The organism is Carbonatibacter coralli (assembly GCF_039592655.1).
Lineage (GTDB): Bacteria > Pseudomonadota > Alphaproteobacteria > Kiloniellales > Kiloniellaceae > Carbonatibacter > Carbonatibacter coralli.
Genome location: NZ_JBBUTJ010000004.1, coordinates 1 through 57,671, shown reverse-complemented (window position 1 = coordinate 57,671; position 57,671 = coordinate 1). Strand labels below are relative to the sequence as shown.

Sequence of the window (57,671 nt, the reverse complement as noted above, 5' to 3'; positions counted from 1 at the left end):
CCTGCTTCTGGCCTTGGCCAGCTTTGCCGCACTGGGCTGGAACCTCTTCTCAGGCAGGGCCACCCTTTACTGGAACAGGGAACTGGGTCTCTTCGCCCTCTTTGTTCTGGTCGTTTTCAGCGGATGCCTTCTGGCCACAAACCGGGGGATCGCCTTTTCCGCCTTCAACGGCACCTTCATCAAGATCGCCATCATCGTGATCGCAATTTGCTGGATGACCAAAGGGATTGAGGAATTCAAACTGGCAGCAAGGCTGATCTGCATCGCAGGTCTGATCGTTGGGCTGGTTACGCTCTTCAATGCGGCAAACGGGATCGGTCTGGTCGAGGGAACACGGGTTACAATCGGTCGTGATATTGGTTCAATGCTGGGAGACCCGAATGATCTGGCTCTGGTTCTTCTGTTCCCTGCAGCTTTCGGACTGTCGCTCCTGCTGTCCGCAAAGATCTCCAGAACCGAGCGTGTTCTCGGTTTTTTCACCATCATCCTCATGTTCCTCGCCATTCTTGCCACGCAAAGTCGCGGCGGTCTGCTGGGGATCATGGCCGTTTGCGGTGTCTTTGCCTGGTACAAGGTCCCCTCTAAGAGCCTGCTGATTGTCGGAGGTGTTGTTGCAATGCTTGCCCTCTTTGCCCTGGCAGGCATTGACGAGCGCGCCTCCGGCGGTGCACACGAGGAAGGGATTGATGAATCGGCCATGGGCCGCCTGCACGCCTGGAAAGCCGCCTTCAAAATGGCTCTGCACAACCCCCTGACAGGAATTGGCATCGACAATTTCTATTACAACTACTTCGACTACAGCGATTTCTGGGACGGTAAAAACCACGCTGTTCACAGCACATGGTTTGGCGTTCTGGCCGAAACGGGCTTTCTGGGACTGGGGTTGTTCCTGTCCCTCGTTTTCCTGTCTGTCCGCAACATGATGCGCTGCGTCCGGATCACACAGGCAGAACACTCCGATCCCTATCTTTCAGCCATGTCCATGGCCCTGCTCGCAGGCCTCGCGGGCTTCTGTGCCTCAGGCACCTTTCTGACAATGGGCTTCACCTGGCCGTTCTACATCATGTTCGGCCTGTCCATTGCCCTGCGCCAAATTGTTTCTCAGAATGAGAAACAAAAGACAGCCACGGAACAAACCTCCCCACTAACCATCTGATAAAAAACAATTAAAATGATGGCACAGCCCTTGCTGGTGACAATCCGAACAGTCACAAGAAAGGGTTATGATCATGTGTGGAATTGTTGGTGCTATCAATGGCTCCCGCGTTGTAAACGAGCTTCTCGACGGTTTGAAAAGGCTGGAATACAGAGGATATGACTCTGCCGGTCTGGCCGTAAGCCACAATAACTCCATCCTCATTCGCAAGGCAGAGGGTGCTCTTTCCAACCTGGAAACGAAGCTTGATCTCTCTCCTGTCGAAGGCAGGATCGGCATTGCCCATACACGCTGGGCCACACATGGCGAGCCTTCCATCGCCAATGCTCACCCGCATCGCAATGATCGCGTTTCGGTTGTCCACAATGGCATCATCGAAAACTACGAGGAACTGCGCGCCTGTCTGGAAGCGGAAGGCTTCACCTTCCAGTCGCAAACAGACACGGAAGTTGTCCCTCACCTGATCGCTTCTCTCATGGCTTCGGGCTTTTCTCCCGAAGCGGCTGCACTGGAAGCAACAAAACGCCTTCAGGGAGCCTATGCACTGGGCATTCTGTTCGAAGGCGAGGAAGAGTTCTTCTGCGCCACACGCAAAGGGAGCCCGCTGGCCATTGGTCACGGCGAAGAGGCAATGTTCATCGCCTCCGATGCCATTGCCCTGGCCCCGATGACCCAGCGCGTCAGCTATCTTGAAAACGGAGACTTCGCGATCGTTTCCCAGAACGGCGTTTGCGTTCGCGATGAAAACGGAACAGCGGTTGAACGTCCTGTTGAACAGTCCCGGGCCAGTGCCGAGAGCCACGAAAAGGGTTCGTATTCCCACTTCATGATCAAGGAGATTCACGAGCAGCCGGACATCCTGAACCACGTTTTCAATGTCCCTGTCCAGAAAAAGCAGAACTGCAACATGGCCTATGAGGACTTCGAAAGCCTGAGCATTGTCGCCTGTGGAACCTCCTGCTACGCCGGACAGATTGCCCGCTACTGGTTCGAACGCTATGCCGGCTTGCGGGTGGACGTCGACATTGCCTCGGAATATCGCTATCGCCACAGTCCCCTGCCCCAAAAGGGTGCCGCGCTCTTCATTTCCCAGTCCGGCGAAACCGCTGATACCCTTGCGGCCCTTGAGCACGCCAGATTGCAGGGACAGACCATCATCTCCCTGGTCAATGTTCCCGAAAGCTCAATCGCCCGCGCCTCCGACCACGTCATCCAGACACTGGCCGGACCGGAAATCGGCGTTGCCTCCACCAAGGCCTTTACAGCCCAGCTTGCAGCACTGGCCCGTCTGGTGATCGCAGCTGGCATCGCACGAGGCACGCTCTCCATTCGGGACGCCCGCGCCCTGAAAGTCGAACTCAGTCGCGTTCCTGAAATCGTCAGCGCCGCACTCTCGCTGAACGGGCAGATCAGGGCAGCCGCTTCAGTGCTTCAGAACAGTCAATCAGCCCTCTTCATCGGGCGGGGTGTCAACTGGCCCCTGGCCTGCGAAGGCGCCCTGAAGCTCAAGGAGATTTCCTATATCCACGCCGAAGGCCTGGGTGCCGGAGAACTGAAACACGGTCCGATTGCCCTCGTTGACGGGAACCTGCCTGTTGTCGCCCTCGCTCCCCCGGACGAACTGCAGGAGAAAACACTCTCCAACATCAAGGAGGTGCAAGCCAGAGGCGGCCAGATCATTTTGATCAGTGACGAGAGAACCCTGTCCGGGCTGGATTTCGAACCGGCAGCAACCATCGCTGTTTCCGCTGAACTGGATGCCCCCTTCGCAAGCGATCTGGTGATGCCGTTCCTATACAGCATTCCCCTCCAGTTGCTTGCCAGTGAAACGGCCCTGAAACGCGGGTGCGACATCGACAAGCCCCGCAATCTGGCCAAATCGGTAACTGTGGAGTAAGAGCCATGCACACATTTTTTCCCCGCACTCTGTCCCGCAGTGACATCAAGAGCTGGATAAAGGCAGGCGACACACCTGTAACCCGGACTCTCAAGGGTCTTTATTTCGGGACGAGAAACTTCTCCTTCCCCGTCCTCCAGCCCCTCCACAAGGGTCTTTACAGGACACATCTGGGCCTGTCTGGTCTGTCCCAGTGGCTGACCCGTGCAGTCTACTGGACCCCACTGTTCCAGTCCCGCCTGACAAAGCCTGCCAGCGGCTTACTGCTCTACAGCGGAATGCCCCAGGTTCTGGGGGATCTCGACATCACCATTGGCAGGGACTGCCGGATCTCGGGACAAAGCACCTTTTCGGGTCGCGCCAGCGGATCGCAAAAGCCCGTCCTGACCATTGGCAGCAATGTCGGCATTTCCTGGCAGACAACCATCAATGTCGGGCGGCAGGTCAGTCTCGGAAACAATGTTCGCATAGCAGGCCGGACCGTTCTGTCCGGTTACCCCGGGCATCCTCTCAATGCCGAAGATCGCGCGGCAGGACTGCCCGATACTCCCGATCAGATCGGGGACATCATTCTGGAAGACGATGTCTGGATCGGAAGCGGCGTCTTTATCGGCGCGGATGTAAGGATCGGTGCCCGAACCATCGTAGCCGCAGGTTCCGTTGTCACAAAGGATCTCCCTCCGGATGTGTTCGCCGGCGGTGTCCCCGCAAGGATTATCCGCAAGCTCTAACCGTTTATCGAGCCCCTCCTGCCCTCCCTGACGAAAGGACAAGGTCATGAAAACGCAAGCTCTTCTTGAACAGTTCACCACTCCTGAACTTCACGAAAACCACATCGAAATGATCGTTTTCGGAGAAGACTGGGGAGGACACCCCAGCTCGACACAGCATCTGATCAAGCGACTTCTTCCCGCTCACAAGATCGTCTGGATCAACTCTCTGGGCCTGCGTCGTCCCACCCTGTCTCTCAGAGATGGCAAGCGCGTGATCAACAAGCTTCATGCGATGTGTTCCCCACTGGATGCCCAGGTCATCCGGGAGGTACAGGAACAAGGTGCAAGCGATGTTGCTCCCTGTCAGATTATTGCACCAAAGAGCATTTCCTGGCCCGGCAACCCGCTGGCTTCACAGTTCAATCGCCTCAGCCTGAAGAAGCAGATTGACGAAACAATTGCCCGTCACAATTTCAAACGCCCCATCCTGTGGACTTCTCTCCCCAGCGCCGTTGATGCACTGGAATGTTATCCGGATTATCCCGTGGTCTACTATTGCGGAGACGATTTCAACGCCCTTGCCGGGGTCGACCATGAACCCGTTGCCCGGATGGAACAGCGCCTGGCTCTCAGGGCAGACCTGATCATTACCGCCAGTCGGGACCTGTTTGAGCGTTTCCCATCACACAAGACAATCCTTCTGGAACACGGCGTTGACTACCAGCATTTTTCCACCCCTGTTTCCAGAGCCCCGGATCTGCCGGATCATCCCCGTATTGCAGGCTTTTATGGTTCCCTGCATGACTGGCTGGATCAGGATATGATCGCCACGACCGCCAGAGACCTGCCGGACTGGAAATTTGTTTTCATCGGAGACAAGCACTGTGACACCGGAAAACTGGACAGCCTTGATAATATTGAATTTCTCGGTCCTCGTGCGCACAGCAGGCTCCCTTCCTATGTGCAACACTGGCAGGCTTCTCTTCTGCCTTTTCTGGACACGCCCCAGATCAGGGCCTGCAACCCCCTGAAACTGCGAGAATATCTCAGCGCAGGCAAACCCGTCATCAGCACGGATTTCCCGGCTGCCAGGTCCTGCGGTGACAGGGTCCGTCTTGTTCGCTCTGCCGCGGATCTGACAACAGCCCTGAAAGCCATGGCTGCGGAAGGCCCCAAAGAAGCAATGCCGGATACGCGCATGATGGTTCAGAGTTGGGAGAACAAGGCACGCCTCCTGACCGATCACCTTCTATCCTTCTGATTCAAAATAGAAATTACCTCTCATCAATCTGGCACAAAGCCTGCAACGATCAAGGAGAACAGACACAAAACAGGCGAAAAAGGGAAGGAATTCTCAAAATGAGACAGCAACTGATAAAGCACACTCTCAAAATGAAAATCGCTTTGCTCGTCCTGGGATCCTTCGCCGTACAGGGATGCGTGATGGGAACCAGAAGCGCAGCAGACTACCTGCCTTTTTCCGCCCAGTTCCTGATTGATCAGGATATGAATGAAAGCAAGCAGGGCAACCTGCCCTCTTCCAAAATCTCTGTCGAACAGATGCTGGCCTCCCTGACGGGCGTGGAAACAGCCGAACCGGAAGCCCCGTCCTCAGATCTCCCCCACCAGCTTCGCCCTGCGAAACAGACTGTACAGGTTGACCTGCAACAGACATCTTCTTTGCAACTGCGCGAGAAGTTCGCCCGGGATCCGGCTTTTCAAAACGGATTTTCCGGACAGGCGACCCTGATCATCGGCCCCGTCGGAGAGTCCGAAACAGCACAGCTGGCCTCTTATCATGCCATGAGCAAGGCGCACCGGATTGGTCGTGATCTGGATGATCTCTTTCCAAATATCAGAATGCGTTTTGATCCGCTGACCCCGCGCGACACCCTGAAGATTGTCCTCGAAAACGATCAGGCTGCGGAGGGCTAGGACAATGCGCAATCTCGTTTTCAAACGTCTCTTTTATATTCTCCACAGCGCCTGGAGAAGACGTTACCTGATCGTCGTTCCGATCCTGCTCATGCCTCTCGCAGGGCTGGCCGTTGGTCTCCTGACGCCCAACAAGTACAAAACCTTTGCCACAATCCTGATTCAGGAACCTTCCATGCAGAACCCCTTCCTGAAGGATCTGATGGTCGAGACCAACCTGAAAAAACGGATGGAAGCCCTGACAGCTCTGGTCCACAGTCGCCACATTCTGACAGAGATTGCCATCAAGCAGGGCATGATTGCCGAAAAGGAAGAAGACCTCGCCAAAAAGGAACAGGCGATTGCCACGCTGTCCAAGGCGTTCAAGGTTTCCCTGATCGGGAACGAACTGGTTCGTATTGAGTATGAAGCTCCGCAAGCAGAAGGAATGGTTGATACCCTCAATCTGGTCGCCCTGCGGTTTGTCGAGAGGGTTGTTGCCCCCCAGCGCTACTCTATCTTCAAGTCCCGCGACTTCCTGCAAACAGAAATGGTTCAGCGTGAAACCGATCTTCTGGAAGCAGAACAGCGACTTGCGACCTACAAATCGGAGTTTGCAAGCGAGCTCCCGGAACTCCACGCCCGGAACGTTATTCGCCTGTCCCAGATCAAGGACCTTCTGTCCGATCGCCAGACTGTCCTGCAGGGAGCCAGAGCGCGTTACAGCAATCTGAGAGAGCGCCTGTCCCAGACCAATCCTGTGGTCGGACAGATCGAGGAACAGATCGTTTCACTGATGGGCGAACTCGCTGTCCTCAGATCACGCTATACAGACCAGCACTCTTCCATTCGCGGTCTGCTGCGCAAGATCAGCGCTCTCGAAACCGAACGCGCACGCGCCCTGCAAAGCAATCCGGATATTTCCAGAGAGGATCTGAAACGCCTGTGGGATCGGGCCTCCACAATCAAAAGCTCGTCCGAGGAAGCCCCTCTTCTCGTTGAACAGCTTAAAAAGCTGCAATCCGTCGAGAATGAAATTCAGGGCCTTGAACAGGAAGTCTCCGGCCTGGAGACAGAGTACACAGAAATCGAAACCAAGGTTCGCAGCTATGGCAAGCATGAACGGGAAATCACAAATCTCGAACGTGATCTCAACGTCAAACGCCAAATCTATGAAGATCTGGCAAGCCGTCATCAACTGGCCCAGGTCACAGGTGCGCTTGGAAAATTCGAGGAAGCGGACCGGGTCAAGATGATTGATCCGCCCTTCAAACCAACAGCTCCGAGCAATCTGCCGCTCTTCGTTTACATCATCATTGGCCTGATCGCAGGCAAGTTTCTGGGCATCAGCCTGGCCACCATCAGCGAGATTGTCAGCAGGCAGGTTTACGCAACAGAAAGCTTCGAAACCCTGATGGGAGCTCCGGTTATCGGACGCCTCCCCCTGCAAAGGCCCAGGGGTTTCGATCCGAAAACAGGCCAGCTTGACCTCGAACTCACCCCCTCCCTCAAGCCTTCCCCCTCCAAAGGATAGGAGAATGTCCCATGCAAAAAGGAACAAACAGAAAAAACAAGGCAACCATTTTTCAAATCGTTCAGCACCTCCGTCCCGGCGGGATTGAAGTCCTGGCCCTCAACATTCTCGAAAAGCTCAGGGATCACTCCAATCTCATGGTGATCTCCCTCGAAGGTACAAAAGACGAGGCTCTGCAAAGCTGGCCAGTTCTGCAGGACTACAGGGATCAACTGATTTTCCTGAACAAGAAGCCCGGCTGGTCAGTTGCAACCCTTCTGCGTCTGGTCACCCTGTTCAAGCAGCAAAGACCGGATGCCGTTCACACCCATCACATCGGCCCAATGCTTTACGGTGGTCTGGCCGCCAGGATCACCGGCGTCCAAACCCTGCTGCACACCGAACACGACGGATGGCACCTGACTGTCAATGGTACGCTCCAGCGCAAGCTGATCCGCTTGCTGAAGCCTGCCGTGATTCCGGTGGCCTATCAGGTTGCCGGATGCCTGGCCAAATTCTGCGGTGCCAAAGCCACGCGGATCATTCACAACGGTGTGGATTGTGATCGCTTCAAACCCGGAGACAAGCAGGCAGCCAGAGAACACTTCTCCCTTCCCGCCAAACCGGTTCTGATCGGCACGGCCGGTCGCATGGAGAGTGTCAAGGGCCACAGGTTCCTGATCGAGGCCATGAACGGCCTGCCCGAACATGTTCATCTGGTGCTTGCAGGCGATGGCTCGCTCAGAAGGGAGCTCGAAGACCTGTCAGCAGAATGCGCACTTTCTCACAGGATCCACTTTCTCGGCCGCATTGACGACATGCCGGGGTTCTATCAGGCACTTGATCTGTTTTGCCTTCCGTCCCTGAACGAGGGCTTCCCCCTCTCTCCACTGGAAGCGCAAGCCTGTGCCGTTCCCTGTGTTCTGACCAACGTCGGCGGTTCGGCAGAGACGCTCTGTCCGCACAGTGGTCGACTGGCCAAGGCCGGCGATGCGCTCGATCTGTCCGAGCGGCTTCAGGATGCCCTCGCCCAGAAGAAGTCCGGAACGGCAAGGGACTTCATCCTGCAGCACTTCGAACTCCACAAAACACTGGAAGCCTATTGCAGCCTTTATGGCAGTGGCATGCCTCTTGCCAATCATAGCTAGTGTCACACCCTCAACGGTGTCTTCCTGTCAGGCTCAAGGACAACAATGGAGATCTTCAAATGATTGAAAATTCAACAACTTTTGACATTGCCGCCATACTGGCACTCGGTCTCTCGGGTTTTCTGGTTGTCTATTCCCATCTCCTTTATCCTCTCATTTTGAAAGTCATTTCAAAAAAAGAGAGCCGAAACGGAGCTGTTCACGAGCCGGACAACAGCGCGCAGGAGTTCAACGCCGACCAGCTGCCCCGGATCACCATTGTGATCCCGGCCTACAATGAAGAAGCATCAATTGCCCAGAAGATCTGCAATCTTTCCGCACTCGATTATCCAGGCGACAGGTTTGATGTCATCATCCATTGCGATGGCTGCACCGACAAAACCTTTGAAATCGCCGAAGCAACGCTGGCAACAGCTGTTTGCAGGAGCCTGAACATCTCTCTGGTCAACGCTCACCAGAATATCGGCAAGATCGCGGTCCTGAACCGGACGGTCCCGAAAGCGCGCGGTGACATCATTGCCTTTTCGGATGTGTCCGCTCTCCTGTCCATCAATGCCCTGAAACGTCTGGCCCTGAACTACCGGAACAAGGATGTGGGTATTGTTGCCGGCACCTATGATTTCTTTGATCTGCAGAACAGCGACGAACAAAGCTACTGGCAGTATCAGCGCAACATCAAGATTGGTGAACAAAAGCTGGGAGCACTCATCGGCTGCCACGGTGCCTTTTATTCCATCAGAAAGGAACTGTTCAGCCCTCTGGCCCCGGACACCATCAATGATGACTTCATGATCCCCATGTCCATCCAGCAGAACGGCTTCAAGGGTGTCTATGATCGCGACATCATTGCGCTGGAACTGGAAAGCTCAAACAGGGACCAGGATTACAAACGTCGCATTCGCATTTCCCGCGGCAATATTCAACAGGTCCTGCGTCTGCTCCCTCTGCTCCACCCCAAATTCGGGGGACTGGCTTTCTCTTTCCTTTCCACAAAGGTTCTCAGGGCGCTCACACCGATCCTTCTGATCCTGTGTCTGGTCAGCTCTGTCATGCTGGCAATGAGCAAGGCTCCCCTTTTCCAGATCACCGGCCTGCTTTCGCTGACAGCCCAGCTGACTCTCTACAGCCTGACACTGCTGCATGCGATTTATCCGAAGCGTTTCGGCTCCGGCCCTGTCAGCAAGCTTGCCTACCTTGTCCGGGGGCATCTGGCCGGACTGGCAGGCTGGGGCTCCTACCTCTTCGGACAGGGCAAAGGCACTGCCTGGAACAAGACACCCCGTCCGGAACAGTCCAGAAGCTTCTACATCCCTCAGTCCGTCCAGTTTTCAAAACGTCTGTTTGATGTATCGGCCTCTCTTGCCGGACTGCTTGCTCTGCTGCCCCTTTTTCCCCTGATCGCACTGCTGATCCGCCTGGACAGCCCGGGTCCAGCCCTTTTCAGGCAGAAGAGAGTGGGACTGGCGACAGCCGATCAGACTCAGTTCTTTGAAATGGTCAAATTCAGGACGATGCGGACAGATGCGGAGAAAAAGACAGGTGCAGTGTGGGCACAGAAGAATGATCCCCGCGTCACGCGCATCGGACGCTTCCTGCGCAAGACCCGCATTGATGAACTCCCGCAGCTCTGGAATGTCCTCAAGGGAGACATGTCCCTGATTGGCCCGCGCCCGGAAAGGCCGGAACTGTATGGAAAACTTGAAAAAGCCGTTCCTTTCTTCGCAGAGAGAAACTTCGGTGTCCGCCCCGGCATCACCGGACCTGCGCAGATTTTCAACGGTTATGACGCAACGATAGAAGATGTGCGGAACAAGGCTGCCTGGGATCATTCCTATGCCCTGCAGCTGAGTGACGTCAAAAGCTGGGTTTCCGTCGATCTGGAAATCCTTTTCAAAACCGTCGGTGTCATTGTCGGACGCCGCGGCCAATAAAACGGAAGGAAGGAAAAATGGACAAAAAAGCTCTTTTAAAAGTCAGCCTTTTCAGCCTCTTGGCAATTCCGATCAGTCAGGCTCATGCCGTTGACATTGATTACGGGGACAGCCCGCCGGTGAACGTCGATGTCGAGCTTCAGCTTCTGATTGATGTGTCCGGAAGTATCAGCAACTCGGAATACGATCTGCAGATGCAGGGCTATTCCTATGCCCTTCAGGACTCAGCCATCCAGGATGCCATCCTTGGCACCGGCAACGGCGAATACGGACAGATTGCCGTGCAGACTGTCATGTGGTCCAGCCAGTCCGCCCAACAGGTGATGACAGACTGGACGCTGCTTGATTCAACGGAATCCATTACAAGCTACGCCAATACACTGGCCGATATGTCCCGCCCGTTTTACGGGGCAACCTACAATGCCGAAGCACTGGATTTCGGATCGGCGACCTTTGCCGACAACGGCTTTGAAGGCACCCGGAACGTCATTGACATGTCCGGAGACGGCTATGGCTACGATTATCTCTACAGCAACTACTCCTTCTTCTCAGGAGGGGAGACATCCGTTGCCAGAGACAATGCCCTCAACAACGGCATTGATACAATCAACGGCCTGACCATCACCTACGATTACAATCAGGTCGGTGATGTGGATCTGACAACCTGGTACTCCCAGAATGTAATCGGTGGCGAGGATGCCTTCGTTCTTCAGGCCGGCGATTTCACGGATTTCCGTTCTGCCCTTTCAACCAAGCTCTTCGCTGAAATCGAAGGCGATATCATCCCGACCAATGCGATCACACCCGGCGAGGTCTTCTCTGCTCCGGCCCCGATTGCCGGCTCGGGTCTTCTGTCGCTGCTGATGCTCGGTTTCTGTCGTCTGGCAGGACGGAGACGCCAGACACAATAACAACAGGTCTCCATAAGTCCTGAAATCCGGAAGCTCTGCTGATGCTTCCAAAAACTGACCCTGACTTTCACACGATAAGATCCGGGTCTTTTTTTGACACAAGCCCTTTCACAATGAGTCTCATTTTGTGAATCGCCATGCCTCTCACAGACAGACCAAGGCTATTCTGTTGATTTATATATACAAATAGAGTTTTTCTTTCTGGCATCCTCCTTGCTCCTCCTAACGAAAGACAGTTTCAAGGAGGATTTGAAATGCAGAATTCAAATACGACTTACAACCAGAAAGAAACCTTTTATCACATTACAGGTTACTTCGACGCCGAGACCGTCGCTGTTCTGGAAGACGATCTTGCAAATCTGATCGAAAAGGAAACAGGGCGCCTGATCCTTGATCTGAGCACTGTTGATTTCATCGACTCCTCCGGAATTGGCAGCATTGTTTTCCTGTTTAAACGGTTGCGTGTCCAGAACCGTGAACTGGTTCTCAAGGGCGTTCACGGTCAGCCGGCACGCCTGCTGAAATCCCTGAAAGTCGATCAGGCCATTCACACAGAGTTCTCCGAAGATACAGAGGCTCTGCAATGAGAGGCCCGACCCAACACGGATCCCGCACCGGATGGGTGTTCGGAGTGATCGCCCTGATCAGCCTTGGTGGCTGCATGAGCTCCGATGCTCCCTGGCCGGAACATGGTCAGGGCGGCCTCGCCGAGGAAATGCCCACCAACATTGAACCTGCCATAACAGAAGAAGAGTTCGCCAAGCTCAAGGCAGATGTCATTTTCTGTGGCGCTGAAGTCGATTACCTCGGCAGAAGTGCCCTGAACGACTGGTACCCCGCCCTGATTCACAGGCTCGAAATGCAACAGACACTGATCGAAAGACAATTCGAGGGCGGGTTCTACTTCAACACACGCAAAGACCTCACAAGGCTGCAGGAGTTGCTGAATATCGCAAAGCAAACCATGCAGGAAATCGGAAAAAGCGAAGGATAGAGGGGAAGAGAAGATGTCAGCGAAAAACCGGAAAACACCAAATCGCAGTCAGGTACTGGCAGGTTTGCTGCTGTTTACAGGGCTTGTGCTGCAGCTTCTCTTTATGACTCTTTCTCCTGCGCAGGCATCCCAGCAGGAAGTGACCCTGCGCCCCGGAGACATTCTGGTTTTGGATCTTCCCGGCGAAACCAGCTTCAGTGAACCCTTCCAGATTGATCTCCAGGGCTTTATCATGCTCCCCGAAGCCGGTCCTGTTCAGCTCTCCGGCCTGTCTGTCAGCGAGGCACACGGGAAGATCTCGGGCGAACTCAAGCCAATCTTCAAAAGCATTGAACGCCTGAACCTCTACCTGAAAGAGCGTCGCCTGATCGTCAGTGTCCTGGGCTATGTCAAACGCCCCGGTCCTGTCGACCTGAAAGGAATGGGCACTATCCAGATGGCCATCAACAAGGCTGGCGGTCTGGAACAGGGAGCCCAGCTGGACAAGCTGCAGGTGCGCAGGGCAAACGCCGAAAACGGGATTGATGTCTTCGTTTTCGATTACAAGAAATATCTGGACACAGGCGATCAGTCCCTGCTGCCGGACCTCCAGCCCCTCGATACGATTTTCGTTCCTGCCTCCCCGCTGACCGGGAATGTCCAGATCGAGTTTGATGCAAGAACCCTTGCGGCGTCCGGTGACGCCAGTGAAGACGGAGAAGCCGTCCGCGTTTTTGGTGAAGTTCATCGCCCCGGCGTCTTTACCTTCAAGGATGGAGCGTCCCTGATCGACCTGCTCATGCGCGCCGGTGGCGTCACACGCTATGCAGGTGTTGAACAGATCCGCGTCATCACAAACGGCCAGCCCCGCCCGTTCAACATGCGCGAATATCTGGACACCGGTAATCCTGAACTGATGCCTGTGATTGGCAAGGGAGACACGATCTTCGTCCCACAGGCTTCCGATCAGATCAAGCTGGGCGCACGCACAGTCTATGTTATGGGTGAAGTCTTCAAGCCCGGTGCCTATGAAACCAAGGAAAATGCCAGTTTCTTTGACATTCTGGCAAACGCCGGCGGCCCGACACGTTTTGCCGAAGTGCGCAAAATCCGCATTCTCCGCAAGGACGGCCAGGTACAGCCCTTTGATCTTCAGGCCTTTACCGAGAAGACCCGTCCGGGACTGGAACTGCCTGCCATTTTTCCGGGTGATGCCATTCTTGTGCCCGAGAAAACCGACATGAACGAGAAGTCCTGGCTGAAGGTCACACCGGACAGTGCCATCATGATCGTCGGTGCTGTCAACCGTCCGGGCCGCTATGAATGGGCCGATGAAATGAACCTGATCGAGCTCATCGCCCACGCCGGTGGTCCCAGAAGCACAGCCGACACGTCCAAGATCAAGATCATGGCCCGCCCCGATCTCGATACTGTTCCTCCTGTGATCTTCGATTTTGCCAGATTCATGACAGAAGGTGGAAGCCTCTATGACATTCCGGAACTGGCAGCAGGCTATACAGTCGAGGTTCCTGAACTGCCAAAGGATCCGAACGACAACCGTTCACAATGGGTCCGTCAGGAAAGCGAGCGTTCCATCTATGTCATGGGTTCAGTGGTTGCACCGGGTCGCTATGCCTTCAACGAGAACCTCAACTTCCTGGATATTGTTGCACAGGCACAGGGACCGTCCCCGAATGCAGATCTGCAAAACATCCGGATTTCGCACCGCAAGGAAGGCCCTGCGCGCGTTTCCAAAGTCAATCTTGCGCTTTATTTCGAAACAGGTGACGAAAGCCTGCTACCTGAAATCAAGCCGGAAGATGTGATCTACGTGCCGGACCGCGGCAGGGAATGGCTCCAGAAGCCCAAAGAGGAAATGGTGCGTGTTCTGGGAGCCGTCGGTCGTCCTGGTCGCTACAGCTTTGACAACAGCATGACCATTCTGGACCTGCTCGCAGAAGCCGGTGGTCCGAGAAGCGACGCACTGGTCGAGAAAATCGTGGTCGTCAACATCCGCGATGGGCAGTCCCACGCCCAGCTTTTCGATCTGTTCAACTTCGCACGTTCCAGCGACTACACCCAGCTTCCTGTGGTGCGTCCCGGCGACACGATCTACGTTCCTGACAAGAGCCAGAGTGACCGTGCCCGTTTCAGGGAAAACCTGTCAGATGCCATCAGCATCGTCAGCCTGATTTCAACACTTGCCACAGGTTTTTAAGGGAGAAGACCGATGACACCGATTGCCCTGAGCGAAAAATCCGTCGAACTTTCCTTCAAACTGATCCGTCAGCAAAAGCTGAAAACACTGGCTGTCACCGCAGTGCGGCAAAACGAAGGGGTCAGTGCCTTTGCCTACGCACTGGCAAGACGTGTGGCAACCGCCCACTCCAGGGTTCTGCTGATCGACATGAATATGATCAACTGCGGGCAGAGCAAAAATCTGGGAGAGAACTCTGTCGAATGGTGCCCGGGCAAGCTTGATCCCCGCAAGGACATTTCAAGACTGGCTTCCACAAATCTGGCCCTGCTTTCAGCCCCCTCACACCTCAGACGGGAGTGGATCTTCCAGGACGGCTCAACACTGGAAAAAATGCTGCAATCCCTGTCGGAAGAGTACGATCTGATCATTGCAGACCTTCCGCCCCTTCTGGAAAAACCCTCTGAAATCCATACAGAGAGCCTGTGTTCCGCCTTTGACAAGACCCTGATGATCGCCCTGTCGGGCTCTTCCGATGAAACACAGCTTTCAGCTGCCAGGGATCTGCTGGAAAAAGCCGGAGTCCGTCTTCTCGGCCTTGTGATCAATGACCGGCACTGCCCATCCCTTGCCGATGAACTCAAGCGCCAGCTCACCCGACTGTTCTTTGTACCGGCTTCTGTCAAAGGACTTTTGAACAGGTGGCTGCAGGACAACAGTTTCCTCAATCAGGAATTCTAGGACATCGTCTCCGGAGCAGAACAGCCCAGAACAACCAGCAGGGCATCATCCTTCAGGCTGTTCTCCTCATCCAGCTTCTCCCAAAGCCCGGAAGCCAGAGCCTCCGGATGGGATCCATTCCTGTAAAGAGCCTCTGCCTTTGACAACAGGGCAGCGGCATGCTCCTCGAGACTTCCCAGCTGATCTGCCGGTTCCAGAACACCATCCGTCATCAAACAGAGGTATTCCCCCCGATCAAGTTGCACAGGATGGCTTTCGTAGCAGGTCTGATGTTGCAATCCCGGCATTCCGCCGTCCAGATGCAACCATCTGGCCCCGTCCCTGCCGAGGAAACAGGGTGAGGGATGACCGGCAGAAGCGATCCACAGCTGTCCGTCGGGCGTTTCTGTCAGAACCTGAAGCGTGACAAGGGACTGCATTCCCAGATCATCGTTCCAGAGGAAATCCGACAGGGCCGACAGAATATCCCCGGGTTCATTTCTGTGACCGTTCGCATTGATGAAACCCCTGAGGTATCCCGCAAAGGCAAGCCCGAAGAACTTCGCCTGCACACCGTGCCCCATGACATCCATCATCACCAGATGCCTGTGCCCCGTAACAGGCGATGAGACGGCAAACAGGAAATCACCTCCCCCCGCCTCGGCGGCCCGCCATCTGACAGCACTCTCGAAACGGGACAACCCCTGAAAACTGTCGGGGCTGAGAAGACTGGTAACCCCCCGTTCAAACTGCTCCATAAAGGCCGTCAGTTCCAGGCGGCGTCTTTCCAGAACACGATTGAGCAGATCCAGCAGTTCCTGCTTCCGGAGCGGTTTGGTCAAAAAGGCATTGATGGCCAAAGTCGCTGCGGTTTGCGCCAGTGATTTTTCCGGATTGCCTGTCATGAAGACAAAGGGGATGGCCGCGAACTTCCTGTTCAGTCTCAATCGTTCCGAAAACTGAACCCCGTCCCCGTCCGGCATCATGACATCACACATGATGAGATCGGGTGTCTCCAGTCCCAGAGAAGCTTCTGCCTCTCCGGCAGACAGACAGAGCCTGACCCTGAAGACATCCCGCAGATACAGCGCGATCAAATCCGCCTGCAGGGGATCATCCTCAACAACGAGAACAAGGGGCTTTGCCGTCGACGGGTCTTCCAGAAAGAACGAGAAGCAATTGAACCCGGACTGACGGGAATAGTTGGCTCTTTCAAGCGCCCCCAGCCCCAGGGCCAGTCCGAGGCCTCCCGGCTCAAGGTCCTGCTCCTCGTCAAGAAAGGTTCGAAGTCTGTCCCGGGAATCAGAGAAACAGTCCGCAAACTGTTCAAACGGACTGCCATCGTCCTTCAACAAAAAGGAAAAGCCTCCCGGCGCTCTTTCAATCGTCAGCTCAAGGGAATTCGGGCAGGAATCGGAATGCCTGAGAGCATTGGTCCACAGCTCCGATATCGCCAGCCCGGCTGCATCGCGCACGGCCACTGTGGACTTAAGCCGTCTGAGGAAAAGATCAACGACATCCCTTGCCTCCCTGACAGAGTGAATATCTGCGGACCATGACTGCTTCAGAAGTGACATTTCACATCCCGTTCTCATTTTGAGAAAGAGTTTATTAACCAGCTTCTTTTTAAACTACTGGAATAGGCGTTCCAGGAGAACCATCAATTTCAAGGCTTGGGCTCACATGCACAACATTCTCATTGTTGAAGACGATATGATTATGGCCGACCTCTTCGAGACATACCTGTCCGAGGAAAAGTACCAGATCACAAAATGTCATGACGGAGCCTCCGCCTTTTCAGAACTCGAGAAAAGAGTCTATGACGCTGTCCTTCTGGACCTGAAACTGCCCGACATGAACGGCTTTGACATCCTGCAGACCATCAAGGCAAAGGGCTATGGCAGCTCTGTCATTGTCATCACCGGTCAGGGATCCATGAACACGGCCATTGATGCCATGAAATTCGGAGCCAGTGATTTCATGGTCAAGCCGGCCAGCAAGGAAAGACTGGTCATCACCCTGCGAAATGCCCTGGAAAAACAGGAATTACAGCAGGTTGTTCAAACCTATAAATCGAAAATCGATCGCAATGACTACTGCGGGTTCATCGGCTCTTCCCTGCCCATGCAGGAAGTCTATCGCATCATTGATTCTGCGGCTTCAAGCACGGCAACCGTTTTCATCACGGGGGAGAGCGGGACAGGCAAGGAAGTCTGTGCCGAAGCCATCCACCAGAAAAGCGACCGCAGCAACAGGCCCTTTTGCGCCCTGAACTGTGGAGCCATCCCGAGAGACCTGATGGAGTCCGAAATTTTCGGTCATGTCAAAGGCGCCTTTACCGGAGCCAATACAGATCGGGAAGGCGCAGCGGCGCAGGCCAACGGAGGCACGCTCTTTCTTGATGAAATTGGCGAAATGGATCTGGATCTCCAGACAAAGCTTCTTCGCTTCGTTCAAAGCCGCAAGTTTACAAAGGTCGGCGGGAACAAGGAAATCTCCGTGGATGTCCGGATCATCTGTGCAACCAACAGGGACCCGCTGGGAGAAGTTCAGGCCGGCCGGTTCAGGGAAGACCTCTACTACCGCCTGCACGTTCTGCCGATCCACATGCCCGCCCTGAGAGAACGCGGCGAGGATATCATCCGGATCGCAGAACATTTCCTGAAAAACGATGTCAGGGAAGAAAACAAAAGTTTCAAAAACTTCGACAATGAAACCCAGTCCATTCTGATGAGTTATGACTGGCCCGGAAACGTGCGACAGCTCCAGAATGTCGTCAGAAACATCGTCGTCCTGAACGACGCCGAGGAAGTCACCCGCAAAATTCTGCCCGCGCCCCTGAACGACTTTGACAGCAACCGCCTTGTCAGCAGAAGACCCGTTCAGTCCTTTGCTCCTCCTGCCGGTTCCCATCACGCTTCGCCGGGGCCTTCCGGCCCGGTAACAGCACAGAACACTCTCGCTCTGGGGGATACTCCGGAAACCCTGACCTCCATGGAAAACCTTGAGCGAATGGCCATTGAAAACGCCATCAGGGTCTGTGATGGCAGTATTCCTGCCGTGGCACATTACCTGGGGCTCAGCGCCGCCACCATCTACCGCAAGAAAGCCCAGTGGAATCTTTGAGCAAACCGGGCCGTTCTGCTCACTGCGGAGCTGTTAACCGGGAGCCTCCAGATCAAGGCAGGCCAGCAACTGTGCACGCCCTTCCCTCGCTTCATTGACCAGCAGGGAAATCTCCTGTTCTGTCCAGCTTGGCGGGTCGGCATTTTCAATCTTTCTGCACAGCACCTCAAGCGAACGCAATCCATAGGTTGCCGCAGAGGACCCCAGAGTATGGGTTTCGTGTATCACCTCATCCACATGACCGGCTTCATAAGCCTGCTGGATCCTGTGAACCCTGTCCCTGCAATCCTGAACAAATCTCAGGGCAAAGTCAGCGGCTGCCTCAGCACCGATTGCAGAGATCAGGTTATCGAGGACCCTGTGATCAACAGCAGTGTAATCATTCATGGATTTCAAGCTCCTAGTTGCTGTAGCTGCACAGATAGTCTTCCACGCGCTTCTTGATAAAATTCAGATCGACGGGTTTTGTCAAATAGCCGTCGACACCTGCATCACACGCCTCTTCAAAATGATAGCCTTTCCGCTTTCCGGTTAACATGAAAACCGGAATGGGAGGGTTGAAATTCATCAGCTTCATTCTGCGAATAAACTCCAGACCATCCATTTGCGGCATCATCCAGTCGAGAAGAATGAGATCAGGGCGCAGGGCGCGCAGGGCCAGCAGAGCCATGTCCGGCTCCTTGTAGTAGCAGGTTTCAATGCCTTTCAAACTCTCCAGAGCCCGGGCAACCATCTGCCCAATGACAGGATCATCATCAACAACCAGTATGCTTTTGATACCAACCATTTTTATTCTCCTTACTGTTCAACCGGATACTAGCAAGGATCAGACCACTTTTTTCACCCAATAAGCATTTGATAAAAAACAAATAATAATTTTCTCACCAAGTTATTAGCAAAATGAGAACCTTTCTGAGACTATAATTTCATGAACACGGTGTTTCAGCAGCCCTAACCGCAAGGCCAGTTGTATCCCGTCACCGGACAATCATAACTTTGAGGAATAGATGCCCCGCCTGCTTGTAAACTATGCCCATCCCGGCCAACGTCATTCCCGCGTCAACAAAGCCATGGCGAAAGAAGCAGCAGCAATAGAAGGCATCACATTCATTGATCTCTACGCCTATTACCCCCGTCTGATGGTCGATATCGACCAGGAACAGCAGCGTCTGATGGAACACGACATTATCGTCTTCCAGTTTCCTCTGTTCTGGTACTCGACACCGGCCATGGTCAAGGAGTGGCTTGATCTGGTTCTCGAACCCGGCTTTGCCTATGGCGAAGGCGGTGACAAGCTCGCGGGCAAATCCCTTCTGCTGGCCCTGACTGCCGGAAGCCCCCAGGAGGCCTATTCCGGTTCAGGCTATCAGGGGGCGGAGCTTACCGACTTTCTGTTGCCGCTTCGCAAGACAGCAGAAGTCTGCCAGATGAATTTCCTCTCCCCCTATGTCCTCTTTGACTCTCTGGGGACCTACCAGCAAAGCGATGCGAACGCTCACATCAAGGGCTACCGCATCCTGCTCAACGCCCTGCATGATGAACTCTATGACTTTGAAGAGGCCGCGAAACGCGATCTGATACTCTGTGATGACATCCCGCTTGTCAGAGGAGTAAACGCATGACCGACCTGCTTGTTCTCTCGTTCGTTTTACTGATTTCCGGTGTGATCGCCGTCCCTCTTGCGTCCCGCCTCGGACTGGGGTCCGTTCTCGGTTTCCTGCTCGCCGGCGTCGTCATTGCCCCCGTTCTTCAGGCCCTGCACGTCGATGTTCTCAGCCTGCAGCACTTCGCCGAGTTCGGTGTTGTCATGATGCTTTTTCTTGTCGGTCTGGAGCTTGAGCCCCAAATCCTCTGGAAAATGAAGCTCAGGCTTCTGGGGCTTGGCGGCCTGCAGGTCGGTCTGACCACAGCTGTGGTTATGGCTGCAGCCATGGCACTGGGACACCCCTGGAGCATCTCTCTGGCCGTTGGCCTCACCCTGGCGCTCTCCTCCACAGCCATTGTCCTGCAGACACTGAACGAAAAGGGCCTGATGAAAAGCGACGGCGGGCAAAGCAGCTTTTCCGTCCTGCTCTTTCAGGATATCGCCGTCATCCCGATGCTGGCCCTTCTGCCGCTCCTCGCCCTGCCTGAACTGGTCGACCCCTTTCAGAACCTTGCAGAGGAGACAGGTCACGAAACCGATACAGCCAAACGCTGGTTCGAGACCCTTCCCGGATGGCTGCGAGCCACCATCACTGCCGGAGCCATCGCCGCCGTCATCGGCGCGGGCAACTTTCTGACCCGCCCCTTCTTTCACTTTGTGTCACAAGCCAGAATGCGTGAGCTGTTTGTGGCAACCGCCCTGATGATGATCATCGGTATTGCCCTGCTCATGACCTTTGTCGGCCTGTCTCCGGCTCTGGGGACCTTCCTTGCAGGGGTCGTGCTGGCCAACAGCGAATACAGACACGAGCTTGAGAGCAATCTCGCGCCCTTCAAGGGACTTCTGCTCGGACTCTTTTTCATCACAGTCGGGGCCGGAATCAACTTCGAGCTGCTGTTTGGCTCCTTCTTCTCCATTCTGGGGATGACTTTCGGGCTGATCGTGATCAAGGTCGGGATTCTCTACGCCCTGGCCCTGATCTTCAAAATTGACACACTCGACAGATGGCTCTTCTCGCTGGGACTGGCCCAGGCCGGGGAATTCGGTTTTGTCCTGCTGTCCTTTACAGTCGCCAATGCTGTTATCCCAAAGGATCTCGCTGATCAGCTCCTGCTGGTTGTCGCCCTTTCCATGCTTCTGACACCACTGCTCTTTATCGCAAACGAGCGCTTCATCCTGCCCCGTTTCCAGAAGGGGGAAAGGCGGGAGCCGGACGAGATCGACAGCTCCGGCCCCATCATTATCGCCGGTCATGGCCGTTTTGGTGGCATTGTCAACCGCATCCTCCGCCGCGCCGGACACGAAACCGTGGTGCTGGACAACTCGTCACGTCACCTCGAGATGCTCCGAACCTTCGGCTTCAAGGCCTTCTTCGGAGACCCAACGCGCCCGGAACTGCTCCATGCCGCAGGAATTGAAACGGCAAAGGCCCTGATCATTGCCATCGATGACCGCCGCCAGGCTGTCGAGCTGGTTCATTACGTGCACCAGAACCATCCGCATATCCACATGGTTGCCCGCGCACTGGATCGCACGCACGTCTATGAGCTCTACGCAGCCGGATGTCGGGATATTGTCAGGGAAACCTTCGACAGTGGCGTCCGGGCTGGCCGCTATGCACTGGAAGCCATGGGAATGCACCCCTATACAGCGCAAAAAATGGCCGAGGATTTCGTCATTGCCGACCGCCACAACATCGCGGAGATGGCCCCTCTCTATGATCCGGACATCCCGTTTCACCTCAACAAGCCCTATGTTGAAAAGGCGCGGGAACTCAGAAAAGAGGAAGACGACAGCTTTATCGAAGGCAAGGCAATCTACCTGAACCGTGTCGATCGGAGCTGGGCTCCGCCAAGCGAGGCAGACATGCGCAAGACAAGGGAACAGCTGAGCGGCGGCAATACGACGACGGACAGCGACCAGTAACCGGTCTCTGGCTAAGCCAGCGGCAAGGGTTCAATGGAATAGCTGAAGCTGTCGTGACGCTTTTCATCGTCATAGAGCTTCATGGTCTTGTCACTTCGATCGAGCACACAGAGAATCAGAACATGGGTCACAGACTGTCCGTCCTCGGAAAGAGGAACAGAAATTTCGCTGGCCTTGATGAAGTTGCCATCTGCACAGCAGAAATCTCCCCTGATTTCAAAGGGGCGCACATGCGTGGAGGTTTTCTCTATCGTCTCCCTGTACAGGGTTCTGCATTCATCGTGCGGAATCTCCTGAACGGAAAAGCCTGTAAAGTCACGCCGGTATTCCTCAACAATCCCTGTACCGATAAGCGTGAAAACCCAGTCATCCCGCTCGCGTTTCAACAGAATCATATTGGCCGCAACCGAAGCAAAAACTTCCAGCTGAATATCGCTTTTGCAAATCCAGCCTTCCGGCGTTGCTGCCCTGGCATAAAAATCTGAAAAAAACTTCAGTTTCCGAGAGTTTTCCTCCATTCGCAATCCTGTCCTGTCCGTCACAATCTCACCCAAACACACAAATCATAGTGCAAAAACAGCAAAAATTGAATTGCATAGGCAAGCTGCCCTGAAAAACAAACGCCAACCAGGCCTTCCAAAGTCTGTATCACCCGACAGAAAAGCCTAAAAAAGACAATCCCCTAATCCCTTTTCCGCTTTATTTGCAAATGATTATCATCTGATCATGAGAATGTTGCTTGACATGATGTGCCAATTGGCCTGATAAGGCTGCTTCGCACCACAGGCATTATGCCCGGTGGACGACAAATCGCCTTTTCTTTTATCCACGTGATTTCCCGGTCAGTCCTGGCATTTTGCCGACCAGAGGGAAAAGGAGAGTTTGTTGAACGATTCTCAAGACCTCCCCCATAAAATCTATGGCCTTGACCGCTGGGGCAAGGGACTGGTTTCCGTCCTTCCCAACGGAGATGTTGCCCTGAGCAATCCTCTCCACCCGGATGCACCCAAGGTCAGTCTTCCCGACATCGTCAAGGACCTGCAACAAAGGGGTATTCACTCTCCCCTTCTGCTGCGCGTCGGTTCCTTTCTGAAACACGAGATTGTCCGGATCAACGAGAGCTTCCAAGCCGCAATCGCCAACACGGGCTACAAGGGCCTCTATCGGGGTGTCTTCCCGATCAAGGTCAACCAGCAGGCCCAGGTTGTCGACCGCATCATCGAATACGGCCGTCCCTACTCCTTTGGTCTGGAAGCCGGGTCGAAACCGGAGCTTGTCATTGCCCTGGCACACGCGCTGGAAAAGGACGCGCTGATCGTCTGTAACGGTGTGAAGGACAAGGAATTTGTCCGTCTTGCCATCCTGTCGCGCAAGCTTGGTTTCAACACCATTATCGTTCTGGAAAGCCCGCGCGAACTGGATACCGTTATCGAGGTTGTCGAGGAACTGGGCGACGAACCTCTGCTGGGGGTCCGGGTCAAACTGACAAACGAAATCACGGGCAACTGGTCTGAAAGCTCCGGTGACCGTTCCACCTTCGGCATGAACACCGATCAGCTGGTCGCTGTCATTGACCGCCTGCGCGAGGTTGACCTGCTACACTGCCTGAAGCTTCAGCACTCCCATCTCGGTTCGCAGGTTCCGGATGTCAATGATGTCCGCCGTTCTGTCTCGGAAGCCTGTCGCTACTTTGCAGAGATGAGCCGTGAGGGTGCCCCCCTCACTCACCTCGACCTCGGCGGCGGTCTGGGTGTTGACTACACCGGGGAAAAGAAAGCCTCTGAGAACTCGGTGAACTACTCCGTCGAGGAATATTGCACCAACGTTGTGGAAACTGTGGCCTATGCCATGGACGAAGCCGGCCTGAAGCATCCGACACTGGTAACGGAATCAGGCCGCGCTGTTTCTGCAACCTCCTCCATGCTGATCTTCGATGTCCTGGAAGCCACCCTGTTTGATGCAGGCGATTCCCCGGGTGTTGAAGAGGGTGATCATCACCTCGTGTCCGATCTCGCAGCTGTTGGAGGTTACCTCAATCACACCCGTCTCCAGGAATGTATCAACGATGCGACCTATTACCGGAACGAGCTTCGCGCCCTGTTCCGTCGCGGCTACATCGACCTGAGACAGATGGCGCGCGCGGAACGGATCTACCTGCATCTGACGGCGCGCTTCAAGGAAACAGCACGGATTGCCGAGAACCCATCGGAGGTTGATGCCCATCTTGAGCGTCTCGCCGATATCTATCACTGCAATTTCTCGCTTTTCCAGTCACTGCCGGATGTCTGGGCCATTGATCAGCTCCACCCTGTCGTTCCCCTGCAAAAGCTGAACGAACCGACAGACCGCAGAGCCATCCTGTCCGACATCACTTGTGATTCCGATGGCAAGATCGACAGCTTTATTCTGGAAGACGGTGTTCACCCGTCGCTGCCTGTTCACAGCCTGTCAGAAGACGAAACCTATTATATGGGCGTCTTCTTCGTCGGAGCCTATCAGGAAACGCTGGGCGATCTGCACAACCTGTTTGGCGACACCAACGTTGCAACGATCGACCTGCTGCCGGATGGCGGCTTCGATCTGCTGCAGGAAGTCGAGGGCGACACCATTTCGCAGGTGATGAGCTACGTCGAATTTGATCCACGCGACTGTGTTGATGCCTTCCGCAAGATGGTCGACGGTGCGATTTCAACAGGAAAGATCAAGGCCAGGGATCGTCGGGAACTGATGTCTGCCTATCGCGACAGCATCAACGGTTACACCTATTACGAATAATCACGGAAATACCTTCACCTCCAACCAAGGGAGAAGACAATGAGCAAGACACTTGTTATCGGTGCAGGCGGCGTTTCCCACGCAGCTCTTCACAAAATGGCGATGAACGCTGACATTTTTGGGGAAATCACACTGGCATCCCGTCGCAAGTTCAAATGTGACGCCATTGCCAAAAGCGTTCTGGAAAAGACAGGCGTAAGCATCAAGACAGCAGAAGTTGACGCCATGGATGTGGCCGCGACAGTCGCCCTGATCAGGGAAAGCGGTGCAGACCTGCTGGTCAATCTGGCGCTGCCCTATCAGGATCTGAAACTGATGGACGCCTGTCTTGAAGCCGGGATCAACTATCTGGATACAGCCAACTACGAGCCGGAAGACAACGCCAAGTTCGAATACCACTGGCAATGGGCCTATCAGGACCGCTTCAGGGAAGCAGGCCTGACAGCCATTCTCGGCTCCGGTTTCGATCCGGGGGTCACCTCCGTTTTCGCAACATGGATCCGCAAGCACAAACTCGACAGCATCCGCCAGGTTGATGTTCTCGACTGTAACGGCGGTGACAACGGCAAGGCCTTTGCGACCAACTTCAACCCGGAAATCAACATCCGTGAAGTCACAGCAGATGCACGCCACTGGGAAAACGGTGACTGGGTTGTCACTCCGGCCATGACCGAGAAAGTCGCATTCGACTTCCCCGGCGTTGGCGAGAAAAACATGTACCTCATGTACCATGAGGAACTGGAAAGCATGAAAACCCACTTCCCGGAAATCGAGCGCGCCCGCTTCTGGATGACCTTCGGCGATGCCTACATCAATCACGTCACTGTCCTGCAAAACGTTGGCATGACCTCCATCGAACCTGTCATGCACGAAGGCAAGGAAATCATCCCGCTCCAGTTCCTGAAAACCGTCCTGCCTGATCCGGGTGATCTGGGCGAGGTGACCAAGGGCAAGACCTGTATCGGTGACATCATCACCGGTTCAAAGGACGGCGTGGAGAAAACCTATTACATCTACAACATCTGCGATCACGAGGAATGCTACAGGGAAGTCGGCAGTCAGGCTGTCAGCTACACCACGGCAGTTCCGGCAATGATCGGTGCAGCCATGGTCAAGAAAGGCATCTGGAACGAGCCGGGTGTCTGGAACATGGAACAGCTTGATCCGGATGCTTTCATGGACATGCTGAACGAGCACGGTCTGCCCTGGCAGGTGACCGAGCTGGATGGACCTGTCGAATTCTGATTTCGGGGATCGGACAGTCTCATGACAGAGATGATGAAGACCCAGGCAGGTGATGCGGGCGCGTTCCGGGATTTTGATCCCGGACGCGTCCCCTCCCCCTGTTTTGTTGTGGACAAGGCGGCAGTTGAACGCAATCTCTCCATCCTGAAGGATGTCAGCGATCGCTCGGGTGCACGCATTCTGGCTGCACTGAAGGCCTTTTCCTTTTTTGAACTGGCCCCGCTGGTTCGGGACTATCTGCACGGCACCTGTGCTTCGGGTCTCTATGAAGCCAAACTGGGACACAGCCATTACGGCGGTGAAGTTACAACCTTCTGTGCCGGTTACAAAGACAGTGACATGGAAGCCATTCTGGAACTTTCCGATCACGTGATCTTCAATTCCCCGAGCCAGAAAGAGCGCTTCATCGGGCAGTTGAAAGCCCATCCCCGCTCAATCCATGCAGGTCTTCGCATCAACCCCGAACACTCGGAAGGCGAGGTTGCAAAGTACGACCCCTGCGCTCCTTGCTCCCGCCTGGGGTTCCCGGTTTCACAGCTCACAGCCGATATCATGGAAGGTCTCGAGGGCCTCCATATGCACACGCTCTGTGAACAGGAATTCGAGCCACTCAAGCGCACCTGGGACTCTGTAAAGGAGAAGCTGGCTCCCTACTTCGGGCAGTTGAAATGGCTGAATTTTGGCGGTGGACACCACATCACGCGGTCCGACTATGACCGTGAAGCCCTGATTGCCTTTATCAGGGACATCCGCGAGGAAACCGGACTGGATGTCTATCTGGAGCCGGGGGAAGCTGTTGCACTGGATGCAGGCATTCTGATCGGGGAAGTCCTCGACCTTCCCCGCAACGGAATGGATCTCGCCATCACGGATATTTCCGCAACCTGCCATATGCCGGATGTGATCGAAGCGCCCTATCGCCCGCAAATGATGCAGGAAGTCGAAGAAGGACACCTCTATCGCTTTGGTGGCCCCTCCTGTCTGGCCGGAGATGTCATCGGCGACTATGCCCTGGCTGAGCCTCTCAGAGTCGGTGATCGCATTGTCTTTCTGGATCAGGGGCACTATTCAATGGTGAAAACCAACACCTTTAATGGGGTTCCCCTCCCTGCAATCGCACTGTGGGACAGCAGAACAGACGACCTCAAAATGGTTCGCGAATTCGGATACGAAGACTTCCTGAACCGTCTTTCATAGGAACAAGAACAATGAGCATTTTCCTGGACAGCGAACTCTCTGCAGAAGAGCGCCTGGAAGAAAAGGCTTTCTTCACGGTTATCCCTGTGCCGCTTGAGCGGACTGTTTCCTATGGCTCCGGAACAGCAAAAGGACCGGAAGCCATCATTGAGGCCAGCAACGAGCTGGAACGCCTTTGCGCAGACAGCTTCCCATGCGAAAAAGGCATTTTCACCCAGGATGCTCTGGATTGCGAGGGACCACTTCCCGAAGTCATGGAGCGTCTGGCACAGCGCACAGAAACCGCCGTAAAGGCAGGAAAGCTGCCGGTAACCCTGGGGGGCGAACACTCGCTGTCCTACGGTGCTGTGATGGGGGTGGCCCGTGCACTGAACAAGCCTGTCGGCATCGTCCAGATTGATGCACACGCCGATCTGCGCATTGCCTATCAGGGCAACCCGCACTCTCACGCCTCGGTCATGAACCTGCTGGCTGAAGAAGGCATTAAGCTGGCCCAGTTCGGTGTCCGTGCCCTCTGTGAGCAGGAATCCCGGTCACGCGAGAAATTCGGCGTGTTCTTCGAGGATGCCGAGGACCTCGTTTCCGGGAACATGCATGCTGTGGATCTTCCTGTCGATTTTCCGGAGTTGATCTATATCTCCTTTGATGTCGATGGTCTGGACCCGTCACAGATGCCTGCAACGGGCACTCCTGTTCCGGGTGGCCTGAGCTATTATCAGGCTCTGCATCTGGTGGAACATGCTCTTGTCGGACGCCGATGCGTGGGCATGGACATTGTTGAACTGGCCCCTGATGGCAACAGCGCCTGGGATTTCACAGCCGCGCAGATTACCTATCGCATGATGGCCGCTGCACTCAAATCCCGGTAGGGATTCCAGGCAGGCAGACGTTCCTTTTCTGCAGCGCCCGGACAAAAAAGAACCAAGCTTACAAAACTGTAAGGTCTTCGACAGCTTGTGATGAAGTTGGGTGCCTATCTTCCTCTTATCAACACACATTGTGACCAAGAGGAACACACCCATGAAAAAACAGAAAATCCTGCTCATTACCTCTGCCATTGCAATACTGAGCGGCAGTATCGCTGTCGCCCAGGTTGCCGAAACAGCAGCAACGAACACCCCTGAGGAAAAGGCCGCAGCATTCGATCCGGAAAGCCTGAGCGATGAGGATCAGCAGCTTTTCGGGAAGTTCCAGGAATGGTACGGTTACCTCTCTGACAACGAAGACAGGAAACGGTGCCGCAAAGGCAGAAAACACAAGAAACACAAACACGGCCATGACCACGGACACGACGATCATCATGATCATGATGATGACGACGATGACCACCGCCATGACCATGACGGATCACTGTCCGGAAACTCTGCAGCAGAACCTTCATCAGCAGGATAGGAGCTTCTGACAGGCCAGGGCTCTTCAGGCCTGATCCTTCCCGGGAAAGGTTCCTGTTGTCTGTTATGGCAAACAGGCTGCAATATGGATCAGGCCTGCCCCCGTCACACCCCTTTGAACAGCACTCACTCCTTCAAGGCTTTGCAAATGAAGATACTCCTGCTTGAAGATGACAAGGAAATAGGAACCTGGATTTCAGACGGCCTGTCCCAAAGCGGGCATGTCGTCGACTGGCTCGAAAACGGTCGCGATGCACTGGTTGCGGCCAACAGCTACAGCTACGACGTTCTGATCCTTGATCGCATGACACCGGAACTGGATGGCCTGACGGTTCTGAAATCACTTCGGGCAGCAAAGAACACAACACCGGCGCTTTTTCTGACAGCCCTGTCCGATGTCGATTCCCGCGTTGAAGGTCTGCATGCCGGAGGAGACGACTATCTTTCCAAACCCTTCGCCTTTTCCGAGCTGGAAGCCCGTGTCATCGCGCTGGGACGACGCAATGTCCAGACAATGGAAACAGAGCCGACAGCCCTGGTTGCAGGCGACATCACCCTTGATCTTCTCAGGCACAGCTGCATCAGGCAGGGACAGAAGATAGAGCTGAACCCAAAGGAGTTCAGACTTCTTGAGAGCTTTATTCGTGCAAGGGGCAGGGTTCTCACCCGCAACATGCTTCTGGAAAAGGTCTGGGACATGAACTTTGATCCGACAACCAGTGTTGTTGAAACCCATGTCAGCCGCCTGCGTTCCAAAATAGAAAAGCCCTTCGGGGACACTGTCATCAAAACCATCCGAGGCACGGGTTATATCTTTGAAGAAAAATCCTGACACACGCGTCCCCTTCTACAAGCTCTCGGCACTGCGGCAGGCCCTGTTGCTCACCCTTGCCTTTGCCGGTGTTCTTCTGCTCGCCTCCTTTTTTGCGCATCAGGAGTTTCAGGAAGAGTTTGAAGAGCGGATCCGCAGTGAGTTGAACCTCCGTTTTGCGGTTATTTCCGAGGAAATCGACATTAACGGATTTCAGCAAAGCGCCTATCCCGATACCGGCACCGCCCAGGTCTTCTTCCTCCAGTCTCCGGATCATCCTCTCAATTCCCTTTTCAAGCGCAACGGCTTTTTCAGGGGAGACAGAATCACGCATGAAACCGAGCGTTTTCATGGTCGGCAACTCTTCTCCAGATGGTCCCGGCGGCACAAGGAGTACGAAGACGATGACGATGACGATGATGAGGACGGAGAAAAAGGCAAACCACACCACCATCCCCGGGGTCCCGGTTTCAAACTGCATGATGACGACTGGATGTATCTTGTCAGATCAACCGACGAAGGCCGCCTGGTGATTGGCACAAATATGGGCCGTCAGGAACTTTTCACGGAAATCCTGCTCCAGACGCTCCTTGTAACAGGCCTGTCCACTGTCGGGATTTCCATGGCTCTGGGCCTGTTTCTGGGGCTTCGGACACAAAAGCGGATCAATGCCATTTCCTCCGTCCTCCAGAGAGTTGCAGGCGGAGACATGACCGCCCGCCTGAACAGGGCAGCAGGAGGAGATGATCTGGACAGGCTGGCCCAAAGCATCGACGACACCACAGCCAGACTGGAAATTCTTCTGCATCAGGCCAGAAACTTCTCGGCCAATATCGCACATGACCTGAAAACCCCGCTGACACACCTGCGGATCCGTCTGGAAAAAACAATGACCAGACTGACAGCAGAAGACACCGGATCCGGGGACATCGGGCTGGCCCTTGAACAGGCTGACAGGATCATTGCCATCTTCGATGCCTTCCTCCGTATTGCAAAGCTGGAAGCAGGCACCACCAAAGCCAGTTTCACTCCGCTGCAACTCGATGAAATTGCACAGGAAATTTTCTGTATCTACGAACCTGTTGTCGAAGACAGCAAGCGCTCCCTTAAACTGGAAAAAAGCCCGTCCCCCGCAATTGAGGGGGACCGCATCCTGCTGATCCAGATGCTGGCAAACATGATTGAAAACGGCCTGCGTCACACTCCCCAGGGAAGTGAACTCACACTTGTCGCAAGCCGCTCAGAACTCGGCCTGCGCGACACAGGCCCCGGCATTCCGGCAGAAGAGCGCGACAAGGTTGTCCAGCCTCTCTACAGGCTTGAAAAAAGCAGGACAACAGAAGGATCAGGTCTCGGGCTTTCCCTGATCAGGACAATTGCAGAACTGCATGGCGCAGAACTCGTTCTCTCTGACAACGAGGAAAACGGGGGACAGGGGCTTTTTGTCAGAGCGCGCTTTAACCAGAACCAGTCATCATACAAAAACTTCAACTGACAGAGCTTCCCCGAAAAGACTGTCCCGGCGGAAACTCTAGTGCCTGACCCGTCGCATTTCGCCCGGTGTCATCTCAAAGTGCCGTTTGAAGGCCCTGTTAAAGGCAGCCTCCGAGGCGTAGCCGACCTGTTCGGCAATGTCGATCAGAGGCAGGTCACTCTCCAGAAGATCCCGGCGGGCCAGCTGCATGCGCCAGTGCGTGACATAGGACAGTGGCGTCATCCCGATCAGGGCTGTGAACTTCTCGGCAAAGACAGTGCGGGACATTCCGGCTTCTGCCGCCATGGTCTCAACAGTCCAGTTGCTTTCCGGGGCCTGATGAACCCTGGCCAGACAGCGACTGAATTTCGGATTGAGCAGAGCCGCCAGCGTCCCGGCCTGATCCCCGTTCTTTTCAACAAAGGCGCGGATGACCTGGATAAAGATGATTTCTGTCAGGCGATGCACAATGGCCTCGGCCCCCGCAGCGTCCGACATCACCTCTGCCGAGACAAACCGCATGACGGATTCAAGCCAGTAGGCGTTCATGGTCTGGGTGTTCGGAATATGGATGTAACGGGGCAGATCATTCAGCAGGGGATGCATCACACCTTCCTCAAACTCGAAGTGCCCGCAAAAGAGCTTGCAGACGCCTCCGTCCTGATCCCCTCCGTAGGTCAGGGCTCCCTGCCCGGTATAGCCCGCCCGATGGACCACATCATCGACCATAATGGCCTCTCGGTCGCGCTCGTCACTCAGCACATGTGCCGCGCCGTGCGGGATCACAATCAGATCGCCGGTAGACAGATGAACCGGTTCCTCAACGCCCTCCACCTTGAGCCAGCACTCGCCGCGCATGGCCATATGAAAGCGCGCCACATTCCGGAAAGCAGGCACCTGGACACCCCAGGGTGGACTGAAGTGCGTGTGGAAATAGATCGCACCGCGCAGTTTCAGAATGTTGAGAATTTGACTGAGCGCATCATCTGCCATGACCGGCCTCCTTGTTCATGACACCAGAAGATACCGAAAAAACGGTTTTCGCAAGCACTCCGGACGATCGATCAAAAACTCCGGCCTTTTGCGCATGGATCAATCGCAGGCAGACGCGCAAGACTTTCAGCCAGTCAAAGAAGACTACGATCTTTTGCGGTACAGACACCCTTCAGAAAAAAGGAAAGCGAACAATGGATATCCGCTTTGTAACCAAAAACCTGCACGCCTATCTCGACTACCCTGTTGCCCTGGCTCTTATGGGGCTTCCCACCCTGCTCAATCTGGGCAGCTCCCATCCGCTGGCTTTCTGGGTTTCCACCATTACAGGCTGCGCAGCCCTGTTGCTGACCATTTTCACAGATCACCATCTCGGCCTGATCCGCGTCCTGCCCTATCGCCTGCATCTCGCCGTGGACCTGAGCGTCGGCCTGGTCTTCGCCCTTGTGCCTTTCATCTTTGGCTTCAGCGGCCTTGATGCCTGGTACTACTGGCTCAACGGTGGCGCGGTTCTCTTTGTCGTTGGCCTGCACAAGCCCGAAGTTTCTGCAATCAGCGCAGCCCACTCCTGATCATACGTTCGCCTTTTTCTCTTTTTCCGGATGATCTGCAAACAAGACTGAACTTTCGGGCATGGATTGAACGGAAGAAAGAACCAACGATAGAGGTGTCAGGTCACTTCCCTGACACAACCCATAACGGAGGAAACAAACAATGAAACGCACACTGACCCTTTCCGCACTTGCTGTTACCGGCCTGATGGCCCTGACACCTGCAGCCTTTGCCGCGGATGAGTACAACACATCCAGCGGCCTGACAGCAGCCGGTGCTCCGCTGGGTCTGCACGGTGTTGATCCGGTTGCCTTTGTCGATCTGGGCAACCGTATCGACGGGACTGCAAAGCACACAGCCACACATGACGGCGTGGCCTATTACTTTGCATCCGAAGACACCAAGAAGGCTTTCGAAGCCAACCCTGCAGCCTACCTGCCGGAGAACGGCGGTTTTTGCACCTACGGTGTTTCTGTCGGCAAGAAGTTTGATGGTGATCCGCAGTTTGCTGCCGTTGTCGACGACAAGCTTTACCTCTTCCTGAACGAGGAGATCTTCCGTGCTTTCCAGCAGGATGTTGACGGCACCATCAAAAAGGCTGCAGACAACTGGAAGAAGATCCGTTCGACTGCAGCATCCGAGCTGTAATCGTCCACGCTCTCCTGGACATCATGGAAAAGGCGGGATCCTCACCCGCCTTTTTCTATGTCCCGCCAATCACAGCTGTGATCCTGTCGGCCGTCTCCATCACCATCCGACCCAGTTCGTCCAGACGCTGAGGTGTAACCCTCACAGACGGTCCTGAAATCGAAATGGCCGCGACAGCCTCGTGATGCTCGTCGTAGATATTGGCAGCCAGACAGGTCAGACCGATTTTCTGTTCTTCATCATCAACGGCAAACCCCTTTTGGCGAACGCTGTCCAGCTCCTGCAAAAGAGCTTCCCGCGATGTCAGGCTCCTGTCTGTCAGCCCTGTCAGTTCAAGTCCTTCAACAATCCCCCGGGCTTCCCTTTCGGGCAAAGCTGAAAGCAGGGCCTTGCCAACTGCCGTCGCATGAAGCGGCCCCCGGCTTCCGAGATTGACCACCATGCGCATGGTGTCACGCGATTCAATCTGGGCTATAAAGACAACCTGACCTCCTTCAAGAACGGCAAGATTGCAGGTTTCCCCGCTTGCATTCATCAGGTCTTTCATCAGGGGACGCGCCTGGGTCGCAAAGCTGCGTTTCTTCAGGTAGGCATTTCCAACCGTGAAGCTGTTCACACCAACAGACCAGAGCCCAAGCTGTTCATCGTATTCCACAAACCCCATCTGCAGCATGGTACTGAGCAGGCGGTGTGTGGTCGAAGGAGCCAGTTCAACCGCTGTGGAAACCTCACCGAGATTCAGACCGTTGTCCGAAAAGCTCAGTTGCTCCAGCAGGGACAGAGCGCGTGTCAGGGACTGGACAGAGCCTGATGCAGCATTCCCCGAAGCCGGACGGCCTGCCTTGCGGCCTCTCTTTGCAGTTGTCGTCATTCTGTCCCCCGTTCCTGATCCCAAAGCAATAGCGGTTCTTTCATAAAATGAAAAGGGCGGCAGACTGTCTTGCCTTCTGCCGCCCTTTCCTCACCTCTGTGCGATAGTCCTAGGCATACTTTGCCTTTGCTTCACGGCGACGGGCGTGCAGGACAGGCTCTGTGTAACCGCTTGGTTGTTCACAGCCCCTGAAGACCAGATCACAGGACGCCTGAAAGGCAACAGACCTTTCAAAATCATCAGACATGGGGCGATAGGAGGGATCCCCGGCATTCTGTTGATCCACAACACTGGCCATCCGTTTGAGCACGTCCATAACCTCTTGCTCACTGCACAGGCCGTGCCTGAGCCAGTTGGCCAGATGCTGACTGGAAATGCGCAGCGTTGCCCGATCTTCCATCAGGCCAACATTGTTGATGTCCGGAACCTTGGAACAGCCCACACCCTGCTCCACCCAGCGCACAACATAACCCAGCAGCCCCTGGGCATTGTTCTCCAGTTCAGAGCGAATGGCGGCGGCATCAGGGCGCTGATTGTCCAGCAGGGAAAGGGTCAGGATATCATCCAGACTGGCGCGACCACGTGATTTCAACTGATCCTGAACCGCAAAGACATCGACCTGATGATAGTGCATGGCATGCAGGGTCGCAGCCGTAGGGGAAGGAACCCAAGCGCAGTTTGCACCGGCTTTCGGATGCCCGATCTTGGTGTCAATCATAGTCGCCATGTCATCCGGAACAGCCCACATTCCCTTGCCGATCTGGGCCTTGCCCTGAAACCCGACCTCCAGCCCGACATCAACGTTCCAGTCTTCATAGGCCGCAATCCAGCGTTCTCCCTTGATATCGTTCTTGCGCTTGAAGGCCCCCGCTTCCATCGAGGTGTGGATCTCGTCACCCGTCCGGTCCAGAAAACCGGTGTTGATGAAAACAATACGATCCCGGACCTGACGGATACATTCCTTGAGGTTCACCGTTGTCCGGCGCTCCTCATCCATCACACCGACCTTGACCGTATGACGAGGCAGTCCAAGAGTGTCCTCAACCCTGTTAAAGAGATCATTGGTCAGAGCCACTTCTTCCGGCCCATGCATCTTCGGCTTCACGATATAGACACTGCCCGTGCGGCTGTTGCCCTTGCGCTGGAAATCGTGCAGGGCACAGGCTGCTGTCACGAAACCATCCATCAGGCCTTCGGGAATTTCATTGCCCCCTGCATCCAGGATGGCATCGGTGGTCATCAGGTGCCCGACATTGCGAACCAGCAACAGGCTGCGCCCGTGGAGTGTCAGGGACTGCCCGTCCAGGGCTGTGAAGTGACGATCCCCGTTCAGGGTCCGGGTCACCTGCCTGCCACCCTTTTCGAAGCTCTCGCTCAAATCCCCTTTCATCAGGCCGAGCCAGTTGCTGTAGACCACGCACTTGTCCTCGGCATCGACGGCCGCAACAGAGTCCTCGCAATCCTGGATGGTGCTGAGTGCTGATTCCAGCACAATATCCTTCACACCTGCAGCGGAGGACTTTCCGATCGGGTGATCGCGGTCGATCTGGACTTCAACGTGCAGCCCGTTGTTTTTCAGCAGAATGGACTGCCGCTCTCCATCGACAGAGAAACCGACAAACTGTGCTGCATCCCTGAGGGACGTTGTCTCGCCGGAACCGAGGGTCATGGAAAGGGTTGCAGGACCGGACGAGCTGTCAATCGTATAAGCCGTCACATCACCGTGCCTGCCGGCAAGCAGGGGAGCGGCCTCATCAAGAAATTCAGCGGCACGACGGATCACCGCTTCCCCGCGCTTTTCATTGTAACCGGTCCCCTTTGCCAGCTCTCCTTCCCCGGAGATCGCATTGGTGCCATAGAGCGCGTCATAGAGGCTGCCCCAGCGGGCATTGGCAGCATTGAGGGCAAAGCGCGCGTTCATCACAGGGACAACCAACTGCGCACCCGCAATGGAAGCAATTTCCTCGTCCACGTTTTCCGTACCGATGGAAAAGGCTTCGCCCTCTTCGACCAGATAACCGATTTCCTTCAGAAAGGCCCTGTATCCTTCAGGATTGGTTCTGACGTCATTTTCACGATGCCACTGATCCAGCTTGATCTGGAGTTCATCGCGTCTGGCCAGCAGGTCCTTTGTCCGTGGTCCCAGCTCTGCAACAGCCTTTTCCAGACCCGCCCAGAAATCCCCGGGCCTGACGGCTGTACCGGCAAGAACCTGATTTTCGATCAAATCGTGCAATGGCGCTGCGATCTGCAAGCCACCCTTTGAAACGCGTGCTGTCATTTTGAAACCTCATTCATATCTGTCACTGGCTGATCTTCAGACCCGATCAGTCTCGTTTGGAGATCTACTGTTCCAATTGTCAGACTAGCAGAGTTTTCAAAAAAATGAAATTAAATTCCGCATTATGGAATAATGAATGCAACACATTGTTTTAAAATAATATTTTCTTCGAAAACGATTCCTGATCCTTTCAGAGAAAGAACAGGAATCGCTTTCCTTTCGACTGAAGGCTTCAGGGCCATCGGGGAAAATGTGCGTCAGGTTCTGTCTGAGCCAGCCGGTTAAAGCTGTTGGTAAAGTGGCAATGCGCAATCTCTGCAACAATCGCAACCAGTTGCTCGTCATCAAACCCGTCTTCACGCGCACGGGACAGCTCTGCGTCACCGAGTTGCCCACCTGTTTCGACAAGACGCCGCGTCAGGGCCTGAAGCTTTGCAGCCCGGCTGTCACCTTCGAGTTTCTGTCCGGATGCAACTGTTCTGATCATATCCATGTCGACACCACGCTGCTCGGCCATATTCAGATGAGCCGGCACACAGTAGTGGCAGCCGTTTTGCACAGCCATATCCATACAGATCACCTCGCGATCCTCGACAGACAGGCCGCAGCTGTCCAGTGCCGCCCAGAAGGACAGGAAACCGTCCAGCACTTTCGGATTGTGCGCCATGGCATCCGAAATGTTCAACCGCCGTCCCCACTGGCGTTTGACCTTCTCCAGAACCTGTTTCTGTTCCCGGCTGGCCGTTTCCACTGTGACGTTCTCTATACGCTGCATCTGTTCCTGCTCCCGTTCAGATTTTCGCCTATCAATCCACAATTTACCCGGACGGGCAAAGATCAAAAGGTTCTGCTCACCACGAAGTGATCCCCCAGAACAGCAAAAAACCCCGCAAAACTGCGGGGCTTTTCAGGGATTTCCGGAACGTTACGAGATAAGCCAGGTTTTAACAGCCGCATAGCCGTTGGAAAGGACCTGGTTCGGATCGTCAACCCAACCCGCAACATCCTTGCTGGAACCTTCCAGCCAGTTGTTGAACATGGGCACAATCAGGCCGCCTTCATCACGCAGGAGCATGCCCATATCGTGATAAAGCCCCTTGCGCTTGGCCTGATCCGTCTCACCACGCGCAGTCAGAAGCTTCTTGTCAAACTCGGCATTGTTGAAACGGGTGTCATTCCACTCTGCTGTTGAATAGTAAGCCGTCGAGAACATGCTGTCCTGTGTCGGACGACCACCCCAGTAGGACATGTGGAATGGCTGCTTGTTCCAGACTTCAGACCAGTAACCGTCATTCGGCTCACGCTTGATCTCGATGGTGATGCCGCATTTCGCAGCAGAGTTCTGGAACAGCTGGGCGGCATCAATCGCGCCCGGGAAGGCTGTCTCTGCAGTCCGCAGAACAATCGGGCCACTGTGGCCGGATTTCTTGTAGTGCTCGGCTGCCTTTTCAGGGTCGAACGCACGTTGCGGAATATCCGAAGAGAAGAACGGATAGGCCGCATTGATCGGCGTATCGTTCCCCAGAGTCCCGTGACCATAGAGAATCTGTTCAACCATCTGCTCACGATCCAGAGCGTACTTGAGCGCAAGACGCAGATCATTGTTGTCAAACGGCGCCGTGTTGGTGAACATGTTCATGCAGTAGAAACCGCGACCACCGATGGAGTGAACATCGACTGTCGGGACGCGTTCCATCAGGCCTGCAACCTTTGGCGGAATGCCGTTCACAATGTGAACCTGACCGGATTGAAGCGCGGAAACACGCGCGGTTTCATCGTTCACAACAGTCAATTCGATCGCATCAACGTGAGCACGGGTATCATCATAATAGTCGGCAAACTTTTCAAAGTTGTACTGAACACCATGCTCTGAACGTGTCACCTTGTATGGGCCCGTACCGATACCCGCATCCGGAGCATCAACACCGCCACCCGGCTGAATCACAAGGTGATAGTCGGACAGGATGAACGGCAAATCGGCGTTCGGTTCCTTACAGGTGACAACAACATCACCACCGCTTACCTCAACTCCGCTGATGGATTGAAGAACACCGAAGGCGCCTGACTTGGCATCCGGATTCAGGTGACGTTTCAGTGTTGCGGCGACATCTTCCGGTGTCATCTTTGCGCCATTGTGGAACGACACATCGTTGCGGATAGTGAAGGTCCAGACAGTCGCATCGCTGGAAGGCTTGATATCTGTCACCAGACGATAGTCCAGCGAGCCATCGGCCGTCACATCCACAAGCGCATCACCGTAGAGACGCAGCACGGAAAAGGCGACGTTGTTGGCAGCCAGTGCCGGATCAAGGCTGTCACTGGTCTGGCCACCGGAAACACCCAGTTTCATGGTTCCGCCCTTGCGCGGTCCCGCAGCCAGAACAGCATTGTTAAACAAGCTGGTTGTCAAAACTGTACTTGCGCCGAGAGCCGCCGCACGCCCGAAAAAGGCACGACGATCCATATGGCCACGACCAGCCAATCCAGCCAAATAATTCAGCTCTTTGTTCATTGATTAGACTCCCTGTTTATATTTGTTGTGAACAAAGAGTAATGGAAGCAACAGCATTCGTCCAGTAAGCGTCTGTTATTCTTTAATGTCGCCTTCCATTTTATCGCACTTTTTCACCTTTCATTTCTTTCTCGAAAACCAGTTTTTCTCCCTCATAGGCTTTGATCTGATGTTCAAATACAAATTTTTCCTTATATCCTTTCATCCTCGTCAGAATTCGACTTGAAACCTTCCATTCTGCGCGTTCCTGAGCCCGTTCCCAAAGGATTTCAACCTCTGCTGTCGCAGGGTCATCCCGGTGAATACGCCAGAATTCACGCATGGAGCTGGACGAGATGAGTCCCGTTTCCGGATCTTCACTGCTTCCATGGTCCCCGAAAAGCTCCAGCTCGATTCTCCCGTCTTTTTCGCAAGAGTTGCGGTGCTCCTTTCCGTCGCGAATTTTTCGATGCTCTGTCATCGGAATCTTTTTCGGCGCATCAAAGGAAACAGAGCTGAAATCCTGACATGAGCGCACAGGAAGCTCCAGTTCTCCGGAACGCAGAGTCAGATGAACCAGCTGCCCCTCCGGCCAGCAGTAGGGCCAGTAGCTGGAAGAGACCGCAACCCTCAGCCGATGCCCTGCGGGCAATCTGAACGCGGTCTGATCCAGGGTAATTTCAACGTCATACTCCCTTCCGGCTTCCAGCGGGACCTTCGCTTCGAAGCCGTCACGATGCTGAAGGTTCAGGAGTCCAAAGGAGATAAAACCCGACGTTCCGTCCGGACGCAGATCGCACAGTCTGACGATCACCTGCGCCGCCGGCTGATCGGAAGCAATTCCGAGCCGCACTTTCGGCGCCCCCAGAATCTCCAGATCCTCCCCGAAAGCCTCACTGTCAAAACAGGCCGACAACCGGTCATCTTCGATCTGATCATCCGGCAATTCCCCGGGTCCGAAGCCAAAGGGGAAATACTCCCCGCAATTCCTGCCAACCGCCAGATCGGCAGGAACGGCTTTAACAAAGGGACTCGCGCCCCCCAGAACACCGTCATCCCCGAAAGACAGCAAACGGGAAGACACGGTTTCAGGAGGCCAGCTGTTCTCGCCAATCCACTGTCCGGAACGATAATCCAGTGACATGGAGGGCTTGACACTGTCCATCATATAGGCCCGGTACAGAGGCTCTTCGGGCACTCCATTATCCACCCCCTTCAACCAGCAGTCCCACCACCGCAGAGCCTCATCCAGATAATTGACAGACGGCTCAATCATGCTGATATGCGGGTACTTGTGCCCCCAGGGACCGGCAACAGCCTTGACCGGAGATTGCAGATTTTCGGCCAGGTGCGCCATGGTGTTGCGATAGCCGTCATGCATCCCCCCCATTGCCAGCACCGGGATTGTGATCCTCGAATAGTCCTCACAGACAGAACCATGCTTCCAGTAGTCATCCCGGTCCGGATGGGACATCCACTCCTGGGCCAGAAACGGCATTGCCTCCAGCCGTTCCAGCCACGTATCACGCCATCTGTCGCCCACAAGCGTCGGGTCCGGCGGCATGGAGGAAATCGACATCAGGGTCGCAGCCCAGCCAATATTCTCACCAACCTGAATACCACCCTTGAAATGAATGTCATCGGCATAACGATCGACGGTTGAACCGATAGTGATAATGGCCTTCAGGGGCTCAGGCTGCAGAGCGGCCAGCTGCAAACCATTGAAACCACCCCAGGAAATCCCCTGAATCCCGATGTTTCCATCACACCAGTCCTGTGTGGCAATCCAGTTGAGGGCATCCACGCCATCCTGCAGTTCCTGTGGAGAATACTCGTCATCAAAGAGCCCTTCGCTGTCACCGCATCCCCGTCTGTCAATGCGCAGACAAACATAGCCATTGGCTGCAAAATAGGGATGCATGGTTGCATCGCGCGGGGCCGTCATGTCGCTCTTGCGGTAAGGCAGATATTCGACAATCGCAGGCAGGGGACCCTGCTGGTCTTTCGGACGCCAGACCTTTGCAGAGAGTCTGGTTCCATCCGGCAGGGGAATAGCCAAATCCCGGTTGATCTCTATCGCTTCGCGCGGGTCACCAACAGCTGTCATCATTCTTCAGGTCCCTGTTTCTGTTTTGGTGCAGCATGACCGTTTTTTGTGCTCTGTGGCAATCAGGATTTCACGCGTGAATGAAAGACCTTGTGCCAACCGGGTCGTGTCGCCACTATGAAGGGAAAACAACAGGTCCTTCTCGCCATGACTTCAGCCCCCCAAAGCACCACACCACCTTCAACAGGGCGTGCCAATCTGATTGGCAGCCTCTGGATGATCCTTGCCATGGCAGGTTTTGCCATCGAGGACAGTTTCATCAAGGCAGCAACAGTCTTTCTTCCCGTTGCGGAAGTTCTGGTGATCTTTGGTGCTGGCGGAGCACTGATCTTTGCCCTGATCGCCCTGCTTCGGAAGGAAGCTCTCTACAGCCCGGATGTGATCTCTCCTCCCATGCGCATCCGCGTTTTCTTCGAGATCACAGGACGCCTCTTTTTCGTACTGGCCCTGGCTCTTACGCCGCTCTCTTCCGTGACGGCAATCCTGCAGGCAACGCCGATTGTTGTTGTTCTGGGGGCAGCCCTGCTCTTTGGAGAGAAGGTTGGATGGCGGCGGTGGACAGCCATTTTCACAGGACTGATCGGTGTTCTGATCATCTTGCGCCCGACACCCGAGAGCTTTTCTCCGCTTTCAATACTTGCCCTGCTCGGCATGATCGGATTTGCAGGGAGAGACCTTGCAAGCCGGGCTGCCCCACCGACCCTGAGTGCAGTTATCCTCGGCATATACGGCTTTCTTGCTGTTGTCATTGCCGGAGGGCTCTATCATCTGATCTGGGAAAAGCAGAGCTTCGTCCTGCCCGGTCCGGAAAGCGCCCTTTACATGTCCGGTGCTGTCACCGTTGGCGTCCTGTCCTATGCAAGCCTGATGAAGGCCATGCGCACGGGAGATGTCTCAACAGTCACTCCTTTTCGATACAGCCGCCTTTTGTTCGGTCTGTTGCTCGGCGTGACCGTCTTCGGGGAAAGGCTTGATGAAACAACCCTGATCGGGAGCGCAATCGTCGTGCTCTCCGGGCTGTTCATCCTGCTCAGAAGCAGGCAATCCTCTGCTGAAAGCTAATCCCGCTCACCCCCGAAAGCGCTTTTCACACTGTTCTCCAGACGCCTGAAAGCACGAAAGCTGTTTCTGTTCCATCCCTGCCCTGCAGACCCGTCGATTATCCAGTCAGGCTGATAGTCTTCTCCGGCTCCAGTCCGATCCAGAACCTGCCTTGCAAAGTCCTCTTCCCTCCCCAGCGCCAGCGCAAAGGGCAGGTGTTGCTCGAAAAAAGTTCCTCCTCCAGCCTTGCCGGCAGCGTATCCTCTCTCCCGCCCCCTGATGATGCTGTCCAGCAACTGCCGATAACCATACAGAGGCTCCAGAATAGCGCGCCCCAGACGGTCCGGACGTCGGGCGCAGACTGTAAAAAACAGAACAAGAAGGATTGGCACAAACGACAGGACAACAACCGGCAGGGGCAGAACCTGACCGGCAATGAAAAGGGCTGCAGCAATCGGAATCATGAAAACACCAGACACCAAAAGCAGCAGCAGGCAAAAAACCCAGCCCATAAATCCCAGCGCCGTTTTCGCAAAAACACTGTCCCACAACCCTCCAAGCATCTTCAGGCCGAGAATAAGCCCTCCCTGACCAACCACCAGCAGAAGTCCGGTAAAAAGAAGGTAATCGACATTTGCTGCATCAAGCAGAAGTGTGAGCAGAAGACCAAGGGCTCCCAGACCAAAGCCGATCCTGCTCACTGTCCCGCTGGCCTGCCTGTAAAGCTGCTTTAATTGTCCTTTGAGGATTGCATCCAGTTCGCCATCAAAAGTTCTCAGTTCCCCAACAGTGTCGACAGAGGCATCAAACTGCCCCCTCTCCCACGACAGTTCGGTCCTCCGGCCCGGGAAAAGCAGCAGGAAAAGAGCCTGCTCATCCTCTGAAAGGGTTTTGTAATACTTTCCCTTCACACGCTTTCTCAAAGTAACCTGAGCGTTTCGCTCCAGACGGATCACAATCTTCTTCTTGAGTGCCAGTGAGATCAACACAATCAGGAACCGTCTTTCAAACCCGGATTGCTGCTTCCATAAGCCGGCAGCAAGCAGGGGCGTTATCCCCTCCGGCAAAGGTGGAATGACAGGGGACAGCACAGCCTGATTGCCGGACATCGAAACACCAAGCCGCATCCAGTTCACCAGCAGAAAGAGGGCCATCGCCACACTCAGCACAATCCCGACCCACAGGCCCCTGTTGTCATCAACAGTCTGCCTGATGTCCTCACTGCCCCCCAAACCGCTCGCGGCTCCCAACGGCCAGAGCGCCCGCAAAGACAGCGTCTCACCGAGGGCAAAGCCCGGATTGATCCCGATCCCTAAAACTCCATCCCTCTGTTTGACAACTCTGTATCCCTCACTGGATTGCAGGCCGGAGAGGGAAAAGCCCCCGGGTTCCACGGGTGAGCGCAAGACAACGCTGATACGGGAAGCTTCCGGAACCCAGCTCTGCTGATAAACGGGAAAATCAATAAACTCGCGACCACCTTCTGTCCGGAAAAGACCGGAAAAGCTGTACTCTATCGCGACTGTCTGCTTCTGATCTTCCGTGGAATCCCGGGGCAGCTCCAGTGACAGTCGCGCTTTACGTTCTCCTGCCAGCTCTTCCAGAAAAAAGTCCTGCTTCCGGCCATTCACCATCACGGATATCAGTTCAAAGTCCGTTTTCCGATTCAGGAAATTTCCAACCCGCCGTATTGTTGGAAACTCGAAATAAAGAGCTGGTTTACTCAAAGCCCCGGGCTTGAACTCCACCAGGGTTGTCACCTCCAGTCGTCCTTTTTCTCCGACCGAGATCTCGTGCCGCAGGGAGGACGCAGCCCATGACTGCGCGGAACACAGCAACATGAAGAGAACAGCCGTTATCCAGAGCACGACCCGACTGACAGAATTCCCAACCTTTTTACAACCCTCTCCCCACTCACTCATTTGTCTTTTCCAACGAAAAAACCAAGCACCAGAAGAAGCACGGCAACAAAGGTCACAATCGTCCCGGCAACACCGACAAAGAAGGGGATCAGGCCATCCATTTCATCAAAATGTCTGTTCCCCTGTGGTGTGTTGAGCCCCCAGACACCAAAGAGGACAGCAAGCACACCGCACAAGGCGATGACCAGAAACGTTACTTTCACAATTCCAACTCCTGCAAATTCAACCCTTGCGCATCAGTCGCTCCTCTCTTCCGAAAGGTTCATTTCCATTCCGTGATTCCTCCGGTGAACCGGATCAGTTCTCCTGAAACGGTCCGCTCAGGAGACTTGCCCATTGAGTTTCGACAGCCTTTGTTATACAAACGCATAATTATTGAAGAACGTCAGGGTTCAGAAAATGCGATACACCAAAGCAATCTCACGCCTTGAGGCCTTGGGACACGACAGATGGCATCTTTACAAACTGGCTCAGGAAAAGAAGAGACTGGGAGAGGACATCATCGAACTGGCCATCGGAGAACCCGATGTGCCGACACCGGACGACCTGACAAGGGCCGTCATCCGTTCCCTTGAAAACGGCCGGACCGGCTATGCGGCAGGGCCAGGAGAGCCAGAACTGCGCACAGCCCTGGCCAATCGCTATTCCCGCACTCTGGGACGTGAGATCACTCCATCAAGGATTCTCTGCTTTCCGGGAACCCAGACGGCCCTCTATGCCACTGTTCAGGCCATTGCAGGTCAGGGCGACGAGATCATCGTCGGCGATCCGATGTACGCAACCTACGAAACCGTCTTTGCCTCCAGTGGAGCCTCTCCAGTCACAGTGCCTCTCAGAGCGGAAAAGGGCTTTCGCATTCAGGCCTCCGACATCGAGCAGAAGATCACTCAGAACACCAGCGCCATTTTCCTGAACACACCGCACAACCCCACCGGAGCCGTCCTTGATCAGGCTGACATCAACGCAATCTGTTCTCTGGCAAAACAGTATGATCTCTGGCTGCTTGTTGACGAGGTCTATGACGAGCTGGTTTTTGACGGTAGTACCTTTTACTCCCCTCTCTCCAGAGCCGACTGCGATGACAGGGTGATCGTGGTGAGTTCAATTTCCAAATCCCACGCTGCTCCGGGCTTCCGGAGTGGCTGGTGCGTGGCAAGCGAAGACTTTTGCACAAAACTGCTTGCCCTGTCCGAAGCCATGCTCTTTGGCAATCAGCCGTTCATTGCCGATGCAACAGCAATCGCTGTCAGCGAACCCTCTCCGGTTGCAAGGGAGATGTGCAAGCGCTTTTCTGCCCGTGCCGATTATCTTGAAGAAACCCTCCAGTCCAGAACCGGCCTCCGCGTTCACAAGCCTGCCGCCGGAATGTTCGCCCTGATTGATGTCTCCTCCACAGGACTGAATGGAGAGACCTATGCTCTCGACCTTCTTGAAAAGGGCGGGGTTAGCGTCATGCCGGGCCACTCGTTCGGATCATCACTGGAAAACTGGATACGCCTTTCCCTGACGGAAACAGACCCGGTCTTCCGGGAAGGATGCAGGCGCATTGCTGTCCACGCAAACAGTCTGCAGGGATAGCACCGGATCATGAGCAACTTCAGTATTGGCGAAGCCCTCGTCACCGCGCTTGAAAAACGGGGTGTCACCCATGTTTTCGGCATCCCCGGTGTTCACACAGTCGAGCTTTATCGAGGCCTGAACGGCTCCGGCATCAGGCACATTACCCCCCGTCATGAACAGGGTGCCGGCTTCATGGCAGATGGTTACTGCCGAGCATCCGGAAAGCCGGGCGTTGCCTTCACCATCACCGGGCCGGGACTGACCAACATTCTGACCCCCATGGGACAGGCCCTTGCGGACAGCATTCCGCTTTTGGTTATTTCTTCAACAAACGAGGCCCGATATCTGAAAAAAGGACTGGGTCACCTTCATGAGCTGCCGGATCAGAAAGCACTGGTCGAGCAGGTAGCCGGATTTTCTGCACAGATCGAGGAATCCCGGGATCTGTATCCAGCTCTGGATGAAGCCTTCCGCAGACTGGAAACGGGTCGTCCGGGACCTGTGCACATTCAGGTTCCCCTTGATGTCTTCGGGCAGGTTTTTCAGGATCAAGCCAGCACCTGCCCAAAATCATCAGCACCTCTGCCGGATCAGACCCTGATTGCCCAGGCAGCAGAACATCTTTCCAAAGCCCGGAACCCGGTTCTCATTGCCGGTGGAGGAGCAAAAGAGGCCGAAAACTCTCTCCGGCTTCTGGCTGAGAAGCTGGACGCTCCGGTTGTACAGACCATCAATGCCAGGGGCCTGCTGCACGACCATCCCTTGCGCATTCCTGCCAGCCCGAGCCTGCGTGCTGTTCAGGAACTGCTGGCCGGGGCTGATCTTGTTCTTGCGATCGGGACAGAACTGGGACCAACAGATTTCGACATATACAACACTGGCCGTCTCCCCCGGTTCAACAGGCTGATCAGAATTGACATCGACGGGGACCAGCCCTCCCGATGCACAGCAGAACTCAAAATCCAGGCTTCAGCAAAGCAGGCCATTCCGGCTTTGACAGACGCACTTCCTTCTTCCTGTCACGTTGACAACCGCAACGGGGGCGCAACCAAAGCGGCTTCGGTTATCAGCACGGCACGCGCGGAGCTTTCACCGGCTTACCTGGAAATGGTGGAGATGATCGAAACAATCCGGGATCATCTGCCCGGTTCCGTCATCGTCGGCGATTCAACACAGCCCATCTATGCCGCCAATCTCTTCTACGGACACGACAACAGCAGGGGATGGTTCAATTCCTCGGTGGGTTTCGGCACGCTGGGATATGCGATTCCGGCAGCCATCGGGGCTGCCTTTGCCGAAGCAGACAAACAGATCATCTGTATAACCGGCGATGGCGGCGCACAGTTCACCCTGCCTGAGCTGATGACCGCAACAGAACATCAGCTCCCGATTACCTTCATGATCTGGAACAACTCCGGCTATCAGGAAATCGCAGACGCCATGCGCCAGCAGGACATTCCTCCGGTCGGCTGCGACCCGGCTCCTCCGGATTTCTCCCTGATTGCACAGGCCTGCAGAATTCCCTACGAGCAGATAAAAGCCTCCTGCCCTGATTTAAAGGACTATCTGGACAGGCGCAAAGGGCAAAAGGGCCCGGCTCTTCTGGAAATCAAGCCTTGAGTTCAACGCCAAGCAGAGCAGACAGACTGGAAAACGCAACGGCCAGCAGCTCTTCCTGTTCAAAGCTGTCCGGGATCATTCCACCTTCGACCCAAAGCCCGTCGATCACCGCATTGATGGCAATCGCAAGTCGTCGCAAGTCCTGATCACCGATCTCTCGCCCCTTTTCCCGGTAAAGGTCCCGGATCAGGTTCTGGATAAAATCGCGATAGGACAAATAGGCCTTCTTGTGAACTGCGAGCATTGCGGGTTCATGCTGGACAATGTGCATAAACCCCGCCCACAGCGCGACTTCTTCATGACCGGATGAAGAAAGGGTTGCCCTCACAAAGGAACAGAGACGCTCAGGCGCGCTCCGGGTCTCACCCTGTGCCGCCTGGACAGCCCTTTCAATCAGGCCTGCCATGTGAAAGTCAAAGGCAGCAGCGATCAGTTCTTCCTTGGTGGAAAAATAGTGTCTGATCAATCCCTGTGTCACATCGGCTTCACGGGCAATTGCACGGACGGTTGCGGCCTCAATTCCCTTGCAGGCAATCAGACGCAAGGTGGCCTCGATAAGCCTGACCTTCCGGATATCGGCACCTTCGCGGTGAAATGACTTGCGTTGAACTGCCACGGGAAAACCCTCATCGTTCCGAAATGAGACACCACATGGCATAGCGGGCAGCCTGAAAAAAAACAAGACGCTTTTGTCAGGCCCTTTTCCTTCTGCCAGAAGACCTGTCAGGAAGCGAACCGATGGACCGGCTCAACAGAATGCTTCCCCGCGCCATTTGATGGAACAGCCCATGGAAGCAATTTGCTGTTCAGGGCCGTGACCTGTCTCTGCAATCTGCATCATCGCATCAACCAGTTCCCTGTTCCTGTCTGTAAACTGTCCCATTCTGGCATCATCCAGACGGCCACGGTACTGCAGTTCGCCATCCTTGTTGAAACCGAAGAAATCAGGAGTACACACCGCGCCATAGCTTTTGGCTACAGACTGGTCCTCATCAATCAGATAGGGGAACTCGAAACCGAAGTGCCGCGCAAAAGCCAGCATCTGTTCAGGGCTGTCTTCCGGGACGATGTCATAGTCATTCGCCATGATCGCCAGAACATTCACGCCCTCTGCCATCAGTTCACGCGTGTCACTGGCCAGCCTTTCACCAATAGCCTGAACATAGGGGCAATGGTTACAGATAAAGGCAATCAACAGCCCCCTGTCCCCCAAACTCTCCTCAAGCGTAAAGACCTTTCCCCGGGGATCTTTCAGCGAAAATCCGGGAGCCTGCCATCCAAAGTCGCAAATCGGCGTGTTTAACAGCATCGTCTTTCCTTTCAGGGCTACCTTTTCCATATAGCTATTTTTTGGCTCCCGGGTAATTTCACTTTGCCGAAATCACTTTTCGTAATTTCCGAACAATACTCTTTCCCCGGCATATATTCGTGCGTTTTTCCCGATCTTTTGAACCCGGGAAGCTGTCAGGCGACCTACAGGAGACATAAGGGGCATTTCCAGAAGAAAGCGTTTGTCATGAAAAGCCTGATCCTTGTTTCACTCAGCGTGACCCTCTTTGCAACAATGAGCGTTTTTCTGCTCTTGAACGCTGTCATACAGGCCCAGTTGAGCAGCCCTCAGAGAATATCCTCTACGGAACTGGTCCTGATGGACGAAAACAAACCCTGATTTTTTTGAACCTTCCCCCGCCAAACCCGACTTAACCACCACACGGGAAGAAATGCACCAAGGGGTTGATCAGTGCAGTGAACTTCTCCGGTCATATGGAGCATTGGGACATGACAACCACAACTACCGTTCAAAAAACCGCACAGGCCGACAGAGCTGAAATTTCAACGTCGCCTGAAGCAAAAGATGACAGCACAAACATCATCACAGCCGGGGAACTCTTCTCCGGGGACGAGATTTTCCTGCCGACAGAACTGCCTCTGGAAACAGCCTCCGGCCCGCTTGAACAGTCTGGCGGACTGGCAGCCTACAGGGATGATATGGGCAATCTGCTCGACTATTCCCTTCAGTTCAGTGGCTCTGTTGTCACCGGACAGGCAACAGCCGCAAGAGATACCATCTTACCACCGGAACACAGCACAGCTCTTCCAACAGCCTCCGAAACCGGCCCAGAGCGTCTGTTCACGCCAGGCGATGACAGCTTTAACCTGAACACGGCAGGGACAGCCCTCTCCCCTGGTGATTACGGCAGCGCCAGTGAACTGCTCGACGAACTCTCCTTCATTGATGCAGGAATAGAGCTCTTTCCTGTCCCGGTTCCGGGAGAACACCTGCTGACTTCCCAGTACAACGCTGACAGTGGAGACGACTTTGTCATTCTCCCTCTCAATGAGACCGAGGCAGAGGCCCTCCAGTACGATCGCGACCGGCTCTTCATCGCCGAAGACGGAGACGACATTGTTCTTGGCGGAGATGCCGATGACCTGATATACGGCGCTGCAGGTGAGGATATCCTGCTCGGCGGACAGGGAAACGACGAACTGACCGGCGGAACAGGAAACGACAGGCTCTATGGCAATGCCGGAAACGACAAACTCGTCGGAGGAGCGGGTCAGGATCGCCTCAAGGGGGGTGAAGGCGCCGATCTGATCATCGGCGGAGCAGACGACGATGTTCTGGTTGGCGGACAGGGCTTCGACTACATCCATGGCGGCAGTGGCAATGATCTGATCTACACAGCCGATGGCATCAACACACAGGATACAGGCGCAGAAACGATCCTTTCATCCGACAGTGAAGCCGTCGCTTCCATCCAGCATCTCGTTGATGAAGGGCTTTCGCCCCTTCCTCCAGGAACCCGCTATCTGCAGACAGTTGCCGGCGGACAGGGAAACGATCTTCTGTTGGGTGGCCAAGGCGTTGACTACCTCGCCGGGAACGAGGGAAACGATCTCCTTTTTGGCGGCAGTGGCAATGATCTGCTCTACGACAACAGTGGACAGAACCTTTTCATCGGCTCCAATGGCAGTGACACCATCAACCTGAGTCCCTCTGACGAAAGCTCGACAATCCTCTATCTGAACGGAGAGTCCGGTGCCTTTCTCAATCCACTGGACCTGCTCGACGATCTCATGGAAGAAGACTACTTCACGGCTGTCCTCGACAACTCCTCCATTCATTTCGACGCCCTTCGCTTTGATCTTCTGGAGCTGATGGACAACGGCACCGCAAACAATGACAGCTGGGTCCTCAACTTCCAGCAGGAAGACAAACTTGTTGTTGCCGGTTATGGCTCTGAAGACACCACAGTAACGCTCGTTTCCTCCGGCCCCGGAGACATCCACACCCGTGTTCACTTTGGGGAAGGGCCCGGTGAGTTTATCACCCTCGCACATGTCACCAGTGACCAGTTGGATATCACAACGGAAGACAACGGGGTCTTCACAGTTCTCTACACATGATCCCTCCCAGCCAAACGGGAAAAGGAAGAACGCAAATGATCAAACTCTTCAAGGCTGCCTGCCTGTCCTTCACCCTTGCTACAGTCACAGGAACAAGCGCCATGTCAGCATCAGCCTGCAATGAAATGCGGTTCATCGCCCTTCAGGGGAGCGAGGACAGTGAACTCGCCATTAAACTCAACGGTGCCCTTCTGGTCCGTCACGGAGGCCCGCACGTCAACGCTGTTCCCGCTGATCTTCTGCTTGAAGGGGAAAACCTTCTGGAAATGGAACTCACCACCAGCCGTGCCGATGCAACCGCCAAAGCAGAACTCTTTGTCGGCTGCGAAGGTGCCTTTCCCGAAGAACCGGGCCAGAACCCGAACTCGCTCCTCCTGCTGCATCAGGACGGCAACGGAAAACAGTCAGCCTTCTTCCAGTCCGGACCAGTTCCCCAGCTCTCTTATCTCAAGGCGGAACCCGGCAGCGATGAAGGTCTCCGGGACGCCATCCGGAAGCTGCTCACAGCAGCCCGAAAAGGTGATGTCGCAGCATACCTTTCCCTGCTTTCCCCCATGATCAACGACCTGCCTCTGCAGAACGGGCCGCCCCCGCAGATGATCGAGGCCATGCTGACAGATCTCCTGAGCGGTCAGTTTGACATCATCGCCACGCCCGATATCCGGATCAGAAAAATCCTCAAGGGACGGGCCTATCAGGTCACAACCGCAGACAACCGGGGCCCCATTACCTTCAGCCCCAAAGGCAGCAAGGACGGCGCGGGCTTTGAAGTCACCCAGGGAGCCTTCTGGATAAAAACCTCTGAGGGGTGGAAAGTTTTCAGGCTCTAGCATTCCCACCTGTGCCCCTGATCTCGACAGCCTGCACAAATCCTGCCGCACTGAGGCGCGTACAACTCCTGCAGTCTGTTCTCTTCAGGCCGTTGGCTGTTATGGTTTATGTTTTCCGGGCTTAACCTTTTTGGGACCGTCTTGACCTCGGCATTGCCCAGTGTCTGGACCTGAGGCTTACAAACCCCGGCCTTATCGGGCCGGGGCAGGACTGACCAGGCAGCGCGTTGTCCCGTTTCAATCTGTACCAATTCAGCCTCTAATCTGTCGAAACCGCTCCTGCTGCAACGGTTTGCTGACCCGGCAAGATCTCACAGCAAACAGCAAAACCATATCCACACAGAGTACCCGGATTTGCTATTGCCTCAGTTGCGCGAGATGAGGCATCAGGTTCAGGAGTTCAGCCGTATAGGAATGCTGAGGCGTCTTGAACAACGCTTCTGTTTCCTGCACTTCCACCATTTGCCCCCGCTGCATGACGCCCACTCTGTCGCACATTTGGCGAACCACAGGCAAATCATGACTGATAAACAGCATGGTCAGGCCAAGATGCTCCTGCAAATCCTTGAGGATATTCAGAATTTGCGCCTGAATTGACACATCAAGCGCACTGGTTGGTTCATCACAGATGAGAAATCTCGGCTGTGTTGCAATGGCCCGGGCGATAGAAATGCGCTGGCGCTGACCTCCGGAAAACTCGTGTGGATACTTGCGGTAGGCATCCTTTGCCAGACCAACCTTGTCGAGCAGTTCACGGACACGGGCCTCCACCTGGCCTTTGGGCAAAATCTTGTGATGCAGCAACGGTTCTGCCACGATTTCACCCACAGACATGCGCGGGTTCAGACTGGAGAAAGGATCCTGAAAAATCATCTGGATTTGACGCCGATAAGAAGCCATCTCCCTGGCGTTCATGGCTGTCACATCATCGCCGTCAAACAGGATCTGCCCCTCGTCAGCGCTGTAAAGCGTGGCGATCATTCGCGCTACCGTAGACTTGCCGGAGCCGCTTTCCCCAACAATGCCGAACACTTCCCCGTCACGGATGTCAAAACTGACATCATCGACAGCAGTGAAGTATTTTCTCTGAGACGGAAACAGTGACGGTTTTTCGATGAAGCGTTTTGTCAGGTTTCTGACTTCGAGTAACGTTCCGGACCGGGTCGCAACGGAGCGATCCCAGTTTCGGGCCAGATCCTCGATCTTGAACACAGTCTCGCGACCGCCGTAGCTTATCTGCGGAAATCTGTGGAGCTTCTTGTGTGGACGAGGCACTGCGGAAATCAGGGACTTTGTGTACTCGTGACCGGGCATCCCCAGGATCTGATCTGTGGTCCCGTTTTCCACGACCTGCCCCGAATACATGACCGTTACCTGCTCCGTGGTATCCGCAATCACGCCCATGTCATGGGTGATGAGGATAACACCGATCTGACGCTCCACAGCCAGCTTCTTGATCAGGTCCAGAACCTGGGCCTGGATAGAGACATCAAGGGCAGTTGTCGGTTCGTCTGCAACAATAACCGATGGTTCGGAGCACAACGCAAGGGCGATCACCACACGTTGGCGCATTCCTCCGGAAAACTGGTGCGGATACTGGTTGAAACGATCTTCCGGATTGGGAATGGAAACTGCCTCAAGCAAATCGAGCGCACGGGTTTTGGCCTCGGCCAACGTCACATCCAGATGAAGCTGAATGGTCTCGACCAGTTGCTCGCCAACAGTAAAGAGCGGGTTCAGCGAAGTCAGGGGATCCTGAAAGATCATGCTGATTTCCTTGCCGCGGATAAGGCGTTTTTCCTCGGGCGGCAGGTTGTCGATGCGTTTTCCTTTCAGCCATATTTCACCGCTGGTGATGTGAGCCGGCGGATCCAGCAGGCCGATAACAGCATTACCTGTCATTGACTTTCCGGCACCACTTTCACCGACCACGCCTCGAATTTCGCCGGGAAAAATGTCATAGCTCACGTTTTCAACAGGTTTGAAAATGCCGTGACGCGTGGGAATTTCAATCGTCAGGTTACGAATGGACAGAATGGGTTCGGTCATTTCAGCCTCGGATTAAGAGCATCGCGCAGCCAGTCCCCCAGGAGATTGACGCTGAGCGCAAGTGCGAGAAGGGTACAGGCCGGGAAGAACAGGATCCACCATTCCCCGGAAAACAGATATTGCTGTCCGATACGGATCAGAGTCCCAAGTGATGGCTGGGTCGGTGGTGCCCCGACACCCAGGAAGCTCAAGGTTGCCTCGGCAATAATGGCCAGAGCCAGGGAAATCGTCGCAATAACCAGCACCGGGGACAAGACATTGGGCAGGATGTGGCGCAGCATAATGATCAGCGTCGGTCGCCCCATCAGATGAGCTGCCGCGACATAATCCTTGTTCTTTTCAACAAGCGTTGCCCCCCGGACCACACGGGCAAACTGCACCCAGTCAGACAGGCCAATGGCCAGAATCAGCACCCAGATTGCCATCTGATCGCGATATTCGATGGGCGTGATACCCTTTGCGAAACCAAAAATCAGCATGGCGACAAGGATCGACGGAAAGGTCAACTGTACATCGGCAGCACGCATGATGATTGTCTCGGTCCAGCCCCCGATAAAGCCTGCAGTCAGCCCCAGAACAATTCCCAGAACCATGGCGAAAAGCACAGCAGCAAAGCCAACAAAAAGGGAAATCCGCATCCCGTACAGGATGGTTGAATAAACATCCCGCCCCTGATCATCTGTCCCCATGACAAAGCTTTCACCGGTAAAGTCGTTTGGTGACAGCGGCGACGTGAAGCCGTTCATCAGGTTCAGGCTTGTCGGGTTAAAGGGGTCCGTCGTTGCGATCAGCGGCGCGAAGACGGCCGAAAAGACAAGAACAAATGTGACAATTGCAGAAACCACCGCAACAGGGGAGGTTTTGAATGCATGGAAAAGATCGCTGTCCAGTGCCCGGCGCAGACGTGACGGCGTTGTCTTGGAAACCTTATCAGTCATTAGCTTGCAACCCTCATGCGTGGATCAATGAAGGCATAGAATAAATCCACGATTAAATTAATCCCGACAAACATGACTGAAACCAGCATGAGATAGGCTGCCATTACGGGGATATCGACAAACTGGATTGCATTCACGAACAGCAGTCCCATACCGGGCCACTGGAAGACCGTTTCCGTGATGATCGCAAAGGCAATGATGGCCCCCAGCTGCAGGCCGATAATGGTGATAACCGGGATCATTGTGTTTTTCAGGGCATAGCGAAAATTGATCTTGCGATCACCAAAACCCCGGGCCCGGGCAAAGCGGATATAGTCCTGCCTGAGCACCTCAAGCATTTCGGAGCGGACAAGGCGCATGATCAGTGTCATCTGATAGAGGCCCAGCGTGATTGACGGCAGGATCAGGGATTTCAGTCCACTGACCGTCAAAAGACCGGTTGTCCACCAGCCCAGATCGACAACCTCGCCCCTGCCAAAGCTCGGCAGCCAGTTCAGTTCAACCGAAAACAGATAGATCAGCAGGATACCGATCAGAAATGTGGGGAGCGAGACCCCGATCAGCGAAGACGACATGATAAAATTCGCCAGAAATCCATCACTGCGAATGGCTGTATAGACGCCAAGCGCGATGCCAAGGACAATGGCCAGCACCGCAGAAACAAGAGCAAGCTCGATTGTTGCCGGCGCGCGCTCCAGGATGATTTCAGAAACTTCACGTCCCTGACGGTAGCTCACGCCCAGGTTTCCCTGCACCGCACCTTCGAGGAACTTGTAGTATTGAAGCGGGAACGGCTGATCCAGTCCAAGCTCGCCTCGCAGGCGCTCTATATCCTCTATGGTCCGTTCCTGACCCAGCATGTTTTCAATCGGATCACCGACGAAACGGAACATGGAGAAAGCAACAAGTCCAACAACGAGCAAGACCAGGACGGATTGAAAAATGCGTCGCAGTACAAATGTCAACATACGAGCCAGTACCCCTGTAACTTGACCACTTTAATTTATGAAAAGGGTATAGGTAAAGGCCCAGAGCCTGAGCTCTGGGCACAAGTGTTCAACCCCGTAAAATGCGGGGCTGGTTAAACCGCTCACTTCATGGTGATGTATTTAACCTTTGGCTGATCTTCCGGATCAACATCTATGCCAACACCATCAGCCATACCCCAATTCAAGACCTGGTGGTGGATCGGGATATAGAGCTGCTCGTCCTGAACAACACGCCAGATGTCTGCAATATCTGCATTACGGGCTTCAAGATTGGTGTTGGAAGAAAGCGAAGCGATCTTCGCATCCAGTGCATCATTGTCAAAGCCGGTTCCGTTCCAGGTACCGATATCGCTTTCACGACCGTGCACCAGGAAGTTGAAGATGTATTCCGAATCGTAGGTCGGAACACCCCAGCCCAGCATGTAGAAATCCGTTTTGCCATCCGTGATGAGCGGGAAGTGCTGAGCCTTTGGCTGTGCGTTGAGGTTCACGGTAATACCGATCTGGCCGAGCATCCCGACAGCAGCCTGACAGATTGCTTCATCATTGACGTAACGGTCATTCGGACAATCCAGGCGAAGCGAGAAACCGTCGCCGTAACCGGCTTCGGCCATCAAGGCCTTCGCACCTTCAACGTCTGTTGAACTCTCACCATCCATTTCAGCCGTCCAGCCGTTCACGAAAGGAGGAGCAATCATGCCGGCAGGCTGCGACTGTCCACGCATGACAACCCTGCGAATGGCATCCCGGTTGATTGCCATCGACATGGCCTTGCGGACACGGACATCAGCAAGAGGGTTCTTGCCACTGACATTGTCGGCTTCGATATCATCCGCGCCCTGGTTCATACCGAAAAAGATAACGCGGTTCTGCGGCGCCTGCTTTACCCCGAGGCCGTCAGCCGAATTGACACGTTCAATATCCTGAACCGGCATGTCCTGAAGGAAGTTCACTTCACCAGACAGAAGTGCCGCGACACGGGTCGCATTGTTCTGAATTGGCGTGTAAATGATTTCCGTCACCTCCATCGGGAACTGTCCACGCCCCCAATAGTCTTCATTGATGGCCATTACCGTTTTCACATCAGGCTCACGGCTTACAAGCTTGTAGGGGCCGGTTCCATTGACATTGGTGGTGGCAAAGGTGATCTCGCCACCTTCAAAGTCCTGCACGCCCACAGTGTTGTTTGCCTCGGTCCAGCCCTTGTCCATGATGAAAAGGTTGGTCAGGTTGTTCGGCAAAATCGGGTTCGGGCCGTCGGTTACCATCTCGATGGTGTAGTCATCCACGGCGCGCACTTCCTTGATGGCACCAATCAGCTCCTTCATGTCGGAGTTGGGCTGTTTTGCGCGTTCAAAGCTGAAGATCACGTCTTCTGCCGTGAAGTCGGCACCATCATGGAACTTGACACCTTCGCGCAGCTTGAAGGTCCAGACATTCGGATCATCAGCGTTTGGTGCCCACTCGGTCGCCAGTGCCGGCTCGAATGCGCCGGTTGTGTCACGAATAATCAGTGGCTCATACATCTGATGCCGCACGGTGTGGGTTGGACCTTCATTCTGTGCATGGGGATCCAGGGTAAGCGCATCACCAGCGCGCGCCCACCGCAATGTTTCTGCACTGGCCAGTCCTGTTGTCGATATCAGTGCTGCTGACGCCAATAGCGCTGTCATTCTTTTCATGTTTTTTCCTCCCTTTGTTGGAACAGTTTTCCTGACTGTTTTGATCTCACTGCTGGTTTTGCAATGGATTTGCTTTTGTTTTTCAGAGTTTGCGAACCGGACCTCAAATGACCTGCCTTCGAAGCAAGTGATTTGAAGCCGATAGAGTTGTCATCCGGATCTCAGTTTTCTCCATGCTTCTGTCCATTATGAAACGGGCTTTGAACATTCGGCTGATCGCCAAACATATCCATTGTGCCACACCACAGAAAGGAAGCCGTACCCGTTCCATGGTTCCAGGACGAGTGTGTACGATGGCTGTCAAAATGAATTGAATCTCCTTCAGCCAGAACATGGACCTCCCCTTCGACTTCAACAGCCACCATTCCGGAGAGAATGAAAAAAAGCTCCTCGCCGGGATGACTGATTGGCTCATAACGATGGCCTGGAGGCTCATGCACAATCACAGAATGCAACTGTGAATCATCAAACCTGGTGGAAAGCCGTTCATATGAGAGCTCGCCATTCCCCACCTTGTAGGTTTGACGGGATTGCTTCCGGGTTTCTCCCTGGCTTGGCTTGGGCTGGTCCAGAAGACTGCTGATCGGCAAGCCCAGCACCAGTGCAATGGAATTGAGTGAAACAAGAGAGGGCGCTGTCAGGTCACGCTCCACCTGACTGATGAAACCGACAGAAAGACCGGCCCTGTCTGCAACAACTTGCATGGAGAGCTGCAATTCTTTTCTTCTTTTGCGCAGCGATTGTCCGATTGAGAAGTACGGATCGTCGCGATGGAACTGCTGTCTTTTTCGCATAGATGAAAAGATGCTGTGATGTCAGCGGCGAGTCAAGAAGCTTTTAGTATATGTAAAAAAATCGCTTCGCCCGCCCTGTCGCGGATCGCATGATCCGTCATGTGACCTGCCCCCATGTGGTGATCCAACCTTTAAGTTAGATTTTGACACCATGAGCCGTCCAGCTGTGGCGGCTGGAGCGTAGCGTAAGCCAGAACAGCTGGACGGGGCAAGATTGTTGTTGGTGCAG

Annotated in this window: 50 protein-coding genes (1 of these 50 running past the window's edge); 31 read left to right on the top strand and 19 right to left on the bottom strand. The window is 54.6% G+C overall.

The features are described from left to right. The 13 genes from AAAH10_RS10850 to AAAH10_RS10790 form a co-directional block, all read left to right on the top strand. Positions 1 to 1,156 carry the 3' portion of an O-antigen ligase family protein gene (locus tag AAAH10_RS10850; RefSeq protein WP_343563412.1) on the top strand. 242 nt of this gene lie to the left of the window's left edge, so 1,156 of the gene's 1,398 nt are visible here — the last part of the coding sequence; the start codon falls outside the window, past its left edge; the stop codon is at positions 1,154 to 1,156. Positions 1,157 to 1,223: 67 nt separating this feature from the next. Further along, positions 1,224 to 3,053 carry a glutamine--fructose-6-phosphate transaminase (isomerizing) gene (glmS, locus tag AAAH10_RS10845; protein WP_343563411.1) on the top strand — a complete coding sequence of 610 codons (1,830 nt, stop codon included), beginning with the start codon at positions 1,224 to 1,226 and terminating at the stop codon, positions 3,051 to 3,053. Positions 3,054 to 3,058: 5 nt separating this feature from the next. Continuing rightward, positions 3,059 to 3,784, top strand: coding sequence for an acyltransferase (locus AAAH10_RS10840; protein ID WP_343563410.1), 726 nt, complete (start codon positions 3,059 to 3,061; stop codon positions 3,782 to 3,784). Positions 3,785 to 3,830: 46 nt separating this feature from the next. After that, positions 3,831 to 5,027 (top strand): glycosyltransferase, encoded by a 1,197-nt coding sequence (locus AAAH10_RS10835; protein ID WP_343563409.1) that lies wholly within the window; start codon positions 3,831 to 3,833, stop codon positions 5,025 to 5,027. Positions 5,028 to 5,125: 98 nt separating this feature from the next. Further along, a complete protein-coding gene (locus tag AAAH10_RS10830; RefSeq protein ID WP_343563407.1) occupies positions 5,126 to 5,701 on the top strand; it encodes a hypothetical protein in 576 nt (191 codons plus the stop codon). A 4-nt stretch (positions 5,702 to 5,705) separates the two neighbouring features. Then, positions 5,706 to 7,214 (top strand): GumC family protein, encoded by a 1,509-nt coding sequence (locus AAAH10_RS10825; RefSeq protein WP_343563405.1) that lies wholly within the window; start codon positions 5,706 to 5,708, stop codon positions 7,212 to 7,214. A gap of 11 nt (positions 7,215 to 7,225) precedes the next feature. Continuing rightward, on the top strand, positions 7,226 to 8,341 hold the full coding sequence (locus tag AAAH10_RS10820) for a glycosyltransferase (RefSeq protein ID WP_343563403.1): 1,116 nt from the start codon (positions 7,226 to 7,228) through the stop codon (positions 8,339 to 8,341). A 59-nt stretch (positions 8,342 to 8,400) separates the two neighbouring features. Then, the gene (locus tag AAAH10_RS10815; protein WP_343563401.1) at positions 8,401 to 10,272 is read left to right on the top strand and encodes a sugar transferase; all 1,872 of its coding nucleotides are present in this window, start codon (positions 8,401 to 8,403) and stop codon (positions 10,270 to 10,272) included. A gap of 17 nt (positions 10,273 to 10,289) precedes the next feature. Beyond that, positions 10,290 to 11,183: a DUF1194 domain-containing protein gene (locus AAAH10_RS10810; protein ID WP_343563400.1), complete on the top strand. Its 894-nt coding sequence runs from the start codon at positions 10,290 to 10,292 to the stop codon at positions 11,181 to 11,183. 254 nt (positions 11,184 to 11,437) lie between these two features. Then, positions 11,438 to 11,770 carry an STAS domain-containing protein gene (locus AAAH10_RS10805; RefSeq protein WP_343563398.1) on the top strand — a complete coding sequence of 111 codons (333 nt, stop codon included), beginning with the start codon at positions 11,438 to 11,440 and terminating at the stop codon, positions 11,768 to 11,770. After that, positions 11,767 to 12,177 (top strand): hypothetical protein, encoded by a 411-nt coding sequence (locus tag AAAH10_RS10800; RefSeq protein WP_343563395.1) that lies wholly within the window; start codon positions 11,767 to 11,769, stop codon positions 12,175 to 12,177. The genes AAAH10_RS10805 and AAAH10_RS10800 overlap by 4 nt, the downstream gene beginning before the upstream one ends. 13 nt (positions 12,178 to 12,190) lie before the next feature. Further along, the gene (locus AAAH10_RS10795) at positions 12,191 to 14,374 is read left to right on the top strand and encodes an SLBB domain-containing protein (protein WP_343563393.1); all 2,184 of its coding nucleotides are present in this window, start codon (positions 12,191 to 12,193) and stop codon (positions 14,372 to 14,374) included. 12 nt (positions 14,375 to 14,386) lie between these two features. Then, on the top strand, positions 14,387 to 15,094 hold the full coding sequence (locus AAAH10_RS10790; RefSeq protein WP_343563392.1) for a P-loop NTPase family protein: 708 nt from the start codon (positions 14,387 to 14,389) through the stop codon (positions 15,092 to 15,094). On the opposite strand, the gene AAAH10_RS10785 is transcribed toward AAAH10_RS10790, so the two are convergent. After that, positions 15,091 to 16,650, bottom strand: coding sequence for a SpoIIE family protein phosphatase (locus tag AAAH10_RS10785; protein WP_343563390.1), 1,560 nt, complete (start codon positions 16,648 to 16,650; stop codon positions 15,091 to 15,093). The two genes, AAAH10_RS10790 and AAAH10_RS10785, sit on opposite strands and share 4 nt — an antisense overlap. A gap of 106 nt (positions 16,651 to 16,756) precedes the next feature. Between AAAH10_RS10785 and AAAH10_RS10780 the strand changes: the two genes are divergently transcribed. After that, positions 16,757 to 18,199: a sigma-54-dependent transcriptional regulator gene (locus AAAH10_RS10780; RefSeq protein WP_343563387.1), complete on the top strand. Its 1,443-nt coding sequence runs from the start codon at positions 16,757 to 16,759 to the stop codon at positions 18,197 to 18,199. Positions 18,200 to 18,232: 33 nt separating this feature from the next. Here the strand turns inward: AAAH10_RS10780 and AAAH10_RS10775 are convergent, their stop codons facing one another. Together AAAH10_RS10775 and AAAH10_RS10770 are read right to left on the bottom strand one after the other, a co-directional pair. After that, entirely contained in the window at positions 18,233 to 18,586 is a 354-nt protein-coding gene (locus tag AAAH10_RS10775; protein WP_343563385.1) for an Hpt domain-containing protein, read from the bottom strand. A 13-nt stretch (positions 18,587 to 18,599) separates the two neighbouring features. Continuing rightward, on the bottom strand, positions 18,600 to 18,986 hold the full coding sequence (locus tag AAAH10_RS10770; protein ID WP_343563383.1) for a response regulator: 387 nt from the start codon (positions 18,984 to 18,986) through the stop codon (positions 18,600 to 18,602). Between the two features lie 220 nt (positions 18,987 to 19,206). Between AAAH10_RS10770 and AAAH10_RS10765 the strand changes: the two genes are divergently transcribed. Both AAAH10_RS10765 and AAAH10_RS10760 read left to right on the top strand, forming a co-directional pair. Beyond that, complete coding sequence (locus tag AAAH10_RS10765; RefSeq protein WP_343563381.1) at positions 19,207 to 19,821, top strand: NAD(P)H-dependent oxidoreductase; 615 nt, start codon at positions 19,207 to 19,209, stop codon at positions 19,819 to 19,821. After that, positions 19,818 to 21,770: a cation:proton antiporter domain-containing protein gene (locus tag AAAH10_RS10760; protein WP_343563379.1), complete on the top strand. Its 1,953-nt coding sequence runs from the start codon at positions 19,818 to 19,820 to the stop codon at positions 21,768 to 21,770. The genes AAAH10_RS10765 and AAAH10_RS10760 overlap by 4 nt, the downstream gene beginning before the upstream one ends. An 11-nt stretch (positions 21,771 to 21,781) precedes the next feature. Here the strand turns inward: AAAH10_RS10760 and AAAH10_RS10755 are convergent, their stop codons facing one another. Then, positions 21,782 to 22,288: a hypothetical protein gene (locus AAAH10_RS10755; protein ID WP_343563377.1), complete on the bottom strand. Its 507-nt coding sequence runs from the start codon at positions 22,286 to 22,288 to the stop codon at positions 21,782 to 21,784. A 367-nt stretch (positions 22,289 to 22,655) separates the two neighbouring features. On the opposite strand from AAAH10_RS10755, the gene speA reads away from it, so the two are divergent. From speA to AAAH10_RS10720, 7 genes are all read left to right on the top strand, one after another. Beyond that, entirely contained in the window at positions 22,656 to 24,545 is a 1,890-nt protein-coding gene (gene speA, locus AAAH10_RS10750; RefSeq protein WP_343563375.1) for a biosynthetic arginine decarboxylase, read from the top strand. Positions 24,546 to 24,584: 39 nt separating this feature from the next. Continuing rightward, positions 24,585 to 25,790 (top strand): saccharopine dehydrogenase family protein, encoded by a 1,206-nt coding sequence (locus tag AAAH10_RS10745; protein WP_343563373.1) that lies wholly within the window; start codon positions 24,585 to 24,587, stop codon positions 25,788 to 25,790. Positions 25,791 to 25,811: 21 nt separating this feature from the next. Further along, a complete protein-coding gene (gene nspC / locus AAAH10_RS10740) occupies positions 25,812 to 26,987 on the top strand; it encodes a carboxynorspermidine decarboxylase (protein ID WP_343563371.1) in 1,176 nt (391 codons plus the stop codon). A gap of 11 nt (positions 26,988 to 26,998) precedes the next feature. Next, on the top strand, positions 26,999 to 27,856 hold the full coding sequence (gene speB / locus AAAH10_RS10735; RefSeq protein WP_343563369.1) for an agmatinase: 858 nt from the start codon (positions 26,999 to 27,001) through the stop codon (positions 27,854 to 27,856). A 151-nt stretch (positions 27,857 to 28,007) separates the two neighbouring features. After that, the gene (locus tag AAAH10_RS10730) at positions 28,008 to 28,379 is read left to right on the top strand and encodes a hypothetical protein (protein ID WP_343563367.1); all 372 of its coding nucleotides are present in this window, start codon (positions 28,008 to 28,010) and stop codon (positions 28,377 to 28,379) included. 147 nt (positions 28,380 to 28,526) lie between these two features. Continuing rightward, positions 28,527 to 29,210: a winged helix-turn-helix domain-containing protein gene (locus tag AAAH10_RS10725; RefSeq protein WP_343563365.1), complete on the top strand. Its 684-nt coding sequence runs from the start codon at positions 28,527 to 28,529 to the stop codon at positions 29,208 to 29,210. Beyond that, positions 29,194 to 30,684: a sensor histidine kinase gene (locus tag AAAH10_RS10720; protein ID WP_343563363.1), complete on the top strand. Its 1,491-nt coding sequence runs from the start codon at positions 29,194 to 29,196 to the stop codon at positions 30,682 to 30,684. Before AAAH10_RS10725 ends, AAAH10_RS10720 begins: the two co-directional genes overlap by 17 nt. 36 nt (positions 30,685 to 30,720) lie before the next feature. Here AAAH10_RS10720 and AAAH10_RS10715 read toward each other — a convergent pair whose 3' ends face one another. Beyond that, positions 30,721 to 31,656: an AraC family transcriptional regulator gene (locus AAAH10_RS10715; RefSeq protein WP_343563361.1), complete on the bottom strand. Its 936-nt coding sequence runs from the start codon at positions 31,654 to 31,656 to the stop codon at positions 30,721 to 30,723. Positions 31,657 to 31,850: 194 nt separating this feature from the next. Between AAAH10_RS10715 and AAAH10_RS10710 the strand changes: the two genes are divergently transcribed. Next, entirely contained in the window at positions 31,851 to 32,228 is a 378-nt protein-coding gene (locus AAAH10_RS10710; protein ID WP_343563359.1) for a hypothetical protein, read from the top strand. Between the two features lie 142 nt (positions 32,229 to 32,370). Then, positions 32,371 to 32,856 carry a YHS domain-containing (seleno)protein gene (locus tag AAAH10_RS10705; RefSeq protein ID WP_343563357.1) on the top strand — a complete coding sequence of 162 codons (486 nt, stop codon included), beginning with the start codon at positions 32,371 to 32,373 and terminating at the stop codon, positions 32,854 to 32,856. A 55-nt stretch (positions 32,857 to 32,911) separates the two neighbouring features. Here AAAH10_RS10705 and AAAH10_RS10700 read toward each other — a convergent pair whose 3' ends face one another. From AAAH10_RS10700 to AAAH10_RS10680, 5 genes are all read right to left on the bottom strand, one after another. Then, on the bottom strand, positions 32,912 to 33,727 hold the full coding sequence (locus tag AAAH10_RS10700) for an IclR family transcriptional regulator (protein ID WP_343563355.1): 816 nt from the start codon (positions 33,725 to 33,727) through the stop codon (positions 32,912 to 32,914). 109 nt (positions 33,728 to 33,836) lie between these two features. Continuing rightward, positions 33,837 to 36,008: a malate synthase G gene (locus tag AAAH10_RS10695; RefSeq protein ID WP_343563353.1), complete on the bottom strand. Its 2,172-nt coding sequence runs from the start codon at positions 36,006 to 36,008 to the stop codon at positions 33,837 to 33,839. 232 nt (positions 36,009 to 36,240) lie between these two features. Next, positions 36,241 to 36,783, bottom strand: a complete 543-nt coding sequence (locus tag AAAH10_RS10690) for a carboxymuconolactone decarboxylase family protein (RefSeq protein WP_343563351.1) — start codon at positions 36,781 to 36,783, stop codon at positions 36,241 to 36,243. 150 nt (positions 36,784 to 36,933) lie between these two features. Continuing rightward, on the bottom strand, positions 36,934 to 38,520 hold the full coding sequence (locus AAAH10_RS10685) for an ABC transporter substrate-binding protein (protein ID WP_343563349.1): 1,587 nt from the start codon (positions 38,518 to 38,520) through the stop codon (positions 36,934 to 36,936). A gap of 100 nt (positions 38,521 to 38,620) precedes the next feature. Next, positions 38,621 to 40,609, bottom strand: a complete 1,989-nt coding sequence (locus AAAH10_RS10680; RefSeq protein ID WP_343563347.1) for a CocE/NonD family hydrolase — start codon at positions 40,607 to 40,609, stop codon at positions 38,621 to 38,623. A 144-nt stretch (positions 40,610 to 40,753) separates the two neighbouring features. Here AAAH10_RS10680 and AAAH10_RS10675 point away from each other — a divergent pair, with 144 nt between their 5' ends. Next, entirely contained in the window at positions 40,754 to 41,668 is a 915-nt protein-coding gene (locus AAAH10_RS10675; protein WP_343563344.1) for a DMT family transporter, read from the top strand. Here AAAH10_RS10675 and AAAH10_RS10670 read toward each other — a convergent pair. Together AAAH10_RS10670 and AAAH10_RS10665 are read right to left on the bottom strand one after the other, a co-directional pair. Further along, positions 41,665 to 43,569 (bottom strand): DUF2207 domain-containing protein, encoded by a 1,905-nt coding sequence (locus tag AAAH10_RS10670; RefSeq protein ID WP_343563342.1) that lies wholly within the window; start codon positions 43,567 to 43,569, stop codon positions 41,665 to 41,667. The two genes, AAAH10_RS10675 and AAAH10_RS10670, sit on opposite strands and share 4 nt — an antisense overlap. Next, positions 43,566 to 43,772, bottom strand: a complete 207-nt coding sequence (locus AAAH10_RS10665; protein WP_343563340.1) for a hypothetical protein — start codon at positions 43,770 to 43,772, stop codon at positions 43,566 to 43,568. Before AAAH10_RS10665 ends, AAAH10_RS10670 begins: the two co-directional genes overlap by 4 nt. 196 nt (positions 43,773 to 43,968) lie before the next feature. Here AAAH10_RS10665 and AAAH10_RS10660 point away from each other — a divergent pair, with 196 nt between their 5' ends. Both AAAH10_RS10660 and AAAH10_RS10655 read left to right on the top strand, forming a co-directional pair. Further along, positions 43,969 to 45,147: a pyridoxal phosphate-dependent aminotransferase gene (locus tag AAAH10_RS10660; RefSeq protein ID WP_343563339.1), complete on the top strand. Its 1,179-nt coding sequence runs from the start codon at positions 43,969 to 43,971 to the stop codon at positions 45,145 to 45,147. Positions 45,148 to 45,156: 9 nt separating this feature from the next. Continuing rightward, a complete protein-coding gene (locus AAAH10_RS10655; protein WP_343563337.1) occupies positions 45,157 to 46,749 on the top strand; it encodes a 5-guanidino-2-oxopentanoate decarboxylase in 1,593 nt (530 codons plus the stop codon). On the opposite strand, the gene AAAH10_RS10650 is transcribed toward AAAH10_RS10655, so the two are convergent. After that, the gene (locus AAAH10_RS10650; protein ID WP_343563335.1) at positions 46,739 to 47,365 is read right to left on the bottom strand and encodes a TetR/AcrR family transcriptional regulator; all 627 of its coding nucleotides are present in this window, start codon (positions 47,363 to 47,365) and stop codon (positions 46,739 to 46,741) included. The genes AAAH10_RS10655 and AAAH10_RS10650 overlap by 11 nt on opposite strands. Positions 47,366 to 47,497: 132 nt before the next feature. Further along, positions 47,498 to 48,058, bottom strand: a complete 561-nt coding sequence (locus tag AAAH10_RS10645) for a thioredoxin family protein (RefSeq protein WP_343563333.1) — start codon at positions 48,056 to 48,058, stop codon at positions 47,498 to 47,500. 207 nt (positions 48,059 to 48,265) lie between these two features. On the opposite strand from AAAH10_RS10645, the gene AAAH10_RS10640 reads away from it, so the two are divergent. The 3 genes from AAAH10_RS10640 to AAAH10_RS10630 all read left to right on the top strand — a co-directional run bounded on the left by AAAH10_RS10640 (position 48,266) and on the right by AAAH10_RS10630 (position 50,990). Further along, positions 48,266 to 48,418: a hypothetical protein gene (locus AAAH10_RS10640; protein ID WP_343563331.1), complete on the top strand. Its 153-nt coding sequence runs from the start codon at positions 48,266 to 48,268 to the stop codon at positions 48,416 to 48,418. Between the two features lie 110 nt (positions 48,419 to 48,528). Further along, positions 48,529 to 50,160, top strand: coding sequence for a calcium-binding protein (locus tag AAAH10_RS10635; RefSeq protein ID WP_343563329.1), 1,632 nt, complete (start codon positions 48,529 to 48,531; stop codon positions 50,158 to 50,160). 35 nt (positions 50,161 to 50,195) lie between these two features. Continuing rightward, a complete protein-coding gene (locus AAAH10_RS10630; RefSeq protein WP_343563327.1) occupies positions 50,196 to 50,990 on the top strand; it encodes a nuclear transport factor 2 family protein in 795 nt (264 codons plus the stop codon). 357 nt (positions 50,991 to 51,347) lie between these two features. Here the strand turns inward: AAAH10_RS10630 and AAAH10_RS10625 are convergent, their stop codons facing one another. The 5 genes from AAAH10_RS10625 to AAAH10_RS10605 form a co-directional block, all read right to left on the bottom strand. Beyond that, entirely contained in the window at positions 51,348 to 53,039 is a 1,692-nt protein-coding gene (locus AAAH10_RS10625; RefSeq protein ID WP_343563325.1) for an ABC transporter ATP-binding protein, read from the bottom strand. After that, complete coding sequence (locus tag AAAH10_RS10620) at positions 53,036 to 53,977, bottom strand: ABC transporter permease (RefSeq protein WP_343563322.1); 942 nt, start codon at positions 53,975 to 53,977, stop codon at positions 53,036 to 53,038. Before AAAH10_RS10620 ends, AAAH10_RS10625 begins: the two co-directional genes overlap by 4 nt. Then, on the bottom strand, positions 53,977 to 54,945 hold the full coding sequence (locus tag AAAH10_RS10615) for an ABC transporter permease (RefSeq protein WP_343563320.1): 969 nt from the start codon (positions 54,943 to 54,945) through the stop codon (positions 53,977 to 53,979). The genes AAAH10_RS10620 and AAAH10_RS10615 overlap by 1 nt, the downstream gene beginning before the upstream one ends. A 122-nt stretch (positions 54,946 to 55,067) precedes the next feature. After that, a complete protein-coding gene (locus AAAH10_RS10610; protein ID WP_343563318.1) occupies positions 55,068 to 56,648 on the bottom strand; it encodes an ABC transporter substrate-binding protein in 1,581 nt (526 codons plus the stop codon). A gap of 161 nt (positions 56,649 to 56,809) precedes the next feature. Then, positions 56,810 to 57,442, bottom strand: coding sequence for a helix-turn-helix domain-containing protein (locus tag AAAH10_RS10605; protein ID WP_343563316.1), 633 nt, complete (start codon positions 57,440 to 57,442; stop codon positions 56,810 to 56,812). Between the last annotated feature and the right edge of the window lie 229 nt (positions 57,443 to 57,671).

What these genes read in the sequence shown, in the direction of transcription:
- AAAH10_RS10660 (WP_343563339.1), top strand. Translation starts at nt 43,969, where the DNA reads ATGCGATACACCAAAGCAATCTCACGCCTTGAGGCCTTGGGACACGAC.
- AAAH10_RS10835 (WP_343563409.1), top strand. Translation starts at nt 3,831, where the DNA reads ATGAAAACGCAAGCTCTTCTTGAACAGTTCACCACTCCTGAACTTCAC.
- AAAH10_RS10830 (WP_343563407.1), top strand. Translation starts at nt 5,126, where the DNA reads ATGAGACAGCAACTGATAAAGCACACTCTCAAAATGAAAATCGCTTTG.
- AAAH10_RS10635 (WP_343563329.1), top strand. Translation starts at nt 48,529, where the DNA reads ATGACAACCACAACTACCGTTCAAAAAACCGCACAGGCCGACAGAGCT.
- AAAH10_RS10755 (WP_343563377.1), bottom strand. Translation starts at nt 22,288, where the DNA reads ATGGAGGAAAACTCTCGGAAACTGAAGTTTTTTTCAGATTTTTATGCC.
- AAAH10_RS10620 (WP_343563322.1), bottom strand. Translation starts at nt 53,977, where the DNA reads ATGACTGATAAGGTTTCCAAGACAACGCCGTCACGTCTGCGCCGGGCA.
- nspC (WP_343563371.1), top strand. Translation starts at nt 25,812, where the DNA reads ATGACAGAGATGATGAAGACCCAGGCAGGTGATGCGGGCGCGTTCCGG.
- AAAH10_RS10725 (WP_343563365.1), top strand. Translation starts at nt 28,527, where the DNA reads ATGAAGATACTCCTGCTTGAAGATGACAAGGAAATAGGAACCTGGATT.
- AAAH10_RS10775 (WP_343563385.1), bottom strand. Translation starts at nt 18,586, where the DNA reads ATGAATGATTACACTGCTGTTGATCACAGGGTCCTCGATAACCTGATC.
- AAAH10_RS10815 (WP_343563401.1), top strand. Translation starts at nt 8,401, where the DNA reads ATGATTGAAAATTCAACAACTTTTGACATTGCCGCCATACTGGCACTC.
- AAAH10_RS10790 (WP_343563392.1), top strand. Translation starts at nt 14,387, where the DNA reads ATGACACCGATTGCCCTGAGCGAAAAATCCGTCGAACTTTCCTTCAAA.
- AAAH10_RS10700 (WP_343563355.1), bottom strand. Translation starts at nt 33,727, where the DNA reads ATGACGACAACTGCAAAGAGAGGCCGCAAGGCAGGCCGTCCGGCTTCG.
- speB (WP_343563369.1), top strand. Translation starts at nt 26,999, where the DNA reads ATGAGCATTTTCCTGGACAGCGAACTCTCTGCAGAAGAGCGCCTGGAA.
- AAAH10_RS10670 (WP_343563342.1), bottom strand. Translation starts at nt 43,569, where the DNA reads ATGAGTGAGTGGGGAGAGGGTTGTAAAAAGGTTGGGAATTCTGTCAGT.
- AAAH10_RS10810 (WP_343563400.1), top strand. Translation starts at nt 10,290, where the DNA reads ATGGACAAAAAAGCTCTTTTAAAAGTCAGCCTTTTCAGCCTCTTGGCA.
- AAAH10_RS10645 (WP_343563333.1), bottom strand. Translation starts at nt 48,058, where the DNA reads ATGCTGTTAAACACGCCGATTTGCGACTTTGGATGGCAGGCTCCCGGA.
- AAAH10_RS10805 (WP_343563398.1), top strand. Translation starts at nt 11,438, where the DNA reads ATGCAGAATTCAAATACGACTTACAACCAGAAAGAAACCTTTTATCAC.
- AAAH10_RS10675 (WP_343563344.1), top strand. Translation starts at nt 40,754, where the DNA reads ATGACTTCAGCCCCCCAAAGCACCACACCACCTTCAACAGGGCGTGCC.
- AAAH10_RS10685 (WP_343563349.1), bottom strand. Translation starts at nt 38,520, where the DNA reads ATGAACAAAGAGCTGAATTATTTGGCTGGATTGGCTGGTCGTGGCCAT.
- AAAH10_RS10605 (WP_343563316.1), bottom strand. Translation starts at nt 57,442, where the DNA reads ATGCGAAAAAGACAGCAGTTCCATCGCGACGATCCGTACTTCTCAATC.
- AAAH10_RS10630 (WP_343563327.1), top strand. Translation starts at nt 50,196, where the DNA reads ATGATCAAACTCTTCAAGGCTGCCTGCCTGTCCTTCACCCTTGCTACA.
- AAAH10_RS10655 (WP_343563337.1), top strand. Translation starts at nt 45,157, where the DNA reads ATGAGCAACTTCAGTATTGGCGAAGCCCTCGTCACCGCGCTTGAAAAA.
- AAAH10_RS10765 (WP_343563381.1), top strand. Translation starts at nt 19,207, where the DNA reads ATGCCCCGCCTGCTTGTAAACTATGCCCATCCCGGCCAACGTCATTCC.
- AAAH10_RS10840 (WP_343563410.1), top strand. Translation starts at nt 3,059, where the DNA reads ATGCACACATTTTTTCCCCGCACTCTGTCCCGCAGTGACATCAAGAGC.
- AAAH10_RS10760 (WP_343563379.1), top strand. Translation starts at nt 19,818, where the DNA reads ATGACCGACCTGCTTGTTCTCTCGTTCGTTTTACTGATTTCCGGTGTG.
- AAAH10_RS10770 (WP_343563383.1), bottom strand. Translation starts at nt 18,986, where the DNA reads ATGGTTGGTATCAAAAGCATACTGGTTGTTGATGATGATCCTGTCATT.
- AAAH10_RS10640 (WP_343563331.1), top strand. Translation starts at nt 48,266, where the DNA reads ATGAAAAGCCTGATCCTTGTTTCACTCAGCGTGACCCTCTTTGCAACA.
- AAAH10_RS10705 (WP_343563357.1), top strand. Translation starts at nt 32,371, where the DNA reads ATGAAACGCACACTGACCCTTTCCGCACTTGCTGTTACCGGCCTGATG.
- AAAH10_RS10625 (WP_343563325.1), bottom strand. Translation starts at nt 53,039, where the DNA reads ATGACCGAACCCATTCTGTCCATTCGTAACCTGACGATTGAAATTCCC.
- AAAH10_RS10730 (WP_343563367.1), top strand. Translation starts at nt 28,008, where the DNA reads ATGAAAAAACAGAAAATCCTGCTCATTACCTCTGCCATTGCAATACTG.
- AAAH10_RS10710 (WP_343563359.1), top strand. Translation starts at nt 31,851, where the DNA reads ATGGATATCCGCTTTGTAACCAAAAACCTGCACGCCTATCTCGACTAC.
- AAAH10_RS10820 (WP_343563403.1), top strand. Translation starts at nt 7,226, where the DNA reads ATGCAAAAAGGAACAAACAGAAAAAACAAGGCAACCATTTTTCAAATC.
- AAAH10_RS10800 (WP_343563395.1), top strand. Translation starts at nt 11,767, where the DNA reads ATGAGAGGCCCGACCCAACACGGATCCCGCACCGGATGGGTGTTCGGA.
- AAAH10_RS10825 (WP_343563405.1), top strand. Translation starts at nt 5,706, where the DNA reads ATGCGCAATCTCGTTTTCAAACGTCTCTTTTATATTCTCCACAGCGCC.
- AAAH10_RS10690 (WP_343563351.1), bottom strand. Translation starts at nt 36,783, where the DNA reads ATGCAGCGTATAGAGAACGTCACAGTGGAAACGGCCAGCCGGGAACAG.
- AAAH10_RS10680 (WP_343563347.1), bottom strand. Translation starts at nt 40,609, where the DNA reads ATGATGACAGCTGTTGGTGACCCGCGCGAAGCGATAGAGATCAACCGG.
- AAAH10_RS10745 (WP_343563373.1), top strand. Translation starts at nt 24,585, where the DNA reads ATGAGCAAGACACTTGTTATCGGTGCAGGCGGCGTTTCCCACGCAGCT.
- AAAH10_RS10610 (WP_343563318.1), bottom strand. Translation starts at nt 56,648, where the DNA reads ATGAAAAGAATGACAGCGCTATTGGCGTCAGCAGCACTGATATCGACA.
- AAAH10_RS10795 (WP_343563393.1), top strand. Translation starts at nt 12,191, where the DNA reads ATGTCAGCGAAAAACCGGAAAACACCAAATCGCAGTCAGGTACTGGCA.
- AAAH10_RS10695 (WP_343563353.1), bottom strand. Translation starts at nt 36,008, where the DNA reads ATGACAGCACGCGTTTCAAAGGGTGGCTTGCAGATCGCAGCGCCATTG.
- glmS (WP_343563411.1), top strand. Translation starts at nt 1,224, where the DNA reads ATGATCATGTGTGGAATTGTTGGTGCTATCAATGGCTCCCGCGTTGTA.
- AAAH10_RS10785 (WP_343563390.1), bottom strand. Translation starts at nt 16,650, where the DNA reads ATGTCACTTCTGAAGCAGTCATGGTCCGCAGATATTCACTCTGTCAGG.
- AAAH10_RS10780 (WP_343563387.1), top strand. Translation starts at nt 16,757, where the DNA reads ATGCACAACATTCTCATTGTTGAAGACGATATGATTATGGCCGACCTC.
- AAAH10_RS10715 (WP_343563361.1), bottom strand. Translation starts at nt 31,656, where the DNA reads ATGGCAGATGATGCGCTCAGTCAAATTCTCAACATTCTGAAACTGCGC.
- AAAH10_RS10615 (WP_343563320.1), bottom strand. Translation starts at nt 54,945, where the DNA reads ATGTTGACATTTGTACTGCGACGCATTTTTCAATCCGTCCTGGTCTTG.